The following is a 57671-nucleotide window of genomic DNA, read 5'->3' on the forward strand; positions in this document are numbered from 1 at the left end:
GAAGTAAAAGGCCGGGCACGTAATCAAGTCACCTCATTCTTGGTTGATACTAATACTCCCGGTTTAGTGATACGAAAAGGACCGACCTGTGTGAGTAACTTAGGTTACGAACAATATGAAATGTTTTTTGATGACTGTCGTGTGCCTGCGGCCAAAATATTGGGTGAAGAGGGTAAAGGCTGGGATGTTGCTAGTGACTGGCTAAATGCCGGACGCGTGATGGTAGCAGCAAATTGTGTCGGACAAGCTCAACGCGCCATGGACTTATCCGTTACTTGGGCGGCTGAGCGTAAACAGTTTGGCGAAGCCATTGGTAAAAAACAAGGGGTGTCTTTCAAGCTAGCAGACATGGCAACCAATATTCGCGCGGCGGACCTTTTAACTTTATATACTGCACAGAAAATGGATCTCGATACCATGACAGATGGTGATGCGGGTATGGCGAAATTATTTGCCAGCGAAACGCTAGGCAAGGTTGCGGATGAAGCGGTACAAATTTTTGGTGGTATGGGTTTAATGGATGAATCGCCAGTAGAGCGTATATGGCGTAATGCCCGCATAGAAAGAATTTGGGAAGGTACTTCTGAGATTCAGCGCCATATTATCTCACGAGAATTGTTACGCACCGTCGAAAGTTAATTTAATCAGTGCGAAATCATCAGTGCTAATGAGTTAGCGCTGATTAAAGCTTGGCTGACTTTGACGAGTTAAATTATTTAGTCCGATTAGTATCGTTACTAACAGGCAAAACAAACTGATTTTTGGAGTAGAAAAAGATGAAAACGTCAATTACTGAAATGTTAAATATAGAGCATCCAGTTATTCAAGGTGGCATGCAGCGTGTGTCAACTGCAGAACTCGTAGCCGCTGTTGCTAATGCTGGCGCATTAGGATTTTTAAGTGCTTTAACGCAGCCTACACCGGCTTTGCTGGCAAAAGAAATTGAGCGCACTCGCTCAATGACGGACAAACCTTTTGGCGTCAATTTGACTATTTTACCAACACTGACACCGCCGCCTTACGAAGAGTATGCGCAAGTTATTATAGATGCGGGTATCAAAGTTGTTGAAACGGCAGGGCGAAGTCCAGCACCGTTTATGCCGATGTTCAATGCGGCCGGTATCAAGGTTATTCATAAATGCACCTCGATTCGTCATGCAAAAAAAGCTCAAGCAGTAGGCTGTGCAGCGGTCACCATTGATGGCTTTGAAGCCGCCGGACACCCAGGCGAAGATGATATTCCTTCGTTGATCTTAGTACCTCGAGCGGTCGATGAATTAGATATTCCGGTTATAGCCTGTGGAGGTTTTAGTGATGGTCGAGGTTTAGCAGCAGCACTAGCATTGGGCGCTGATGCCGTTAGCATGGGAACACGTTTTCTCTGTACGCAAGAAGCCCGCGTTCATCAAAACCTTAAGGATAAGCTGGTTGGTGCAACCGAACTTGATACTCAGCTAATTTTTAGAAAATTTAAAAATACCGCTCGGGTTTTTAAAAATAGCATTTCTATGGAAGTTGCCGCCATTGAAAGTCGAGAGGGGAGCGAATTTGATGATGTCGCGCCATTAGTGTCTGGACAGCGTGGCGGTGAATTACTCGAAAGTGGCGATATGGAGCATGGTATTTGGTGGGCAGGAATGTCTTCTGGCTTAGTTTATGACGTGCCGACTATCGATGAATTGGTGACTCGTATTGTTAGTGATGCTGAAAGTATTATAAAAAATCGATTAATGTCGATAGTGGGTTAAGGCAACTAACTACTGCGGTATTTCATCATTATCGCAGTATGAATACCGTTTATTAGGCATTTAGAAACGTACTGTACTGAGTCACTTGTTATAAAATAACTATCTGACACTTAGCTGCTTTTTAAGCGTATAAAGTAGAACACTTAATTAACCCAATTGGGATTATTTAGCACGGGTTAACAAAAATGAAAAAGCGAACTAATATTTTAGTTCGCTTTTTTGTTTATACAGAAATTGATACTTGTCAGTAGGCAATAGTTAACTATTTAACATTAACTGCACTTTACTAATAGCTTGATTTAATCGGCTTCACACCCATATCATCAGCGAGCTCTTTCGGCATGTAGTTTTCATCGTGTTTGGCTAATACTTCACTTGCTTCAATCATATTACCGTTCACTAAAACGCCGTTAGCGACAATACCTTGCCCTTCACGAAATAAGTCAGGCAATATGCCGTCGTAGGTTACTGTTACTGTAGGATCTGACTCTGAGAAGCTAATCGGCATTCTCATGTCTGCTAGCTTAAAGCTTACGTGTAAACTTTCACGGTCCCGGTGAACACTACCTGGCACGACTAAACCACCAATACGTAATCGTTGGCCATTAATCGCTTTAAGGCCGCTGTCTTCTTTACCTTTGTATATTTCTGAAGGCTTATAAAATAAATCTATATTTTGACTTAGTGCATATAACACTAGACCAGCCACAACACCTAAACCGATGATCAATGACGTTACTATGGTTAATCGTTTCTTACGACGGGGATTCATGATGTTACCTCTTAAATAATATGACTGATATCAGCACCAGTTTGTGCTTTTTGCAGCTCGGCCGCTTGACGTAATTTTGCTTCACGCTTTATGCGTTGGGCGATTTGTTGCTTAATTTTTTTATGGCTACTGAGGCTAGAAAAAACTAATAATGCTAAGGCTATAATACTAGCACCATAAGATAGCCAGACATAAAAGCCATAACCACCCATGTCTAAAAATGCACTGATACTATCAAACTGCATGCGCTTTCTCCTCGTTAGTTACTAATTCACGTACCCAAGGTCGCATGCTGTTACGATTTAATATTTCTGTGCGAAAACGAAGGCATATTAGTGTGGTTACTAAAAAAGCAAAGCCAATAAAGCAAACTAAAAAGGGCCAAAACATATCGGCAGTCATTGATGGCTGACCTAATTTACTTACTGTTGCACCTTGATGTAGTGTATTCCACCACTCAACGGAATACTTAATAATAGGTAAGTTAATAACACCAACTAAGGCGAGAATACCAGCGGCTTTTCCAGCTAAAGTTTTATCCTCAAAGGCATTATGTAAAGCCATAACGCCTAAGTATAAAAATAGTAATATCAGTTCAGAGGTAAGCCTAGCATCCCAAATCCACCAAGTGCCCCACATAGGTTTACCCCAGGCCGCGCCAGTAACCAGTGCGATAAAAGTAAAGGTCGCGCCGATAGGTGCCATAGCTGCCGCTGAAGCGTCTGCCAGTTTTAGTTGCCATACTAAACCGGATAATGCAGCGATGGCCATGCCTAAATAGATCCCCATCGACAACATGGCCGCAGGCACATGAATGTAGAAAATTCTAAAGGTATCACCTTGTTGGTAATCTGCTGGAGCAAATAGCAATGCCCAAGTAATACCTATGGTTAAAAAAGTAAAGGCTAAGCGTGCGCACCAAGGGAGAATTTTACCGGCAAAATGATAGCTAATCTCAGGATTTGCATAAGGGTGTAACCACTTCCACATCATATTAATTTGTACTCACTTTCAGCGCTGCGCTAACAGCAAAGGGGGCCAAGGTTAACGAGGCAAAAAATATTGCCGCGATTATAGCAAGTTGTCCGTTATAAGGTAAGTTCATTGCTGCACTGTCAATGGCACTGGTGGCAAAAATGAGCACAGGAATGTAAAGCGGCAACACGAGTAAGCTTAAAAGCACTCCGCCTTTTTTAATACCGACAGTTAAGGCGACACCTATTGCGCCTAATAAACTCAATACTGGCGTACCTAGCAATAAAGTCAGCATAAGTGCGCTGTAGCTACTTTCATGCAAATGTAGCAATACCGCTAGCAATGGTGCGATGAGTATTAACGGTAAGCCGGTCAGTAACCAGTGAGCAAAAATTTTCCCCAGTACTAAAATAAATATCGGATGAGGGCTTAATAACATTTGTTCGAGCGAACCATCAGCATGATCAGATTTAAATAATCTATCCAGTGACAGCAATGTTGATAATAATGCAGCAACCCAAATAATGCCTGGTGCGATGCGTGATAGCATAGTGCTTTCTGGGCCAACGCCCAACGGAAATAAAGTGACTACAATAATAAAGAAAAGTAATGGATTGATAATATCGTCGCGATGACGAAAAGCGATCATTAGGTCTCTTTTAACAATTAAAGCAAAGGCCGCTCGGTATGAAAGTTGTGTCATGAATAATTACCCTAATAAAACCGATAAGCTAAAGTGACTTTCTTTACTCGCTCTGCGGGTAATGAGAGATCTTGATGGGTAGTTAATATGACACAGCCGCCATTATCGGCATGTTGCATAAAGAGTCGCTCTAATTTTTCTACGCCTAATTTATCGATAGCGGTGAAGGGTTCATCCAAAATCCAAATTTTAGCTTGGCTTTGCCACAATCGCGCCAAAGCAATACGACGATGCTGTCCTGCACTTAAGTGAGAAGCGAGCGCATCCTCAAAACCTAATAAATTAACTTCTGCTAATGTCACTTCGGCTGTTTTGCGATCTAAGCCATGCAAAGTGAGGTTAAACTCAAGATTTTCTTGAGCGGTCATCTCGTCTTTAACACCGGGCAGATGCCCTAAATACAGTAAATCTTGATGAAATATTTCGCGGTATTGAGCAATGTTTTTATTTTGAAAAGAAACACAGCCGTCATAAGGCTGAGAAAGACCGGCAAGAATACGCAATAAGCTAGTTTTTCCTGCGCCATTGGGCCCTTCAATTTGTAGAATGTCGCCCGCACAGATACTTAAGTTAAGCGCTTCAAATAACACACGGTCTTCACGTATACATGTTAAGTTGTTCGCACTTAACAAGTTTTTCGTGTTCGATAGCGTAATTTTATTTTCAATGTTTAGGTTTGACAAACTTCTTCACTTAACTCGTTATTACACGAAGGTATTGGTAAAAGTCGTTATTGAGTAATAACAACGACCGAGTGTAACCTGATCGCTGCACACAAAGGGTATGATACTATATCGTTCAAAAAAGGCTAGTAACAGATATTCCGTTGTTATGAGCATTCTAAATTACCGTTAAGTGATCAATTTATGAAATAAATTCGTATGACAATATAATTGAATTAATAGCATATTATCATAGGCATGGATAATTCCTTTGCTTAGTTAATTACGATAATATGTCGTTAGAAGTAGCGCTAAAAAGGAAACTCATGAAAAATCTATTGTTGATTACTCTTATTGCTTTAACGCCATTTACTTTTAAAGCACAAGCAGGCTCAGTTATTACTGAATCTAACAATGTAGAAGCGTCGTCGCAGTGTTTAGCCTTTATGCAGCACAGTGAAAAGAAATTGCATGCAAAAGAAAAGCTAGACCTTTGTAAGTTCACAGCTGGTAAGGCAATATTAATTGTAAATACCGCTAGCCATTGCGGTTTTGCACCCCAGTTTACAGCGCTTGAAACCATACACAAAGCATATAAAGATAAAGGCTTAGTCGTTATTGGTTTTCCTTCAAATGACTTTTTCCAAGAAGAAGATAATGAAAAAGATACCGCTGACATTTGCTTTGTAAATTATGGTGTAACATTCACGATGTTATCACCGGTGCATGTATTTGGCAGTGAGGCTCATCCTATTTTTAAACAACTAGCCGATGAAACTACCGCACCAAAGTGGAATTTTTATAAATATTTGGTTAGCGCGGATGGAAAAACGGTTAAACACTTTAACAGTCGCGTAAAACCTGATTCAAAAGAATTTATCAACGCTGTTAACGAAATTTTATAGAGAACATTTATGTCAAGATATGCAGGGCAAAGTAAAGAAATTCATGATTGCACCGCGAAAACTGGTGTGCTGTTAACTAATTTAGGAACGCCCGATAGTCCTACGCCCGGTGCGCTTAGACGTTACCTGCGTGAATTTTTATCTGATCCACGTGTGGTAGAAATTCCCCGCTTGATTTGGTTAGTTATTTTACATGGCATTATCCTTAGAGTGCGGCCAAAAAAATCGGCTAAGTTATATGAAAGTATTTGGACAGAGCAGGGCTCGCCTCTATTAGTGATTAGCCAACAACAAAAAGCTAAAGTTGAAAAAGCCCTTACCGATAAGTATGGCGATAACGTCATCGTCGATGTTGCCATGCGTTATGGTAATCCTTCAATTGGCAACGCGTTAGAAAGTTTTCAAGCACAGGGCGTTAATAATATTATTGTTCTGCCTCTGTACCCGCAATATGCGGGGCCAACTACAGGTGCTACGTTTGATGCTGTGTTCAATAAAATTAAAACCTGGCGTTGGATCCCAAGTATTCATTTTCAAAGTAGTTACCATGATAAGCCGCTTTATATTAAAGCATTAGCGGCAAGTATTAATAACCATATAGCCGCTCATGGCAAACCCGATAAGTTGGTTTTTTCTTACCATGGTATGCCAAAATATTTTCTAGAGCAGGGCGATCCATATTATTGTTTTAGTCATAAAACTACGCGTTTAGTGGTTGAAGAGCTTGGTTTAAGTAAAGATGATTATGTGATGACTTTTCAGTCGCGTTTTGGCAAAGCAGAATGGCTTAAACCCTATACGGATGAAACATTAGCAAGTCTTGCTGAAGCAGGAAATAAACATGTCGCTATTATTAGCCCAGCCTTTAGCGCTGACTGTTTAGAAACTTTAGAAGAGTTAGTTCACGAAAATAAAGAAATATTTATTACTGCGGGTGGTGAACAATATCACTATATTGCCGCACTAAATGACGCAGATGCGCACATTGACGTTATGCTTGATTTAATAGAGCCACATATCACTTAATAACCTAGGTGATTTTAAGCTAGTTTATATTTTACCAAGAGCCAGAAACAAAAAAACGAAACATAAGTTTCGTTTTTTTATTTATCTTTAGTATTAACTAAAGAAAGTTTTGCACTTTAGATTAAGATGCAACTACGTTTTCAGCTTCAGGACCTTTTTGGCCTTGTTTTACGCTGAAAGTTACCGCTTGACCATCAGTCAAAGTACGGAAACCGTCACCAGAGATTGCACTAAAGTGAACAAAAACGTCAGCGCCGTTTTCTTGCTCGATGAAACCGAATCCTTTAGATTCGTTAAAAAATTTTACTTTACCAGTTACTGTATCAGACATACTAACATTTCTCGCAGATCAAAAATTAAAGTTTAGCCAAAATGGCCATATGCGGAGTAAATGCTCTCTACCTAAAAGAAGGCAAAGAAAGGTTTCCAGTAACACATATTAAAGCGTCTAGGCTGATCATAGGTCTATTGACCACAAGATCTCTCCTTATCCCGAAACGCAAAAACTCAACGCGAAGACATATTAACACAATAGAATTTAGGAATCTCTAAAAAACACTAAGATTAGCTGACTTTTTTAAAATAAAAAAAAGCCAGCTAAGATGCTGGCTTTTATGATTTATTTCGAACTAATCAGCTAAATTTCAGCTATTTGGGCTTTCTGGTCAACCATTTTAGCGATGGTAGACTCAGCTTCGGCTAACTTAGCTTTTTCTTTATTGATAACAGATTCAGGGGCTTTGCCAACAAAACTTTCGTTATTCAGCTTGCCTCGAACACGGTCTGCATCTTTTGATAACTTATCAATGGCTTTATCTAAACGCGCTAATTCAGCATCTTTATCTATTAATCCTGCCATGGGTATTAATAGTGATAAATTGCCAACAACAGCGGTTGCTGAAGCAGGGCCATTATCATCGCTGGCGAGTACAGTAATACTGTCGAGTTTAGCTAAGGCACTAATAAATTGCTCGTTTTCCGTTAAGCGACGTTGATCATCAGCGCTAACGTTTTTTAAAAGCACAGGCAACGGCTTACTAGGGGCAATATCCATTTCGCCGCGAATGTTACGAATAGCAACAATAAGTTGTTTAACCCACTCTAAATCGTCAATAGCGGTTTGGTCGCATTGGCTTTCATCAAACTGTGGGAAGCTTTGAATCATAATGCTATCGCCAGTTTTTTCAAAGTTAGTCAAAGGCACTACACGCTGCCAAATTGTTTCAGTGATAAACGGCATAATAGGGTGCATTAAACGCAATAAAGCTTCTAAAACAGTAACTAAGGTATGACGGGTTCCACGTTGTTGCGCTTCATTACCTTTAAATAGCACAGGTTTAGTGAGCTCTAAATACCAGTCACAGAATTGATTCCAGGTAAATTCGTATAAAGCCTGTGAAGCAAGATCAAAGCGATAAGAGTTAAACGCTTCATGCACTGTTTTAACTGTTTGTTGAAATTGTCCCATAATCCAGCGATCAGCTAATGAAAACGTCATTTCTCCAGCTGGTTGGTTTGATGACGTTCGACCACAGTCAAACTCTTCAGTATTCATCATGACATAACGGCTGGCATTCCATAATTTATTGGTAAAGTTACGGTAACCTTCAAGACGTTTCATATCCCAGCTAATATCACGACCGGTAGTTGCTACAGACGTTAAGGTAAAACGTAAGGCATCAGTACCATGTGCTTCAATACCGTTTGGATATTCTTTCTTGGTCAGTTTTTCAATTTTAGCGGCCAATTTAGGCTGCATCATATTACCAGTACGTTTTTCTAATAAGTCTTCAAGAGAAATACCATCAATCATATCTAATGGATCAACAACATTACCTTTTGATTTACTCATTTTATCGCCATTTTCATCGCGAATAAGGCCGGTCATGTAGACTTTTTTAAATGGTATTTGTGATTTGCCATTCTCGTCTTTGTTGAAATGCATGGTCATCATGATCATACGAGCAACCCAGAAGAAAATAATATCAAAACCGGTTACCAAAACATCAGTCGGGTGAAAAGTTTTTAAATCTTCAGTTTCTTTTGGCCACCCTAGGGTAGAGAAAGTCCATAATGCTGATGAAAACCAAGTATCAAGCACGTCATCGTCTTGTTTTAACTTCATATCATCGGCAATGGTGTTGTTAGCGCGAACTTCAGCTTCAGTTCGACCCACATAAACTTTACCATTTTCGTCATACCAAGCTGGAATTCTGTGTCCCCACCAAAGTTGACGTGAAATACACCAATCTTGAATGTTATTCATCCAAGCAAAATACATGTTTTCGTATTGCTTAGGTACAAACTCAATTTGGCCGTCTTTTACTGCATCAACTGCAGGCCCTGCTAATTTTTCAACACGTACATACCATTGGTCAGTCAATAATGGCTCGATAATTACACCAGAGCGATCGCCGTAAGGCGCGACTAAGTCATGCTCTTTTACTTCAACTAATAAACCTAATTCGTCAAACTTAGCCACGATGGCTTTTCGGGCAACAAATCGGTCCATGCCAGCAAATTCAGCCGGTAATGCGGTGTCGTAGGCATTACAGACTTCACCTTTGGTATCATAGATTTCAGCGGCGGCTAATACGGCAGCGTCTTTATCAAAAATATTGATTTGTGGTAATTGGTGACGCTTACCTACTTCATTATCGTTAAAGTCATGAGCAGGGGTGATTTTTACACAACCTGTGCCTTTTTCCATATCAGCATGATCATCACCAACAATGGGAATTAAGCGATTAACTAAAGGTAATAATACTTGCTTGCCGATTAAATCTTTATATCGAGGATCTTCAGGATTAACGGCAATACCGGTGTCACCTAACATGGTTTCAGGGCGCGTGGTTGCTACCACTAAATAATCTAGACCTTCAGCCGTTTTTGCACCATCAGCTAACGGATAACGCAAGTGCCACATGTGGCCTTTTTTATCTTTGTTTTCTACTTCTAAATCAGAAATAGCGGTATGGAATTTTGGATCCCAATTCACTAAGCGTTTACCACGGTAAATCAGGTCGTCTTCAAATAAACGAACAAAAACTTCTTGGACCGCTTCAGACATACCATCGTCCATGGTAAACCTTTCACGTGACCAATCTATCGAGTTACCTAAACGGCGCATTTGCTTACCGATTGTGCCACCCGATTCTTCTTTCCATTGCCAAATTTTATCAATGAAACCTTCACGGCCATAGTCGTGACGGGTTTTATCTTCTTCTGCGGCAATTTTACGTTCTACGACCATTTGCGTTGCGATACCAGCGTGGTCACAACCGGTTTGCCATAAGGTATTTTTACCTTGCATACGTTGGTAACGAATTAAGGTGTCCATTATGGTTTGCTGAAAAGCATGGCCCATATGCAAACTACCCGTTACGTTGGGCGGTGGAATAGCAATGCTGTAGCTGTCGCCTTCACCTGTCGGGCTAAAGTAACCTTGTTCTTCCCAGCTTTTATACAGGGATTGTTCAATGTCAGAGGGGGTAAATGTTTTTTCCATCAGAGTTTCCGTCAGAAGATTTTTAACTGGTTGTATCGATAGTTTGCGGTGCACTAGCCACTTGGTGAGCGACATTGAAACCCCATTGGCGACAAGTACGAAAACGGTTTCGAGCTTGCTCTTTTAAGGTTTCATCGGCAGGTACAAAATCTATCAGATGCGAAAATTGGTTAGCGAAGTTGGGTACTTCGCTAGTTAAATTAATTAAAACCGCACGGCGATTTTTGGGTGCTTGCCAGCTTATTTCGACAGCAGCACCTTGCTTTGGACCTTCACCAATTAAATTGTGTGGTACAAAGCTGTCGGGATCAAAAGCCCATAACATTTCGTCGATATCATGCGCGCTTTGTTGATCTTGAGTATAAATAAATACTCGCTGATTTTGTCGGTAAAAGTGAGCCGCTTGCAGACAGGCATAATGCAGGTGCAACTGTGCTTCAGTTACACCTGTGACTGTACTTTGCTCTTCTATACTGTAGAACATTGCTTGGGTTAACATGACGTTATTCCGCGTATAAATTCACTGAGAATTATTCGCCTTGCTCAGCGCCAGCGCGATTTAATAAAAACTGCGTTAACATGCTTACTGGGCGGCCTGTTGAGCCTTTGTTTTTACCGCTGCGCCATGCTGTACCAGCAATATCTAAATGCGCCCAATGATATTTCTTGGTAAAGCGAGATAAGAAACATGCGGCAGTAATTGTGCCTGCTTCTTTACCACCTAAATTGGTAAAATCAGCAAATGGACTTTCAAGTTGGTCTTGATAGTCGTCCCATAAAGGCATACGCCATGCTCTATCGCCACTTTGCTCAGAAGCATTTAATAACTCATGCGCCAGTGGATTATGAGTACTTAATAAGCCTGTTGCATGCGCGCCCAAAGCGACGACACAAGCACCAGTTAAGGTGGCAACATCAATAACAAGTTCTGGATCAAAGCGTTCAACATAGGTTAGTGCGTCACACAAAACCAAACGGCCTTCAGCATCGGTATTTAATACTTCAACAGTTTGTCCCGACATAGTGGTTAATATGTCACCAGGACGATATGCGTTGCTGCTTGGCATGTTTTCACAGCCCGCTAAAACGCCAATAACATTGATTGGCAATTGCAGTTCTGCAAGGGCATGCATAGCACCTAAAACACCGGCGGCACCACCCATGTCATATTTCATTTCATCCATGCCTGCGCCTGGTTTTAATGAAATACCACCACTGTCAAAGGTTAATCCTTTACCGACGAGTACTAGTGGTTTTGAATCATCGCCAGCACCATTATATTTAATAATGCTCATCAGTGACTCATTCACAGAACCACGGCCTACGGCTAAATATGAGCCCATGCCGAGTTCTTCCATCTCTTTTTCGCCAACAATTTGCGTAGTAACATTGTCGTAATCGGTACCCAAAATTTGCGCTTGTTCAGCTAAATAGGCAGGATTACAGATGTTTGGCGGCATGTTCGCGACGTTTTTACAGGTCGTTATACCTTCAGCAATCGCCAAAGCATGGTTAATGGCGCGTTCGCCAATCGGTAATTCACGGCGCGTTGGTACATTAAAGACAATTTTACGTAAAGGACGACGAGGCTCTTCTTTACGGGTTTTTAAACTGTTAAAACTGTAAAGGCAATCTTGTGTTGCTTCAATCGCTTGACGAACTTTCCAGTAAGTATCACGGCCTTTAACATGTAATTCAGACAAAAAGCACACGGCTTCCATTGAGCCGGTTTCATTTAAGGTGCTAATAGTTTTACTGATAATTTGGCGGTATTGGCGTTCGTCTAATTCACGTTCTTTACCACAACCGACTAGCAATACGCGTTCGCTAAGAATATTTGGCACATGATGCAACAACAACATTTGCCCTGACTTGCCTTCTAGATCGCCACGACGTAACAGGTTACTGATATAACCTTCACTAATTTCATCTAGTTGCTCAGCGATTGCCGACAAACGACGTGGTTCGAAAACACCGACGACAATACAGGCGCTACGTTGCTTTTCCGGACTGCCACTCTTTACACTGAACTCCATGATGTCTCCTAATTTGACTCAAATGCGTATATTTTATAGAAAAAATACTAATAAGCTTGCTAAAAACAGTAAATAATCGCTAAGCTTGCTTTTAATTGTATTCGGCTAAAGGCTATAATTATAGCCGGATTGCACAGCATTACCTGTTAAGCTTACAATTAACTTAATGCTAAAAATAACAAGTTTACGCAAAAAATGGCTGTATGTCAGAAAAAACTAAGTTTTTATAGGATCACTTTGTGATTATATTTCGTTATTTACTCAAAGAAGTTGCTAAAACCCAACTTGCGGTATTTCTTGTCATTATGACAATATTTATCAGCAATAAATTCGTTCGCGTACTTGATGATGCCTCGGAAGGTGGCATACCAGGTCATTTGGTGATGACATTTATTGGCCTGAAAATACCTGATCTTGCTGGCATGATTTTACCACTGAGCTTTTTTCTTGGGGTTTTATTGGCGTATGGTCGCATTTACGCTGAAAATGAAATGACGGTTTTGCATGCCTGTGGTGTAAGCGAATGGTATGTAGTGCGTGTGACCTTAATACTGGGTTTTGTTACCGCCATTATTACCGGTATATTCACGCTTTATTTGTCGCCGATGGCTGCAGAGTATGAATATCAAGTCAAAGATCAAATAGCGGCCGACTCAGGATTAAGCTCACTTATTGCCGGTCGCTTCCAAACAACGGGCAATAAAAAAGCGGTGGTCTTTATTCATGATAAAAATAGAGCTGACAATACATTTGAAAAAGTATTTGTTGCTCAATTACCTGACGAAAAAACACCAAACGCAAGTGTTATAGATTCTAGCTTAGTTTATGCCGCAACAGGACAAGTGGTTGAAGAGGAAACTGGCTTACAACGCTTGATATTGTCGGCAGGTACACGTTATCAAAATGACATAAAAAATAAAGAATTTCGCCAAGTTGCTTTTGATAAATATTATATTCAAATTCAAGATCAAAAAGTGGCGCACAAACGACGTAAACTCAGTGCTATTCCAACTTCAGAACTTTATCAAGATCAAACACCCGAAACGAGCGCCGAAAGCCAATGGCGAATCGCCTTCCCATTAGCCTGTATTATTATGACTTTGGTGGCAGTGCCGCTGAGTGTAGTTAATCCGCGCCAAGGTAAATTTGGTAAAATGTTACCGGCGCTATTACTGTTTTTAAGTTACTTCTTGTTACTGACAGCGGTTCGTTCCGGCATAGAAAAAGGCTCTGTTCCGCAATATATTGGTTTGTGGCCCGTGCACTTTGTTGTGCTGGTGTTGGGATTTAGTTTGTTGGTGAAAGGAAGAACGAGTGGCCGGAAGTTTAAAGCAAAAATAGCGATAAATAAGGGTGCTGCATAATGCGTATTCTAGATATGTACATAGGTCGCATTATTGCCTCGACGACTTTTCTCACCTTGGCAGTATTTGTCAGTTTGAGCGGTATCATTAAATTTGTTGAACAAATGAAGTCAGTCGGCAAAGGTAATTACGATTTAGCTCATGCTGCGCTTTATGTGCTTTATGCTATTCCGCAAGATGTTTCGTTATTTTTCCCCATGTCAGCGTTAATCGGCGGCCTAATTGGCATGGGTATGATGGCAAGTAGTAGCGAACTGATTGTTATGCAAGCAGCAGGACTTTCTCGCCTCGATATTATTAAATCAGTCATGAAATCAGCCTTGCTGTTGATTGTAGTCAGTATGGCCGTTGGTGAATGGCTTGCGCCTCAAGGTGAGGCTGCAGCGCGACAAGTGCGTGCTCAGGCTATATCAGGTGGTAGTTTAATTTCATCGTCGGGAGGTACTTGGGCGAAAGATGGCGATTACTTTGTTCATATTGGTGAAGTACAAGATCAAGGCTCTTTAAAAGATATTCAAATATATCGTTTTAATGAACAGCTTAAGCTATCAAGTTGGGTGTCGGCCAGCAGCGCAGTTTATCAAAAAAATGCTTGGCAACTACGCGATGTCACTGAAACGAAGATCAGTGCGACAGAAATTACTAAAGAAAGCCAAGATATCATGTCTTGGAGCTCAACGTTAACCCCTGACAAATTAGGTGTTGTAACGGTAAAACCAGAGTCATTATCACTTAGAGGCTTAAGTGATTATTTAGATTACTTAGATGCCAATAAGCAAGATAAGAGTCGATATTTGTTAGCATTTTGGCGTAAAATAGCACAACCTATTACGTTGGCTGTTATGCTTTTAGTGGCGCTATCTTTTATCTTTGGTCCATTGCGCTCAGTTTCTATGGGCGCCAGAATTATGATGGGTGTGGCAACAGGGATTTTATTCTTTATTGTTAACGAAGTGCTGGGATCGCTCAGTTTGGTTTATCAACTCCCCGCCATTTTTGGTGCGTTTATGCCTAGCATTATTTTTGTCAGTATTGCTTTGTATTTAATGAATAGACGCGCAAGTTAGCGTGATTAAACAATTTAAATAGTTAAACCCAAAGATGAATACCACGCGGTATTCATCTTTGGGTTACAGTATTAAATTAGTTAGAAGAGTTAAAGCCTGCCACGATTTGCCTCAAGGGTTAACAGCACCACCTCAGTATTCGTAAGCCTGTCTTGAAGGCTTAATTTATTTTTTCTATCAACTAATACGGTAAAATTACCCAAGCCGAATAATGTTGGCAATAAGCGTTTTAAAGCCGTAGTTTTAGAGATTAAGCTACCGTCTTGATTTTGCACTTTTAAACGCCAGGCTTTCATTCCTAATGTTTGGCCACTTTTAGACCAAAACCAGATAAAAAACATTGATACCCAGCCTAGTTTCCAAAGCTCATTTGGCCAAAGCAACCACGAAGTATTTCTGATGGTATCACTTAAGTGCTGATAGCCTTGCAAATCAAAAAGTCCAAAATGAACCATTAGTGAAATAATTAAAAATGAAGCTGCGCCTGCGGTCATATAAACAGCAACCGCGATTAAAGCGTCATAAAGCCATGAAGCCAAACGACGTCGAAAGCCAGCACGCGGAAAAGATGAACTAGAAGTTAATGACATAGCCATATCAATAGAAAAATTTGCGCTAGTTTAGCAAAAGGCATATAAAAGTATAAGTAAGAGTGTAATATTTAATTTGCAGCGATACTTAGCGTAGTTAATGAAATATTAAATTTAAGAATTTAAAGTAGGTTTTTTAATAATGACCCTTTTTGCACCACACGGCACGTTGGCAATAACAATAGAAGACAATATAATCTTGATTGATGCACAAGGACCGTGGAATATTAACTACATAGATAATTTGCATCAGCAATTACTTTTGGCTGTAACTCAGGTTGACTATAATAACTTCGGTGCTTTATTCACCCCTAAAGGTGAAGCTATTAGTGTAGAAGCGGGTGTTGAATATCACGCTGATTTTATTCGCCAAGGCAATACTAAAGCGATTGCATTAAACCTTGCTCATTGTACTACGCCATTATTAGCTGAAAGCTTATTTAGTAAAATTTATCGCTCTGCCGGAGTCAAACATGCCTTTTTTGATAATGCATTTGATGCCAGACATTGGTTGGAAAAAGAGCTAGCGGCTTCAGCTATTGTCGCATCATGAACAAATAAACAGCACTCAAGCGAGAATAGAAGAAAAACTATTGCCAACAGAGTAATTTTTCGTATAATGCCTGCCTCTTCAAGAATGTTTTATATTTTGAAGGTATAATTATTTTACATCCTAAAGTAGAAACACGATTTATTTAGTTTGCAAAGTATAGCGGCGGTAATGTGTCGTTGTTTAGTAAGATAGTTAGAAAAATAGTTTATAAAGAAATCAGTTTTTAAAGTAAAAAATGACTTCTTTGCAAATTGCAAAACGGGCGTAAAGCCTTTGCCAGCGTGATGAAATTGGTATACATGGGGGATTCAAAATCCCCTGTCGAAAGACGTGTCGGTTCGAGTCCGACCGCTGGTACCATCATTTATAAAACCCTGATTCGAAAGAGTTGGGGTTTTTTTATGTCTGAAAGATTATATTAAAATAGTTAATTCATGATCCGCTATAATACGCGTGTTTATCAAATGATATTAAAAAGGCTTTTACATGGCAGCTTCAGCGCACGCACTTCACATCTTGGTTAAGCACAAAGAAATTGCAGAAGATATTATTAAGCAGTTGGGTAAAGGAGCGAAGTTTCAAACCTTGGCTAAAAAGTATTCGACATGTCCGTCGGGTAAAAAGGGCGGCGATTTAGGTGAATTTAAACGAGGTCAAATGGTACCTCAGTTTGATAAAGTCGCCTTTAGTGGCGCTATATTAGAGCCCCACTTAGTTAAAACTAAATTTGGTTGGCATGTCATTAAAGTGCTTTATCGGACTTAATTTACAACTAGTGTTTATTTGAATACAATTTATTTTCAAAAGTCATCTGCCGCAAGGTGAGTCGGTTCGAGTTAGTCTTTCAGTGCCAATTTAGAAGCCCTGTTCTTACTCTAACGTATTTTTTTCCGACTAACTGTACATTATAATGATGAATTTCCTAGATTATTTATAGTGAAATGTAACAGCCAACTTATACCAAGTTGATTAATCAAATTGGTATTAAATAAACTTACGTGTGATTATTCACATGTCATGAAGAACATTTTATTATACTACGCATATTTTATTTAGAGACTTCTATGTTTAGAGCAATTTCAAGAGTGTTACTTATAGCGCTGATATTTGTTGCCTTTGTTGGGCAAGCAATAACCTTTAATACCTCTATGTCTTGCGAAACTTCAGTAGATTCTCTTTCTCCCAACTTCAGTGAACTTGTAAAACATTACGACTTAAGCACAATAAATACAGATAACTCAGAAGATTGTTGTGGTATTGAATGTTGTGATGTTGGTTGTACTTGTATTGCCAATGCCTGTTCATCGTTTGCATATTTTAATATTGAAATCGTTTCAACTAAAGCAACCGCTTTAAGTGAAACTTTATTTATCCAACAGTCTGAGCAACCTAAATCTATCTCCACTTTGCTTTATCGCCCTCCCATTTTTATCTCATAAGCACTTAGTACGCCCTAAATTGCGTACAACGTAAAACTTATCAAATTAATGAGCACTATTGTGTTGAATTATTACCAAGTGACACCTGAGGTAAAAATGTTTAAAAAATCGATGAAAATGGCAGTAGCAATACTGTTAATACCAGCATTTGCATACGCGAATGAAGATATACAAGATCAAAAGAATGGACATGCTCATCATGAGGAGCAAGAGCATCATGAACATAGCGATAGTAGTATTGAAAGAATTCAAGTAAGAGCTTCTCGTTTAGGTCGTATTGTCACTGAATCGGCAACACGAACCGAAATTATTAACGGCGAAGAGATACAAGAAAAAGCGCTAATGCGGCCCGGAAATATCTCTATGTTAGTGGCTGAAACGGGCGGTGTTAGAGTACAAACTACCTCGCCTGCGCTAGGCAGTGCCAACATTAGGCTGCAAGGAATGTATGGGCGCTATACACAACTCCTAAGTGATGGCTTACCTTTATACGGTGGTCAAACAGCTTCCATTGGCCTGTTGCAAATACCACCTACAGACCTAGCAAATGTAGAGATAATTAAAGGCTCTGCTTCATCTCTTTATGGTGGCTCTGCACTTGGTGGGGTAATCAATCTTATTTCTCGAACTCCCTCTGATGTTTATGAAGGAGAAGTGTTGGTCAACGTTACCTCTAAAAACGGTCAAGATATAACGTCGTACTTTGCCACTCCTTTAACTAGTGACTCAAGCGCATCAATTACGACTGGAGTTCATCGCCAAAAAGAGCAAGATTTAGATGACGATGGCTGGATCGACCTGGCGGGCTACAAAAGGGGCAGTGTACGCCCTCGTTTATATTGGCAAAACGACGATGGAGCGAATCTTTACGTTACATTGGGGGCAATGAAAGAGCAAAGGAATGGCGGCACTTTAGCTGACGCTACTGTGCCTGATGGTAATGAGTTTCCTCAAACACAGGATACTCTTCGAACCGATATTGGCTTTATTTATGACCAACCTTTAGGGGAAGTTCTGAATATAAATGTGCGTGGCTCAGCAATGAATCAAGATCACGAGCATGAATTTGGTACTGTCCTCGAGGGTGATAGCCACGAAAGTTACCTAATGGAGTCTAGCATATCAGGGTATTCTGATAAAACGGCTTGGCTAGTCGGGTTGGCACTTCAATCTGAAAAGTTCGAATCTGATACCTTTCCTGAATTTAATTATACGTATCGAGTGCCAGGGCTATTTTCGCAACTTGATTATGAAGCAAGCGATGATACCTCCATCTCTCTTAGTGCTCGTTCTGACAAGCATAGCGAATACGGTACGCAAGTAAGTCCTCGTATTTCATTGTTATATAGTCCAGAAAGCTGGTCGATTAGGGCGGCATATGGAAAAGGCTTTTTCGCGCCAAGCCCATTTATTGAAGACATTGATGAAGCCGGGTTATCTCGCCTTGAACCGTTAGAAGACCTTGATGAGGAAAGAGCATCTACAGCTTCAATAGACTTTAGTTATGTTGCGGGCAGTTTAGAAACCAGCTTGACATTATTTGCCTCAGAAATCGAAAACGTTACTGAATTAGAAGTAATAGATGGTGTTAATGAATATTCGGGCAAACAAGTTCGCATTATCAATGCCGCTGGTGAAAGCGAAATTAGCGGGGCTGAATTATTACTACGCTATCGCTGGCGAGATATTAAATTTACGGGTAGCTACTTATATACCGACGCGACTAAAGAAGGAGACTCTGGCCTTGGCCGGGCCCCCTTAACGCTAACGCCGCAACATTCTGCTGGCCTTATAGTTATGTGGGAAGAACACGGTAGTCATTTGTTAGGGTTTGAAGCTTACTATACCGGAACACAGCATCTTGATAACAACCCGTATCGTGAGCGAAGCGAGCCTTATTGGCACTTAGGTCTGTTAGGTCAAATAACGCTTGGACAAATCAGTTTATTTGTTAATGCCGAAAACTTGTTAAATGTGCGACAAACGAAGAAAGACTCTTTAGTGTTGCCTGAGCAGGCCGCTAGCGGTCGATGGACAACAAATATTTGGTCAAGAAATGATGGTTTTACCGTTAATGCTGGTTTACGTTTTCAATTCGGCGGTTAAAGCCACAATAGATTAGGATAAAAACTTATCGGTCGGGTTATAGCTTATTAAATTATTGAGCGTTAGCACAGTTACTTATAGTTATAACCCAATTCAAAAAAATGATATTTTCTGTTGATATAAAATCATTAACCTAGGGTATTCAGCCTATGAAAGTCCCAAAAAAGACAGAAATTATTACTGCCTAAATAGTTACTTTTTCCGACTATATAGCCATTAACATCAATGTTTTTTGGCTATTAACAATGATCAAAATACGATGACATATCTTTATTCTGATGGACAACTAAGCTACATATTTAGCCAGTCGTGGAGTCAGATTGGGATGACTTCAAAGTGCGCATTGTGGAAGTACCAGAGTCGTAGTTACTAAGGTCTGCTTCAAGCCTCAAAGCCGACTGTGGAGTTCAACCTTTAGATGTTAACTATGATACAAAAGTCATCGTTGATCGAATAAGAAATCAAAGTTCGCGTTATTAACATTCGAATTCACTAGCGTCGGATAAAACTCCGTTAGTATGCATATATTGAATTTTACCACCTTGTTTTAGGCTAATTTCATGAATATAGAAATAGATAATTTAGCCTATAAATCAATGTTTTGAGTTTATAGTAAGACCAACGAATGACATGTCAAACCAACTGATTACAAGTCAGTTGCTAGGTGGTTATCTGCGTTGAATATACTGGTCTGTAGTGATGTTGCTGTGTTGAAATACAATAATTAGCACCACTGAACTTTAATCAATAACACTACTGAAATACTTATTTTAACTGGTTTGTATTACTCATTTTGATGATTTACATCTTATTATTGTATGAATTTAATGATCTAATACACTTTTTCGAGTAAAACGAACATCATTTTATGTTTGCTTGAATTATGCAATTAATTTAATTGGTTGATGAGCTGTGGTGTGTCAGGTTATTTTACAGCTAAGATGTAAATATAGGATCTTTTTTTTTATAGTGTTGAAATTATTGTGTATTATTTAATTGGCGTGTTTATTGCTTTTATAAAGCAGCAATAAGTGATGACGTTTCACTTTTAGCATTTATCTTCCAAAACGGTTGGAAGGGATTATAAGGAATATCACATGAAAATTAAATTTTTAAAGGCTGCGATTGTTGGCTTAGTTTTATCTGTTAGTAGCTTTGCTCATGCTGGGTTAATCACAACAAATGGTGGTTCAGCAGTGGGTGGTTTTTCTGGTAGTGAAGTATATGGGCAAAGTTTTTTGGTCGGCATAGACAATGTACTAGATTCAGTGCAGCTGACTGGTCGTAGTACTAATGGAGTTAACCAGGGCGTAATCTATGAATTATTTAAATGGGATGGTGCTTTGAATCGAGTTGTAAATGGTTCATTATTTACCACTAGTGGCAACTTGATTGCATCGAACAGCCTATTAGACATCAATATAATGACAGGTGGTTGGGAGTTAATAACAGGTCAAAAGTATATTTTTTCTATGCGTCACGATGATGCAAATGGATCTGGAAATTGGGGATTTGGAGCTTCTGGCACAAACGATTATATTGACGGTGGATTCAATTATTCACAGATAACAAGTAACAGATATTTAAATAATAGTTGGACCGCCAATTTTGGTGGGGTTAGCAGAGATTTGCATATACAAATGAATTTCAGCGCCAGCTCAGTCCCAGAACCATCTACACTTGCTATTTTTGCATTAGGGATGATTGGCTTAGCATCACGTCGATTTAAGAAGCAATCTTAATTCTACTGATTGCCTATCAAATTAATTATCGATGATGGTATGCCTGAATAAACCCATGTAACCCAATGTTGTCGATAATCATCAAGAAGCATCTTCCAATTAGGTCGGTGTTTTTTTTGCTCATAAAGCTGCGTTATTCGACTAAGATGGATTTGTAATGCCAGCTATAAATCCTAAACTTGCCACAGAAAACCTCAAATCCCTGCTTTTTCTTATGACTGCAATGTGGCATTAGTTATCCTTAAAATATCAGTTCCCAACGACTGCAATGAGTTTAACCTGGCCCACAAATAAGCATTAAACTTTGATTAGCGTTACCCTAAAAATGAACATAGTTTAACAAAGACTAATGTTAGCGAACGGTGGTTTCGATGATTACAAAAGCCGAGGCCGAATTATTGCAACAAGTTCTGTAGAACAGTAGGTGCGAAACATGTTGCATTGGTAGGGGCTTCCCCGGCGCCAATTCAAACGGTATTGCCTAATCATGCAGCTTTTGATTTAAGTAAAGTCAACTTAATGAATTATACCAAGTTGATTAATCAAATTGGTATTAGTACTGTTTATTAAAGCATAGAGTTTGTTTTATTGATTTCAAAACCAGCGAAAAATTACGAGTATTTATTAACAGGTAAAGTGTCGGTTTGCTATATCCGCTCCACTTCAAGGTGTAGGTTTCAGCTAGTTGAGAAAAGGTTAGGTACACAGGTTAATTGTTCTAGACTGAACCTAAGTACCTACAATGCAAGTAAATAAGCGATAACTGACTTATTTTAATGGCTAAACTTCATCGGTATTTTTATAAAATACATAAGGTATATTATCTTTTTTTGCTTGATACATGGCTTTATCAGCACTTTTAATAAGCGAGGCGGTGTCTTCACCATGTTCAGGATAAAAAGCGATACCTATGCTGACACTGGTTTTTATCTTATGCCCCGCTATTAATACTGGCTTTTCGAACAAAGCACTTATTTTTTCTGCAATTCGTGCGCTGATTTCTACTGATTCGTGAGATTGTGCGTCTAGGTGTACAACAAATTCATCACCGGCAAATCTTGCCAGCATATCACTTGCACGTAATCCAGCACGAAGCGTTGTGGCAATGTGTTGCAATAGTAGGTCTCCAACATCGTGACCTAAGGTGTCATTTACTTGTTTAAAACCGTTTACATCCATAAACATTATCGTTTCGGTACGCTGCCAACGAGCCGCTCGAATTAACCAGGGCCTTAGATAGTTATTAAATGCCCGCCTGTTATTTAAGCCGGTTAATTCATCTCGATTGGCCAATTGATACAAATGCCGCTCATAAGCTTTACGCTCAATGGATGACAAAATGGCTAAACCAAGGTGGCGACTGTTGTTAGTCGACTTTATTATGTACTCTTGTGCGCCGCCACGTATCGCGTCAAGCGCTGTTTTTGTGTCATCATGACCACTCAATACCACTATTGGGGAGTCTGGGCTCAGTTCTTTAATGGTTTGTAGGTTTTCTAATCCACGACCATCGCCTAAGTTTAAATCTAATAATATTACATCGTAATATGACTCTTTTAGGGCTATCAGTGCAGCGTCGATAGTATCTACACGAGTTAAGGTAAAATGCTCGGTATCAAATTCTTTAGTGCAATCACGTTTGACTTGCCTAGCGTCGCCATCGTCATCTTCAATATGAAATATTCTCAGCGTTGATTGAGTCATGTGCTACCTGCTTATTCCTAGTTAATAATTAATTTTTTTTATACTTTTTACTTAACTTTCGATAAACGCGCAAAATGAATGAGTCATATAAATCTCATACATTATCTGATGATTTTACCTGGCACAATATTGATGTAGTGCGTTTTTAAGCTTAACTATTTATTAAAATAAATGTTTATAGTTAGGCATTTTTTAGTATAAAACAGGTGCTTCATTAATGAAGTTGGTGTAATAAACGCTAAAAATTTTGCCAAGATTCATTTTATAATACGCCATGATGGTTATTTTAAATAGTTTAAAGCTAATTGTGATGTATATGCAAAACAATGTAAGCACAGGGATGTTTGAATCCTATTATTCAGGTATAGCTATCAATTAAATTTATTGACTTAAGAAAGTCCCCACCAGCGGTTTCTGTAACAATATACCTAGCCACATTAAGATTATAAGTTGCATTTTATCTCGTTCAGTTTTCGATGTTGTTAATATAAAAACAATACTCCCTTGTAGCTTGAGGCCAATGCGTAACTATTTTAAAAACTGTATACCATCGATTCTTGTCCGTCATACACACGGAATATAGGACTGGCAATTCTTGCCTTGTTAAATGCTGGAAAAATGGCTTTAGCATCACCGTCGTCATCTTCTACTATAAAGTTATTCAGGGGGGTATTTTTTAACGTCCCTCCGATTGCAGCGACCATTATAAAGTGTCTTCAATTGAGTTATTTTGCTGTTTAGGCCAAGTGAACATAAAAGTGCAGCCTTTGCCTTCTTCTGATGCTACTTCAATAGTACCGCCAAATAATTCAATATGTTTTCGTACAATGGCTAATCCCATTCCGCTACCTTCGACACGGTCACGAGGCTTAAGGGTTTGAAGCATTCTAAATATTCTTTGATGATATATTGGCGCGATGCCAGGGCCGTCATCTTTTACGGTAAACAGGTATTGGTTTTCTTGCGCTTTAACGTCAACTTCAATTACTCCGGTTTCTTTATCCCGGTGCTTTATCGCGTTACTGATTAGATTAAGTAAAATAAGCTGCAGTGGCATTTTATTCACCTTAAGTTGCAAGAAGTCTGCACTAGCATGAATGGCAAAGCCTTCCGGCATGGCGACTAATAAAGTGATATCTTTTATTAACATATCCCCAGTGAGAGTTTCTTCCTGATTTTCATCAAGTTTACGGCCAATACGTGAATACTCGAGCAGGTCTTCTAATAACCTTTCCATTCTCTGGATACGGCTTCGCAACAGTAACAAGTTTTCTCGGCTTTCTTCATCGAGACGATCGCCTAAGTCTTCTTCGAGCCAGTGGGAAATGTTTTCGATAACCCGCAATGGTGCTTTTAAATCGTGGGAGGCAACATAGGCGAATTCATCTAGTTCACTATTACTTTTTTCCAGCGCTTTAATTAAACGTTCACGCTCAAAAGTTGCTGCTTTGTTATCGGTGATATCACGTTCAATAGCGGCAAAGTGGCTGGTGTTTCCATGCTGATCCTTCACCGGAACTATATTGATATCGATCCAATATTCGCTGCCATCTTTTGCGTAATTAATTAATTCGGTGGAAAATGGCTGATTATTTTTTAAGGCCTTTTTCAGTGCTGCTAATTGCACTTTATCGGTTTTCTCGCCTTGCAATAACCGAGGCGTTTGTCCTATTAATTCTTCTGGCGTATAACCTAATACGTTTTGTGAAGCGGTGTTAGCAAATATGATAATAGGGTTATCAGGATCAGCTTCGGTGATTACCACGACGTCTGTTAAATTTTCAATGGTTAATTTTAACAGCCTTAACTGCAATTCAGTTTCTTTTCGAACCGTAATATCGCTTAAACTGCCTGCCATACGAACGGGGTTATCGTTCTCATCTAACAAGGCTTGTCCTTTGGATTGAAACCAACGCCACTGACCCGAGCTTGTTTTCAGACGAAATTCTACATCATAAGGGGTGTTGTTTTTAATGTGTGCGTCTAGCGCTGCGAGTGTTCTATCTTTGTCTTCTTCATGTATATGTTCAATCCATTCGTCAAAATGATTACGCATTTTCTCCGATTCTAAACCTAGCAGTTCTTTCACTCGCTCAGAAAAAACCATAGTATTGCTAGAAACGTCCCAATCCCACATACCGTCACCGGCGCCGCGCCAACCTAAAGTTAACGCTTCTTCACTTTTACGTAATTTTTCTTGGGTGATTTTTTGTAGATACACCACAACTGACAAAACCCAAACGGCAACGATGGCAAGCATGCGATTTATAATTACATATTGGTTGTCGACATCTATCTCTGGCGAAGCTAAGTAACCGAAAATAATAAGTACTGTCGCGAGCCCTGCTAAAACAAATGTTATTTCTTTACGGTAAAATAATAGACCGAACAAAACTAATGGTACATAAGCGACACCCACGGCAATGTTTGGTGGGTGAAACATATCAATAAGTAAAACGATAAAACATAAGAGGGCTGGAACACAAAGAGGTACTAATGCTATTACTCTAGTTCTGTGGCGCCAAATAGCCATTAAGAAACCAAAGCCCAAAACTATAAAGCCACTTGCGGTATGCAGTGCCATGCGTCTGTGCGTTTCCCAAACATAGCTACTTTCTTTGCCAATAATATATCCGGAGAGGGTAATTGCTGATAAAGCTAATATAAACAGACCAAGTATTTCAATTAACGCGTGTTTTTTTTGATTTTTATTCGGAGCAGAAAATAGTAATATTATGCTGCCGGTAAAAATAAAACAAAGCGCGGTATTTATTGCCATACGGCCAGGATATGAGGGGTTTACTGTAATATAAGCGTCCATGAACAGTTGATCTATTGCTAGATTAATCAAAAAAACATACTGCAACAGTGTGAGAAATCCAATTAAAGTAACTAATATTCCACAGGCTAAACTTAGGCGCTTTAAACATTTTATTATGGCGAATAGACCAATCCCGCTCAATAAAAAACCCAGAGCGGTGTTAAATTGCATAGGTGAAAACTGTGGCAGAACCTGAATTAAACCGCTGTTACTAATGTACCAACCTGTTAAAACGATTGCGCCTAATACAAAAGTATAAATGGCTGCAATAATCATAGCGGGCTTATTGATAGATAACTCTGACATTATGATGCACCTACGTTGATTCGCTATAAATCATAGAGGCTTTAACAATGAAAATACACCACTAAAACATCTTAAACGTGAAACAACAAAGTAGATTTTGACAAATATAGCAATTAAATAACAAAGGGTTAGTTTTTGGTAAGTAACATTAACCAGATGTTAAGTTTGTTTAAGGGTAAGTGTCAGCTAAGTTTAAAAATAAAAAACACGTGTAGAGTTAAGTCTCTTGATAACGAATAAATTAGAGATAAACTAAAATTTCATCATATCTTCAACATATTCTACAGTGAGTCATCAACAGTGAGTCATCAACAGTGAATTAATCATAATCCTGGGTCCACTCTGTTAGTCGCATGTGTTGATATTAAGTTGTTTTGTATGAAAAATATACTATGATTTATAGTGCTGAGTTGATGACTAGGGGTCCTTGGTTTTTCAAAAGCAAATAAAAGTCAGCAAAGGCAATCAAAGTAAACATGAGTAGCTCAAAGCGAATAATCAGCCCAGTTTTTACACCGTTTTACTCAATAGCATAGCGCATTAGATACCTATGCCACACAAGTTGGGTGAGTAGCGAGAATTAACAATAATCATCATGAATATTTACGAAAGGTGTTATTAAAACTAACAAGTTAAAAAGTACAAACGGCTTTAGGTTTTTGAGGTTAGCGCATAAACATCAGTAACTAAATTAAGGAATTTACTATGTTTCCAGAATATATTGTGCTTCATACTGCTGCCTTCACTGGGAGAGATTGTGATCGAGATATGATTGACCAGTGGCATAAAGCTCGGAACTGGTCAGGCATAGGATATCACTTTGTCATTTTAAATGATAAACACAGCCAAAAAGCCGATGGCAGTATTGAAAATGGTAGACCAACTAACAAAGCAGGCGCTCATGCTTTAGGTCTAAATAGTCGTTCTTTAGGTATTTGCTGTATTGGTCATGGCGATAAGTTTGACTTTACACCCGCGCAGTATGAAAGTTTATTTAGCTTAATACGACGACTGATGACTGAATTTTCGATACCAGCGGATAAAGTGATTGGCCATCGAGAATTGAATGACCTAGTTAAACAAAATATTATATCTTCTCGATATCGCACCAGTAAATCTTGTCCAGGCGATAAAATAGAGATGAATTATATTCGCGAACAATTGGCCCATATTACAGCTAGCCCTGAACATGAAACCCTTGCAGTCTCTGCTGAGTCACGATTAGCAATGACCAATGCGATTGCTGTTTTACAACAGCACCGAGCACAATTTCCAAATGCCCAAGATGAACTGGATGAATTTATTCACCATCCTGAAATTATCTCAATGACCAGATAATTTAATACTAATAACCGTTTAACATAGTCGTGCTTGCATAGTTTTAGTTGCAGTTACAGGCTGTTGAGCTTCAGTTATTGCCGTAACTACCGCTACCGCACTTACTCCTGTATTCCATACCTTGTCTAGTCGTTGTTGGTTGATTCCACCAATAGCTACTACAGGGGTAGTATCGGCTAGTGCTAATATCTGGGTTAAGTTTTCTAGACCTTGGATTTGTCCGGTCATGTTTTTGGTTTTTGTTGGGAAAATCGCGCCAACAGCAAGGTAAGAAGGTTGCAGTTGTTTTGCTAATAAAAACTCGTAACAACCATGAGTACTGATGCCCAAACGTAAACCCGCTTTAGCAATAGCATTTAAATCAGCGCCATTAAGATCTTCTTGACCGATGTGAACACCGTATGCACCGTATTTAATAGCCAGTTGCCAATGATCATTAATAAATAACCGACAATTATAATCACGGGCCATTGCTACGGCTTGTTCTATCATTGGCTCTACTTCTATAATATTGTTACCTTTAATACGCAGCTGAATAATATTTAAGTTCAGCGGTAATAAAAGCGCCAACCACGCTAATGAGTCTATTACTGGGTAGAGACCGAGCTTTTCTCCCTCAGATAAATCAAGGGGTTCGAAGCATTTTGTTGACTGAAGCTTTTGATTGAGTGGGTTGATAATTATTGGAAAGTTATTTGGTTTTGATGGCCAAAAACCTTGCTCAAATGCGCCGTAATAACGGTTACGATCAACCTCATTTTTATCATCACGCATATCATCTGATATATCGTTTTTCACTTCAGTCGCTAATAATAACCCTTGGTTAATAAACGCTTTAGTTAGCGTGAAAGCATCACGTAATAAATAATTATGAGCTAAAAAGCTGGCTAATGCACTGGCAAAACTGCAACCGCTGCCATGGCTATAACTTGTGTTTATTTTCGGCGACTGCAAGGTGAATAACTGGCTTGAAGTAGGGCTTAAGCTTTGTAAACATACATCAGTACAATGTGTATTGTTATCGTTAGGTTTTTCAGTGGCATTATGTCCGCCTTTTATAATTACAGCTTTACAGCCTAATCGGAGGATTTTTTCTGCCATGAACCTTGTGTCATTTACTGAACTGGTAGTCGTTAAAGTGCATAACTGCTTAGCTTCAATAAAGTTGGGTGTTATAACATCTACCAATGGCATTAATGGTGCAAGTACGGAATTAGGTAACGATGACAAGCAACCACCAACACTTGCTCGGCCAACCGGATCATAAACCACAAGTAAGTTAGGTAATTGGGACTTAATTTCCGATAGCATGTCTATCAGCCAGTTGATCTGCTCACGATTAGCTATTAGGCCTATTTTGATTACTGCTGGCGGCTTGTCGAAACGTAATGCCTGTACCTGCAGGGCTAATATCTCCACCTGTGTTGGATTAACCGCAATAAGCTCTGATGAGTTTTGTACGGTATTAGCGGTAATTAAATGGCATACCTCTACATTGAGGTTATGGCCAGTTTTAATATCGGCAGCAATACCAGCACCACCTGAACAATCTGCGCCCGAAATGGTCCAAATTATTGGTTTTTTTTGCAATTTATTGCCCAGTAATGCAGTTTCAATTCTCATTAGCTATGTTCCGGTTGATGCCAAAAAGGCGTATCTAGTGTAGGCGTGCTGGGGTGAGCGGTCTGGCGTTCAGGCATAGTGCCTGCGATATAAGCGGACTCTCCCGCCGAAACTGCGGTGGCGAAAGCTTTTGCCATCAGAGCCGGATTATCGGCCAGGGCAATAGCACTATTAAGTAATACGCCATCAAAGCCCATTTCCATGGCAATACAGGCATCAGAAGGTTTACCAATACCAGCATCGAGTATTAGCGTTGCTTCAGGTAATCGTTGGCGAATACTGGCTAAATTATAGGGATTCATTAAGCCTTTACCGGTGCCAATGGGTGATGCCCAAGGCATGATAACTTGACAGCCTAAGGCATATAACCGCTGGCAAATCACTAAGTCGTCTGTGCAATATGGTAATACCTTAAAGCCATCAGCAAGCAGTTGTTCTGTAGCGTTCAGTAATTCTATAGGATCAGGTTGTAGATTATAATCATCGCCAATAACTTCAAGCTTTATCCAGTCTGTTTGAAATAATTCCCGGCTCATTTTAGCTAAGGTAATGGCTTCTTTAGCGCTTTTACAGCCGGCCGTGTTAGGTAGGAGAAAACCATGGTTTTTTTCAACAGTTTCTTGGATGTAACGCCATATTTTCTCACCTGACTGTGCCAAGGGGTTTTGACGCTTTAGCGATAAAGTCACCACTTGTGAGCCACTGGCTAAAATGGCTTGCCGCATGACCTCCGGTGAAGGATAAAGTGCAGAGCCAATTAATAATCGATTATTTAGTGTTTGACCATAAATATTTAGCGACATAGGTTAACCTCCTACAATTGGGAAAAGCACATCAATACTATCGTTCTCGCTAACAGCGGTATTTTGGTAGTCTTCTCGGCCAATAAAGTCACCGTTGAGCGCCAAAGCAAAGCTTTGTTGTTGCTGATTTATCGGTAATGCTTTTGCTAAAACTATATCCAGACACCTCAGCTCTGACGTGTCTGGGAGTTCAAAGGCTTCGCCATTAATATATATTTTCATTTATTATCTCCTTTCTGGCCTATTTTATGACCTATATGGTAATTTCAATTTTATGCCTTGTTTTTAATAAGCCAAATTTGACATAGGGTGACTTACTGGCAGCCAATGTGCATATTGATAGTTATCAAAAGATTTTTTTTGTTCGAGCATTATGTTGTCGACATGCTCTAACACTTGGGCAAGCACAACCGGGGCAATTAAGAAGCCATGGCGGTATAAACCATTAACTTGAATTAAGGCATTATGTGAAATGATTTTTGGTTGATTATCACTAAATGCCGGACGAAGTTGGCTGATATGCTGGCGGATATTAGCTTCAGCAAAACCCGGGTGAACGCTATAAGCAGCACTGAGTAACTCCATGGCTGAACGCACGGTCATCGGGGCAGTATCGTCACTTTCAATTTCTGTTGCTCCGACCACAAAATGGCCTTTTCCTTTTGGCGCGATATAAATTTGATAGCGTGGATGCATAAGTCTAATCGGTCGTGAAATATTCACTTCAGTGGTAAATAGTTGAAATATTTCGCCACGAACGGCACGTAAATCGTTCAGTTGAACGCTTTGTTTACTGTTTGTGTTTGGCGATTTTTTTGCACCAACTCCCCGACAGTCAATGGTAAGGTCAAACGGCTGGCATTGGCTACTTTTACGCTTGTTACAAGTTTGAAAGCGAATATTACAGCCGGTACTAAAACTGTCTGACTCTATGGCAATAACTTCAGATTCGCTGTGCCATTTAACACCTTCATCCACTAACTGTTGATGTAAAGCGAGTAGTAACTTTCGATTACCAATTTGCCCCTCTTCGGGCAAGTATAACGCTTGCGAAAACTTACGAGCTAGCTCTGGCTCAAGTGCTGATAGTTCTTGTCGATTAAGCTGTTGTTGTGTATGGCTTGGGTAATTATTCGCTAAAAATCGTGTTAATCTGTGATAGTCAGCGACATCTTGTTCATGGCTAACCACTATCGAGCCTGATTGTTGAAAGAAGTTATAGCCAGAAAGCGTGCTAAGTAATTTTGGCCATAAAGTTAAGCCAGCAAAGCCCATTGCAACAATGTTGGCTGGGCAGTGCATAGCTTCCCCAAGCGGTGTTAATAAACCCGCGGCAGCATAAGCCGCACTTTTTTGGCCACTTTTCTGGTCTTTATCGAATAGCGTTACCTGGTAGCCTTGTCGATTTAACGACAAAGCTACCAAACGGCCCATTAGGCCGGCGCCAATAATAGCGATGGTTGGCATAAAGGTTAATTGCTTAACGATTTTTCAACAGGGTGATAAAGCTCGCTGCCGCTGGCTTTAAACTCGGCAGACTTCTCTGCCATTCCTTGTACTGAAATACTGATGGTTTCATCCAATAGTTTGATTTCAATGTGCTGTTCGTTGTTGGCCGCAGTGTCTAAGCCAGCAGCATAATCTCGAACTTCTTGTGAAATTTTCATCGAACAAAATTTAGGACCACACATAGAGCAAAAATGCGCGACTTTGCCAGATTCTTGCGGCAATGTTTCATCGTGATATGCACGTGCTTTTTCAGGATCTAAGCCTATATTGAATTGATCGTACCAACGAAACTCAAAACGGGCTTTTGACATGGCATTATCACGGATCTGTGCGCCCGGATGACCTTTGGCTAAATCACCGGCATGAGCCGCGATTTTATAAGTCATTAAGCCTTCTTTAACATCTTCTTTGTTAGGTAAGCCTAAGTGTTCTTTTGGGGTAACGTAACAAAGCATAGCGCAACCATACCAACCAATATTAGCGGCACCAATACCTGAAGTAATGTGATCATAACCTGGCGCAATATCTGTGGTCAGTGGTCCTAAGGTATAAAAAGGGGCTTCGCCACAATGCTTAAGTTGTTCAGTCATATTTTTTTCAATCATATGCAATGGCACGTGACCTGGACCTTCGATGATGGTTTGAACGTCATGTTTCCAGGCTATTTTTGTTAGCTCACCCAAAGTACGTAATTCTGAAAATTGTGCTTCATCATTGGCATCGGCAATTGAACCGGGACGTAAACCATCGCCTAGCGAAAATGAAACATCGTAGGCTTTTAAAATTTCACAAATATCTTCAAAATGGGTGTAAAGAAAGTTTTCTTTGTGGTGTGCTAAGCACCATTTAGCCATGATTGAGCCACCGCGAGAAACAATGCCGGTTACGCGTTTAGCGGTCATTGGGACATAACGCAGCAATACCCCTGCATGAATAGTAAAGTAGTCAACACCTTGCTCTGCTTGTTCAATTAAGGTATCTCGAAATATTTCCCATGTAAGGTCTTCAGCAATACCGTTTACTTTTTCTAAAGCTTGATAAATAGGTACGGTGCCAATGGGAACCGGGGAGTTACGAATAATCCACTCGCGGGTTTCGTGGATGTAACGACCGGTAGAAAGATCCATTACCGTATCTGCCCCCCATTTAGTTGACCAAACTAACTTTTCTACTTCTTCTTCAATGGAAGAAGTTACTGCTGAGTTACCAATATTGGCGTTTACTTTGATTAAAAAATTTCTGCCGATGATCATCGGTTCAACTTCAGGGTGGTTAATATTGACCGGGATAATAGCGCGGCCTCTAGCAACTTCATCGCGAACAAACTCAGGCGTAATTTTTTCTGGAATGCTGGCTCCAAATGATTGACCTTGATGTTGTTGTAGCAATATCTCGTCTTTAACTTCTTGGCGTTTCATATTCTCACGTATGGCAATATATTCCATTTCAGGCGTAATAATGCCTTGGCGTGCGTAATGCATTTGCGTAACATTTTTACCTTTTTTAGCTTTACGCACTTTTGGTAAATGTTCAAAACGAATATGATCAAGACCTTCATCGGCTAAACGCTGTTGACTGTAGGTCGAGGTAATTCCTGGTAAAAATACAACATCGTTACGTGATTCAATCCAGCTATCACGTAGGCGAGGAATACCTTTATGAACGTCAATATTGACGGCATCATCGGTATAAAATCCTGAGGTATCGTAAACACATAATGGCTGGTTTTTCTCATAGCTAGGGTTGTCTTTGTTGCCATTAATCAAAGTATCAGACAACGTTATTTCACGCATACCAACACGGATATCGTGAATTTCACCCGCAACGTAAACTTTTTTAGAATTTGGAAAAGATTGATCAGCAACGTTTTTTAAAAATTGTGTTGCTTGGTTTCGACGCTCGCGTCTTGAAATTGAACTCATGTTCTCTCACCTGTTTTTATTAAATAAAAGTTAGGCGGAGCTTTATGGGGGTAGTAACGAGGAGTAGCTTTTGAAACAAAATTTAACTTTATATTCAAAGCTACTACTTGTTCCCTTCGCAGATGTTAATCTAATCAGGTTCTACGGATCCCGCTTTCGCGATCTCAGCCCTTTGGCACTCCGACAAGTCAATGCGTTTAAGTTTTTTAGTGTGCTTAAACGTGGCTAGATTCTAGCTTTAATTTTCGATGGTAATCAACCAGTATTTTATTTATATTTTTAGTTGTTGTTAATTAAGGTTTTTTAATCATTCATGATTGTGAAAGATTTGGTGTAACAATGAAGGTTAGTATCTGAAGTAGGAGCTTTTTCATTCTTTAAATTTATAGTTTTCACTCGTACTTTGCTATCTCTCAAAAGTATTTTATCTTGAATATGTGTAATTTCGGACATCTTTTCATGTGAAATATCATGGGATGTTTGTTTCTGTTTACACTTAAGTTATTAAATAACCAAAGCTTGGAGAATGATGAATTTTACCGATTAATTGTTAATAATATTGTAAATTAACCGGTAAATTGACGTAATATAGTCAAACTGAACAATGTACATCATATGGAATTAATTTATGGCCGAATCTAGCACCGCAAGTACCACAGAACAAGTAATAAAAACCTTAGATCCTGCAAGTTTGCTTAAAAATGAAATCGACCAAGTCGGCCGTATTTACAATATTATTGTAGAATTTTTCACTAATTATAGTTTTCAACTCGTTGGCGCGTTAATCATTCTCATTATTGGTTTCATTTTTGCGGGTAAAATTGCCAAGATAGTTCTACGTTTATGTGAGCGTCATAAGCTTGATGTTACCCTAAGTCGTTTTTTGGCTAATGCCAGTAAAATGTTAATTGTCGTGATGATCGCGATTATCGCTTTAGGCAAATTAGGTATTAGTGTTACACCTTTTATTGCTGCCATTGGTGCGATTTCATTAGGTGCCGGTTTAGCATTACAAGGACTCTTATCTAACTATGCTGCCGGTTTTAATATTATCATTATTCGACCTTTCGTCGTAGGCGATACCATTACCGTACAAGGCGTTACGGGCCTGGTTAAAGAAGTATTATTGGCATACACAATTTTAACTGATGAAGACCACGTTGAAATTACCATTCCTAATAAACATATCGTTGGTGAAGTGCTACACAACTCCAAGCATGATTCGCTATTAGAGTTAAGTGTCGGCATTGATTATAGCGAAAATCCGTTAGAGGTAGTGGCAATGCTTGAAGATGTCATTGGTAAGTTGGATATTGTCAGCGTAGCCCGTAGCCCGTTGATTGGCATCGATGCTTTTGCTGATAGTGCTATCAATATCGGCATACGTTTGTGGACGCCAACAGAAAATTTATATAGCGCTAAATACAAAGCTTATAAAGAGATTTATCTCGCGTTAGATAAAGCCAATATTAAAATTCCGTTCCCACAACGTGATATACACCTTATTAAAGATCTGGTGTAATTTTTATGCTGTTTGATATCGCTTAACGATGGCGTTAAATAAAGCCAGACTAGATCGGTTTTTGGCGCAATATTGTCAAATCAGTCGTAAAAATGTGCGACTGATTTTGGCGCAAAATAGAGTGTTTATCGATGGCATTGTCGCACATAATATTGATGAAGTTATTGATACCTTTAGCCTTATAACGCTAGATGGCAAAGTGATCCAAGAAAACTCGGCCTATTATATTATGCTGAATAAACCAACGGGTGTAGTCAGCGCAACGTCCGATACAAAGCACAAAACAGTGATAGATTTACTTGATTACCCATTTAAACATGAGCTGCATATTGTGGGACGTCTTGACCTTAATACCTCAGGGTTAGTACTATTAACTAATGATAGTCGTTGGTCAGAGCGTTTAACTTTACCAGATAAAAAAGTTGCTAAACGTTATAAAGTGACTTTGCAAAATCCACTGAACGAAGAATATATAGCAGCTTTTGCTAAGGGGATGTATTTCGCGTTTGAGGACCTCACCACTAAACCAGCAAAACTAACCATACTTTCCGATTATCAGGCCAAAGTTGAACTTATTGAAGGACGTTACCACCAAATTAAGCGCATGTTTGGTAGGTTTCGTAATCCGGTGAAAGCTTTGCACCGATGCTCAATCGGTAATTTGCAACTCGATAGTCGATTGGACGAAGGTCAAAGTAGAAAGTTAACGCAGGCTGAAATTAATAATATTGATCAATAGCATGCTATTTAATGAATAAATCTTAACAAAAAACAAAAAAATAAGGAATGAAATGACTAAGTATATATTTATAATCATAGTGTTAGGCTTGATTGTGAGCTTTTTCGTGCGGAATAATACCAACCGTGAAGCCGCGAAAGTGAACACATTGCAAGCAGAGCAGTTTTTACAAAATAATAAACAAGTTGATGGTGTGATTGAAACCGCTTCTGGTTTGCAGTATCAAGTACTAACCGAAGGTCAGGGGGCAGTACATCCAACGGCTAGCGCAAAAGTAAAAGTGCATTATCACGGCACTTTGCTTGATGGCACAGTTTTCGACAGTTCGGTTGAAAGAAACGAACCGATTAGTTTTGGTTTAAATCAGGTGATAAAAGGCTGGACAGAAGGCTTGCAACTTATGGTGGTGGGTGAAAAAACGCGCTTATTTATACCCGCAAAGCTTGGTTATGGAAATAGTACAACAGGTAAAATACCTGCTGGTGCATTGTTAATATTTGATGTTGAATTACTTGCTATTCATTAGGTCACTGAGAACAGTCGATTATTATTTCAATTGATATATGGCCAAAAAAGCATTTTAAGACAGCGTTCAACACAGTGATAAGGACTTGGCTATTCTGCTTATTTAGTCATTTATTAGCGAGTGATTTTACAGCATAAATACCGACCTACAACGACCCATGATAGCGCTTTATTTACGCTTTTTTCACTGGTTTGTAGGTCTTTTTAATCAACGCCTATTTAGTTATCTTAGCCGTTTCCTGTGCTGATTTTTAGTGGATTATTTACTCTTCTCTGAACGCCTCAGCCGTCAAGTGGTGACGGTTGAGTAACTTGTAAAATTCAGTACGATTTCTTTGCGCTATTTTTGCTGCTTGTGAGACGTTCCCTGCGGTTATTTTTAGTAACTTGGCGAGATAATCACGTTCAAACTTATCTCTGGCTTGCACAAATGACGGTAAAATAGTGGTTTTATCACGTAATGCATTTTTTACCAACATTTCACTAATTAATGGTTCAGTAGATAAAGCAACGGTTTGTTCAACAACATTTTGCAGCTGTCTGATATTGCCTGGCCAAGCCGCACTGATCAAAATTTCCATAGCCTCTTGCGAAAAACCGGAAATATTAATGTGGGATTGCTCTGTTGATTTGCTTAAAAAATACTGCGCAAGTAATGGGATATCTTCTCTGCGTTCAGACAATGGTGGTAATTCTAATTCAACAACATTAAGCCGATAATATAAATCTTCACGAAAAGTTTTATCTAATATGGCTTGTTGTAAGTTTTTATGTGTTGCAGAAATGAGCCTAACATCGACTTTTATTGATTGTGTACTACCAACGGGACGGACTTCTCGTTCTTGCAATGTACGTAGAAGTTTTACCTGAAAGCTCATTGGCATATCACCAATTTCATCCAAAAATAATGTCCCCCCATCCGTTGCTTGGAATAAGCCGATATGATTCTTCTCAGCACCTGTAAAAGCGCCTTTGGTGTGACCAAATAACTCAGACTCTAATAATTGTTCAGGAATGGCTGCACAATTGATCGCGGTAAATGTTTGTTTGTGGCGGGGGCTTGCAAGATGAATAGCTTTTGCTAATAGCTCTTTGCCTGTACCACTTTGGCTTTGGATAAGTATACTGAAGTCGCTTTTTGCCACTTGTTTACTTTGTTGCAAAAGCGACTCCATTACAGTGCTACGACTAATGATTTTATTTCGCCATTGATTATCAGCTTGACTATGGTTTAACTCCGCGGGCTGCAGTCGAATAGCCTGTTGAACGATTTCTAGCAACTCTTTACTTTCAAATGGCTTAGTTAGAAAACTAAAAACTCCTTGTTTAGTGGCATTAATCGCATCGGGAATAGTGCCATGGGCGGTCATAATTATCACGGGTATATGAGGGTGTTTAGCTCTTATTTGTTCAAATAATGCCATACCGTCCATGCCTTCCATTTTTAGATCGCTAATCACCAATTGGGGATGAAAGCTTTCTAGTCGGCCTAAGGCAGTTTTGGCATTTTTTGCTGACTCAATTTGATAGCCTGCTGCCGATAAGCGAATACCGAGTAATCGTAATAAGCTAGGATCGTCATCAACGATTAGAATTTTACTGTCTGTTTCTACGGCAGCCGGATTAAGATTGTTCATGCGTAATTCTCGATACTTTTCTATGGCTAAAATATATGGCTTAAATTAACTAACTTCATGGTGTTTTCGCTTCGATTTACGACTATTGATCACGTTTATCAATAGCTTGTTCAATACTTTTAAGTTGTTTGATCGTTTGTTCTAATAATTTAACTTGTTCGATTAATTGTTGTTGCTGCTGCTTTGCAATGTGTTGCTGCTGTTTTGCACTCTCTTGCTGATCATTCCGTTGCTCTTCTTGTAGGGCGAGTAATCGATTTCTCATCAGTAAACGCTGATTTAATTGATCGCGCAATAAGGAAAAAAAAGCTTCTTCATTTGGAGTGATATCAGAAAATGCGGAGTTGTTATCTTCACTATTTAAATCATTTAACAAAGCCTTAGCCTGGAAGCTATTATATATAGGGGACTTAGGTAGACTATAAAGTAGTAGTAATTTAATTTTCGCGTCATAGTCAACTCCCGTATTTGAATTCGTTTGTCCCTCAGCATTTACTTGCTGCTTACTCACTTCCTCTGTCAGTTGTTTTTCGTTAAACCCCTGTAATGCAAGGTAATATTCGCCATAACTTGTGCCGGCTTTATCGTGCTTTGTAGTGAGTTCACAACCAGATGACAGTAATAAAACCATAAAGATTAGAATATTCTTAATTGAAAGCGGCTGTAAGTTAGCCATTAGACTTGTTCCTCTTGGTGAAAAGCACGTGGCAAGGTGATTTGTATTTTAGTGCCTTGTTGAGCGTGTTCATTCAAAATTTCAATGTTGCCATTGAGGCGCAGTAAGAGCTCTTTTACAATTGTAAGGCCTAAACCACTGCCTTTGATCAAACTTTGTTCAGGTGGCGGGCCTTGATAAAAGGCATCAAATATTTTTTCTTGATTTGCCTGATCAATCCCTATGCCTTGATCACTAATAAACAGTTGTAGATTTTCGCCTACAAGTATCGAGGATATATCGATAATGCCCTCATCGGGTGAGTACTTTATTGCATTAGATAATATATTATCGATAATAACCGCGACTTGTTTACGGTTACTAAAAAGTGAAATATCGCTTAAATCATTATTAAAATGAATTTTCTTTCGTTTGATGTCTAATTTTCTATCTGCTATTACTTGATATACCACGTCATTAATTTGCATAGACTCTGAATCTTGCAAGCTTGTTGAGTCTAGTACAATATTAAAGTCGAGTAAGTCTTCAATATGTTTTTGTAAGCGAAAGACACTGTCTTTAATAATGTGAGAAATTTCTTGTTGTTCGGCATTTAGCACACCAACACTATTATCGTACAACAGTTCTGTACCTTCTCTAATTGCCGCTAGCGGTGTTTTTAATTCATGTGATATATGGCGAATAAAGCTAGATTTTTGTAGTTCTAATGCTTGCAAACGCGTACGCATATTTTCTAATGCAAGTGCTATTTCTTGAATTTCTGGAGATCCTGTAACTTTAATTTCATGATCAAAATGCCCTTGCTGAAGACGTAAAATACTTTTCGTCAATATTTTTAGCGGACTAATGATTAAGAAAATGAATAAAGCAGCGATGAGTACGCTGACAGGAATAATAATTAAGCTTTGTATCATTATGTCGCGAACGGCCTGTGCTGCCTGCTCAATTTTAGTTATATTCAAGGTATTCAGTTCATTACTACGCTGTGATATTTGTTCATAAATCGTGCTTAAAGCATTGAACTTAACTTGTATCGGCTTGATGATTGTTCTGTCTGTTGGTGTTTTTAGTTCAGCTTCTGGCATGGTGGTTTCAATTAGAACCGTGATGGTTTTGGCGTATTCAGTTACCAGGTGTTGTAATTTTAGGTCTTGGCTTGCAGCAATTAATTGTCGGGATAAGTTTAGTATTTGGCGACTTTGCTCATTATAACTTGCTGCTAAAGCCGGATCCCGAAGGACTAAGTATTGTGCAGCACTGCGTTCCATTTTAATTTGATTGCTTTTAAGTAATTGTTGATAATCTAATACTTTCGCAATATCAGTAATAGCATCGGTACTTTTTTTAGCAAGCGTATTGACTTGCGAGGCACCGAAAACTAAAGCAATAACCAGTGGCAAAGCGACTAAGCCAAAGCCTAATAAAGTTAATGACTTGATTGATAAACTTGTCACCAGCAAGCTTTTATTCTCTGCTTTATTGGCTAATGTTATTAAATTACTCACAATGCTCGCTATAGCCTTTCTCTTGATAAATAACATTGTAGTGTTAGCTAAAAATGCAAAAAAAACAATAGTGTCTCAAAATGGAGACAAAAACATTAAACTAATTATTTTATTTAAGTTGTTGTTTTTTATTGTTATATCTTGCTGTTTGCTTTGTTGTTTTGATTCTATAAATTATTAGTCAGACAAGTTGTTGCTATTTGGTGACACTCAGTTAATACCACTTTAATTTTAATCCTTAAAAATCAAACGATTACGTTTTGGCATGAAGTGTGCATTAAACTCTTGGTAAGTGGCAGTACCTATGATCAGAATATTCATGGGTGTGCTACTAATTAATCAAAAGGATTCAGGTATGAATAATATTAGCTTAAAAAAATTGTCTATTACTGTTGTTTTAGCCTCATTGGCATCAAACCTTGTTTTTGCTCACAATGATGCTAACAAAATAGACCCTAACGCGGTTGTGCCTACATCATCTTTTTCTCAATTAGTCATAGATTATGACACCGACCAAAGTAATACCCTCAGCGCTGCCGAATTAACTGAAAATGACAAACTAACAGAAGCTTTTGACCAGATCGATATTAATAGCGATAAAGAAATTAATGAAGAAGAATTTAACCAATATATAGCAAGTATCAAGAAATCTTTGCTATAGTTTGTTTTCTGTGAGTTAACAGCTCATTTTTTAAACTGCCTGTGTTTATTCCCAACCATGCAGTTTACTTTTTACTAATGATTAAGGCCCCCTATATGAAAGATCAGTCACCTCAAGATAGTTTGTCTCGTTATGTTCAAATCGATAAGTGGATTTTTGAAGTCAAATCAGTACGCGCAATACGTGTAGATGATTTTGGTAAACCCTACTCTGCTGTTGCTAACCTAGCCGTAAGCGGTAACAGTGTTTATATCGATGGTTTACTTACTAGGGAAGATGATGACTTTACACGTGAAGATTACCAAACATTTATAAAAGTGAGTCAACAACTCGGACTAGATACCATTAACTTTGACCGTTTTAAGCAAAAACAAAGAGTGTCGAATATTATTAAGGTTCAGCCATTACATAGCCATAAACCTGAGTTAAAGTTAGTTAAAGTTTAGTTTTAGTGAAAATAAAAATCATATTAAGCTTTAGAATGGTACTTTAACTTATTTGAAAGGGCTGTCAAATGAACTCGGTTAAAGTCAACAATGGCGACATTATACCTTCTAAAATTATTTGTGTCGGACGCAATTATGCCGCACATATCAGCGAACTAGGGAATGAAGTTCCTGATAATATGGTGTTATTTATTAAACCCAATGCGGCTATCTCAGAACAGCTACAGTCTTACCATCAAGAAACCTTGCATTATGAAGCAGAGCTTTGTTTTTTGTATCAACAAGGTCATTTTTGTGCCGTTGCTATAGGTCTAGATTTAACCAAAAGAGCATTGCAGACGCAACTTAAAGCCAAAGGCTTACCTTGGGAACGTGCTAAAGCGTTCACAGGCTCTGCACTTTTTAGTGATTTTGTTAATTTAGACACTATTGATGAGCATCTTAAGTTAGAGCTTTTTATTAATGGGGAATGTCGTCAAACAGGTTCGATAGCGATGATGTTGTATTCACCGCAAGCAGTATTAGATGAAATTCGTTCTTTTATCAATTTAGAAGACGGTGATATCGTCATGACAGGCACGCCTGCTGGTGTTGGCGAGATTATCGCCGGTGATATTTTTGAAGGGCGAGTATTACATCGAAATACAGTCTTAGTAGAAAAGAAATGGCATGCTCTTTAGTTGTTATTAGAAGATAAAACCTTACTTAATGCTTGTAAAACTATGCGATAATTTAAGCAAATTCAGCACTTATAATTACCCCTATGAAACGTATCATCCTCTACACAATGAGTAATTGTCCACATTGCCAGACGGCAAAAAGCTACCTCGAAGATAAAAATATTCCTTTTCGTTTATGTAATGTCAAAACACCCGCAGGGCAAAAAGAGTTTTCTAAGTTAAACCTACGTGGTGTACCAGTATTGAAAGTGGGTGATCAAGTACTTAAAGGCTTTAATGTGAAAAGCTTCAATCAACTGTATCAAAACAGTTGATGCCACTTATACTCATTGGGTTAAGTCATTAATTAATGCGAAGTGAGGATCAATATTCGAGAGTACAAGTTTTTTGTTCTAGACTGAATATAAGACTTACACCGACGCAAAAGATTACGAATAAATTGGAATAATGCTCTTAAATGGAAGTAATACCATTAATCAACTTGGTATAAGGCAGGAGCTATTACCTTGATGGCTAAGAGTGCTCTTGAAGGCATATAAGTATTGGATCTTCACTTTACAATGTCGATGATTTATGTCATTTACTATTATAGCTCTGATGAATTTAATTTATGAATTATCTATCCTATCAAGGGTTTATAATATTATAGTGTGTTGAATACCTTGTTGCTGTATGATTTTCAATCGTTTATTTACTGTTTTTGTGTTAGTTTAAGATAAAGGCCAAATAGGTACTTACTCGGATATTCTATGAAGAAAGCTTTGCAAGTTTATTGTGCAACTTTAATCATACTATTGTTTAGTTTTCCTTTAGCTGCAGTAGAGGATGAGCGTGTTAACTTTATTGATATGGAACATGAGATATATCGAGCGCCTTGGCAGTCTTATCAAAAACTCATCGCCTTACAATCTGCTGCCCAATCATATGATGAATTAACTTATCTTTGGTGGTCGTTACGTAAAGCTCAAGCAGAAAATCTCATTTACTTTTATGATGATTTTAATCGTACAGTTAAACAAGCTAATACCTTCGTAACCGATAAAACGCCTTTAGCTATTCAAGCGCATTTAAGTCTATTTCAAGGACTGATTTATAGGAGACAGGGTAATTATAGTTTGTCTCAATCTGAACTTGCCAAAGGGTTACTGCAGGCAAAAGAAGCCAAATTAAGTAGCTTATATATATTCACAAAACAAGAGCTTGCTTATACAAAAACCCTTACTGAGATATTTGACGCCTCGCTAGAAGATATTCAAGAAGCTTACGTTGAAGCTTTTGCCTTAAAAGATCAGTTTTTACTTGCCTCAATAAATGAAACCTATGGTGCAATTTATGGTTACTTAAGTGAGTACAAAAAATCAATTGAGTATTATCAGAGAGCATTTGAAGCCTATCAAAACTTAAAATATCCTGCTCATATAGCAGAAGCTATTTATGGCTTGGCATCTACGTATAGATACTGGAAAAAATATGATTTAGCCATTGAGTACTTCGAAAAATATCAGCAACAAATTGATTATACACCTAACTCAAACATTAGCTTTTTTGCTGCCTACGGTATTGGTATGACGTTAGCTGAAAAAGGTGATTGTATTGATGCTATTGCTATTATCGATAAAGCCTTGGCAATAAAAGGTGTTATTGATTACAACGCTGAACTATATAAACGCAAAGCGAGTTGCTTAATTGACCTCGACAGACTTGAAGAAGCTGAAGATGCGCTTTTCAAATCGGCGAGTATTTTCGCCAACATACCTGAGTTAATTGGAACTAGCTGGCAGCTTGAAGTGATAAAAATATCAAGTGAATTAGCTTATGCGCGTGGTCAATATAACATTGGCTTCGGCATGCTTCAGCAATATTACGAAGAATATACAGCGTTACTGTTAAAAAACTCATCTGAAAGGTTGCTAAAAGTAAGGGCAGGTTTGGAGAGCGAGCGCCAGAGAATCGAGCAAAATTTGGCCGAGAAGCGTTCACAAGTTGAAATGCTAGAACAGGAGAGTCGTCAAAACAGCAGTGTATTACAGTTTTATTTCAATATTTTTATTATCTGCGTAATACTGATTGTATTGGTTGTGATTGCGCTACAGTACCGAACAAATAAAAAAATGCATTTATTATCAATAAAAGACTCTTTATCGGGGTTATTTAATCGTCGATACATTTTTGATTATCTACATACAGCTGTTTTAGGTAGCACTCCTGAAAAGATGAAATTGTCGGTTATTTTAATCAATATTGATGACTTTAAAAAAATAAATGATAATTACGGTCACCCCATAGGTGATGAAGTTATCAAAAATATTGCGGAAGTAGGACGAGATGTTTTTCGCCAAGACGATATATTCGGACGCATTGGAGGTGAAGAGTTTTTGTGTATATTACCTAGAACAAATATTATTGAAGCAACAAAAATTGCGCAACGATTCTTAGCTAAAATTAACCTATCAAAAATGGTTAAAGGCCGCCAAGATACGGTAACTGTGAGTATTGGTATTGCAGCACTTTCCGAGCAGTGCCAAGATGTAAATCAATTATATATCAACGCTGATCAAGCACTTTATCAAGCAAAACACTTAGGTAAAAATCAAGTGAATGTTTTTTAATCCGAAACCATCATTATTACGTATAACTAGTAATTAATAATTTAAATCCAGTACAAATTGTTTGTAAATTGGCTATAAGGTTAATTATTGTTCAAGGTTAAAGGTAATATCAAAGTTCAAGCATTTGTCCATTATGAATAGTTTAAATAGGCTCTCAGAAGCCATAATTTTTAGTTTGCAGGATTATATTAATAAACGTGGGTTTCGTGCATTAATACACTTTGAACTAGAAGGGTGTTATCAAAAACCTATTGGTAAGAAAATAGATTATAAGCAAGTGAATACACAATTATTAGCGCTGGGAATTGACGGCGAGTTGGTTGCTGAATATTGGAGTAACCAGTGGGAGTATGTTTCAATTTTTAATGGCCAAAGTCCATTAAAAGAAGCGCAAAACTTGCATCGTGCTATTTATTTACTGCCAAAACTTTTTGCTGAACAAGGGGTGACAAAAACCCTGATAAAGCCTGTGGTTTGGGCTGGTGATTATGGCAAGTTAGCTGCTGGCTGCGAAAATATTTTTAGTGGCGAACATCGTGCTGTGCACATACCGAACGCGGTACAAATTAATGTTAGTGTACAGGATTTAATCGGCAATAATTTACTTGTTTCGAGTAGTTTTGCTGAATGTTTGCAGCAGAATTTTTTACGCACAAGTTTAGCTTGCTGCTTAATTTATTTACCCGAAGAAGAAGCTTTTGAGCGTTTAGCGTTAAAGTCGAAATATGGCTTAGCAGAAGAGTTGTGTTCGCCAGTAGATATTTCCGGCGGTCATCAAGGCAGTATTGCGTTATATCGAGATATTGGTAAACACAATCAAAAAATGGGTGTTGAACCATTAATATATGATGATAAAAATAATGTCATTATCAGCGAAAATAATTGGCATAAAACAAGCCGTATTGAGCATAGGTTAGGTGCGTCAAGCGAGCATTATAACCCTTATTTGAACGTGATTTTCGCCTTGTTGAACGTGATTGACGCTATTGATGATGGAGAGCATAACGAACACGTGAAGAGCGAAGAGTATGGGCAATTACCCAGCTCGTTACATGACCAACAGCATAATGCAGGTGCGATTACATTATTTGCCAATAATGACTGGTTCAGCCGAAGTATTGATAAAGCGCTCAGTGCGACAAACGATCAAAGCGAAAATAATACTCAGACAAGCACTGGGCAATTATTAAAAGATAATTATTTAAAACAATTTCAACGGCCAGGTATTATATTTTAAAGCTTTAGCTTTTACTTACTTCGCCAAACTATAATAATATTTAGTGAATAACGCATGATAAATCAATTAAATACGCCAACACTTGATGGCAATTCGACAGCAGAAAAGCGAGAAGAGTTAACCGCGTACTTTAAAAATACTTGGTCGACCTATGAGTCATTGTTCTCTCTTATTAATAATGACGACGCTTACTTTTTAAGACCAGAGTCGCTAAGGCATCCGTTGGTTTTTTATTTTGGTCATACTGCGACTTTCTATGTCAATAAATTGATGCTAGGAAAATACATCAATCAACGCATTAACAGCCGATTAGAGGCTATTTGTGCCGTTGGTGTGGATGAAATGAGTTGGGATGACCTCAATAGTGAGCATTATGACTGGCCAAGCGTTGATGAAGTTAGATCTTATCGTGAACAAGTATATAACCTAGTATTAAATTTGATTGGCACCATGGAGTTGAGTTTGCCTATCAAGCAAGACTCGCTAGCGTGGATCATTTTGATGGGCTGTGAGCACGAGCGCATTCACCTTGAGACATCATCGGTTATTATGCGTATGTTGCCATTAAAATGGCTAACAAATACTGAACAATGGCAGCCTTGCTTACATTCATCGGCGGCACCAGAAAACGAATTAATTCAGGTTAAGTCTCAAACCTTATCATTGGGCAAAAAAGCACAAGACAATACTTTTGGTTGGGACAATGAATATGGACACCAATCGGTAGATGTTGACGACTTTAGTGCGGCTAAATTTTTAGTCTCTAACCATGAGTACATGGGTTTTGTTGAGGCGGGCGGTTATCAGTCAAAGCAGTTTTGGTGCCAAGAAGGCCTTGCATGGTTGGAGTTTACTCAAGCTAAAATGCCAAGGTTTTGGTCTTGTCGTGCTGGCCAATATTATCAGCGCAATTTAACAAGCGAAATGCCATTGCCATTAGACTGGCCAGTAGAAGTTAATTGTTTAGAAGCGCAAGCGTTCTGCCAGTGGCGACAAGAAAGCACGACAGGTTTTACGCGTTTGCCCACTGAAGCACAATGGTATTGTCTTAGAGAGCATGTTGCTGGTGATCAACACCAGTGGCAAGAGGTGCCAGGTAATATTAATTTAGCCTACTATGCCTCTTCGTGCCCAGTTAACCAGCACCAAAATGGCGATTTCTTCGACGTTATTGGTAATACTTGGCAGTGGACTGAGTCAGCAATTGATGGTTTCGCTGGTTTTAATGTTCACCCATTATACGATGACTTTTCGACACCAACTTTTGACGGTAAACATAATCTAATCAAAGGTGGATCTTGGATCTCTACAGGTAATGAAACTTTAGCCTCTTCGCGTTATGCCTTTCGCCGACATTTTTATCAACATGCAGGTTTTCGTTATGTCGTGAGTAAACTACCCAATAATTCACCAGTAATGGTTAATAAATATGAAACAAGTAAAGACATTTGTCAGCAACTTGAGTGCTATTTTGGCGCGAATACCTTGGGGTACCAAAATTACGGCCAGCAAATAGCACAACAAGTGGCAAGTGTAATAGCGGCTGAAAATGGCACCACAGAGCGTTTACTTAACTTAGGTTGTAGCGTTGGACGCGTAGCATTTGAACTTAGCCAGCATTTTCAACATATAGATGCTGTAGATTTCTCAGCGCGCACTATTCAATATGGCGTGCAATTGCAAACTGGGGCAAGTGTTCGTTATACCAACACTATTGAAGGCGATATTTGTCAATATAATGAAATAACTTTGGCTGACAAGGTTAATAAGGTAAATGCTAAGCGGATATTATTTAGTCAAGCTGATGGCTGTAATCTTAAAGATAATTTTGATCACTATGACGTTATTTTGATTCAGCATGCTTTGGAACAAAGCTATGATCCTAGGCGCTTATTGGCTAATGCCGTTAGTCGGCTGAACCCGTCAGGCATACTGATCATTCTTTCTGATTACAACTATAAGTTGCAGACAACAGAAAAATCTAAATGGCTCAGTGGTATGAAAGTTAATGGCGAAAATTTATCAGGTATTGATGGGTTGACCCACCAGCTTAATGCTGACTTTGAAGCGGTTTCGATAAAGGAGTTAACGCGAGTTGTTACCGATTCAGCGCGTAATTTTAATTTATCTCACTGTCAGCTCAGTGTTTGGCGAGCTAAATAAGTTGACTACCTATATGCGCATCAACATGATCATTGACTTAATAATGGAGATCTAGTCGATGCCTACTTACATATTGCCCAAGCACATTGCTTTTAGTCAGAGCCTAGCAAGCTATATTAACTACAATTTAAGTGATTCGACTGCACAAGCTTTGACGCTTGAACAATTATGTCGGCTAAGTACTGATAGTTTTGATCCTGATACTGATACTGATACTGCTCGAATTGCTGGCATTAGTAGCACACTTTTGCAGTATTCGCCGGTGCAAGGCGATGTGTTTTTACGGCAAGAAATAGTTAACTTTCATCAAAATTTAAACTGCCATAGCCGAATAATCGATGCTGCAAGCGCCGTAACATTTTGCGGTGCACAGGAAGCACTTTCGGCCATTTATCATTCTGTGTTAAGTGCTGGCGACGAAATTATTATCCTAACACCAAGTTATCCTTCTTTGGTGAACATGGCAGAGTCGATAGGGGTTACTGTTAGAGAAATCGCGCTTTGTGCTGAAAATAACTGGCAAGTTAACATTGAAGACTTTAATCAACTCGTGAATGAGAAAACCCGGCTTATTGTGCTTAATTCTCCGCATAACCCAACCGGCAGTACTATTGATACCAATCTCGCCAATCAAATATTGCAATTGGCACAGCAATATCATTGTTATTTGTTAAGTGACGATGTTTCGCAAGCAAGCAATTACCACAGTTTAGCTTTAGCGCATCGTTATTTAGATTACCCAAAAAGTATTGTGGTTGGTGTTATGTCTAAAAGCTTAGGCTTAGCGGGAGTTCGTATTGGTTGGGCTATTACGACTAATAATACTTTACGGCATAGTCTCATTGCTATTAAAGCGGTTAATTCTATTTGCTGCTCTAAAATAGATGAAAAATTAGCATGTTTGGCATTAAAAAGTAGTAAAGAAATTTTAGCTCTCAACAATCAAATTATTCTCGACAATATTGCGCTTTTCTCGGCACTTATTGCCAGACATCCAGAAAAATTAAGTTGGCAAGCACCTCAGGCTGGGATCCTTGCGCTAGTAGAGGTTAAAAATATTACCTCAATAACTTCTTGGTCACAAAAACTTGCCAAGCAAAGTGGAATTTTAGCGTTGCCAAGTGAGTTGTTCGGGCTTAAGGGGAATTACTTTCGTTTAGGGTTAGGCCAAAGGAGTTTTGCTAAAACATTGGAAGTATTTGAACGTTTCTTACTAGAAAACTAATCTGAGTTTAATTCTTGTTATCTGTTAATATTTAGAATTCATATTTACTCTATATCATATCTATATAAAGTAAATAAGTTGCATTTTATCCCGAACTTTAACCTGTATAATTTCGTCATAAATACCAGTTTACGCTAGGTTTTGTTGATATTAACTTACCGATACAAGTAAACAGTTAGGTTAATTTTTACCGTACTTATGCCATTATAGTACGTAGAAAAAGATCATAAAAAAATGACAAACAGCGGCTAAAAACACAAAGAAATGCCAAATTGCATGGCTGTACTTTTTATTTTTTCTGACATAAAAAATAGTACCCAAACCATATATAATTCCACCCAAGGCGAGTAAAAACATACCTTCAGGCGCCAGTTTATCGTTTAATTTATGTATAAATGTTAGCGAGATTAAGCCTAGACCTAAATAAGTTGAGAGTGATAATTTTTTATATTTATTACCAAACTTAACCTTAAAAGCGATACCTAAAATAGCTAAGCCCCATATAATGGCTAATATAGGAGGGCCTATGTCATCAGCTAATGTCACTAGCATTAGCGGGGTATATGTTCCGGCAATCAATAGATAAATAGCACAATGGTCGAGTAACTTGAAGATGCTTTTGGCCCTTTCATGCAATAACGCATGATAAAGCGTAGAAGCGCTAAATAGCAAAACTAAGCTAGCGCCATAAATGCTAAAACTGACCACCTTAACTACGTCAAGTTGTATCCAGGCTAAAGTCACTAATAATGTTAAGCCAGCGACGCTAAGTAATGCTGCTAGCCCATGACTCACTGCATTGATGATTTCTTCCGCTACGCCGTATTCTTGAGTTTGCACGTTATATATTCCTATTTCAGTGTACACCTGTACGCCGAGTATAATAGCAAACCATAGCTTTGAATACTAGTGGTCTGACCTTTGTGGTGTTTTCGATGTAAAAGTGGATAGCAATGATATTATCGATGAGAAATAAAGGCTGATAAAATCTGACTTATATTATTGAATTATTGAATGTATAAAAGCAGATAGTCACAATATAACGCGCGCTTAGCACAAGGGGGTACGGAGAACTGTAGAGTTTAGTTTTATTTTTTAGAATGACCTGAAATTTGAGTTTTTATGTTTAAACTCAATAGATTAAATGTTAGTTTTACGAACAATCAGCGATAAAATTGCGCTTAAATAAACGAGCGATATATAAGCGCAAATAAGAGCTACAATGCTAGATCGATAACCATTTCACGCAACTCATCTTTTGAAATCGAGTTGTCATGATTTTTATCAAAGCGATTGAATATGGTTTCACACATACGAATGCCTTTATCTTGCAATAAGCAGTCAATCAATTCGACAAATTCACTTCTATTGATGACCCCATCCTTGTCTTCATCAAACACTTCAAATAGTTCATCTACCCACTGATTTAATTCCATCAGTCATCCTCTTATTTGGCGGTTAATTCCTATAATAGACTTTATCGTTATTTTAGGAATATGTGAATGATTAATTCCGTTATTTCGTGTTATTGCATGTTTTAGAGCTATTAGCTTATTTTTATAGTGTGAAGAGGTTTAGGGATATCTACTTTATAGGTGTAAAAGGGATGATAAGGAGATAAATGGATAGTTTAACTATCAAATATACTGTGGATACTTAACGCTAGAATTTTTTAGTCTTATTTTACTAATGACGACAGAGTACTTTATAAACTACTTAGCGTATCTTTTTGTCTGTATTAGCTGATTTTAGCCAGTAGAGTATATTGAAATAAATATATTTTAAAAAAGTGTAATAAAGTCGACAAAGATAAGACTAAGCAATCAATATTTTAAAAGGAAGATAAAATGACAATAAATTGGAATAATTTATTTAAAGCGAACGTACTCATTTGGCTTGTAGGACTTAGTAACATGAGTTTGGCTGAAAATATCTCAGACCAGCAATTGAAGTTAGAAAGCTGCCATGTAAAGGGCATAAGACAACAAGTACAATGCGGCACCTTAGTGACTCCTGAGAATTATGAAAAACCCGATGGTACTCAAATAGAGATAAATTTTGTTGTTTTACCCGCGATAGATAACAGTAAAGAAAAACTGCCGTTAATGTTCTTAGCCGGAGGGCCTGGTCAGGCAGCGACTGAACTTGCGAGTCATATTTACCGTGGCTTTAATGAAATTAGAAAAACCCGCGATTTGATCCTTATCGATCAACGTGGCACCGGTAAATCTCATGCTTTGCAATGTGAAGATTCTTTGGAAGTTGATCCCTACACTAGTCTACCAGAAGACTTTTCAATGGCTGATATTGAGCAATGTATAGCCCAACTTACAGGTGACTTGAGTCAATATAACTCAGAAAATTCAATTCGAGACTTTGACGCGGTTCGATCAGAGCTAGGTCATCAACAGGTCCATATTTATGGCGGTTCTTATGGTACCCGTGCGGGTTTAGTTTATATGCGTATGTTTCCAGCATCGTTAAAGAGTGTGGTACTCGACAGTGTTGGCCCAATTGAAGTGCCTATTGGCTTATTTGGTAAAAGTGCAGAGCAGTCTTTTATCAAGCTCATCGAAAACTGCCAGAATGAGACAAGTTGTGCTGCACAGTATCCTGAATTGGCAAAAGAGTTTACTGCCATTACTGATAAATTATTACAAGCACCTGTCACAGTAGAAATTGCTCACCCAAGATTAGGGACCAATACTGCATTTACTATCAGTAATGATAAGTTTATTTCTGCTATCCAGATGCAACTGTATTCAATGGAAACTCGAAGTTTAGTGCCATTGTTAATCCATCAAGCGTATTTAGGCAACTATAAACCATTGGCTGGTCTTATCGCGCAGGGCGAAGGTGGTATGGGCATATATATAGGTTTGCATTTTAATATTGTTTGTAATGAAGACTATCCAAAAATATCTGCCGATATGAAAGTTGATGACGCTGATAACAGTTTCGCTAAAGGTATGAGTTTAGTGATGGTTGGCAAAGTCTGTTCTGCATGGCCTCGTTATCAACCGAGTAAGGAATTTTATCAAACAGTAACCGCTGAAATTCCAACCCTTATTATGTCGGGTGAATTAGATCCTGTAACGCCAGCAAGTAATGGCGAAAAATCCCATGTGAATTTACCTAATAGTCATCACATTATTTCTAAAAATAACGCGCACATAGTGGCTTCTACAGCTTGTGGTATCAAAATTGTTAATGAATTTCTAGAAAAGCAAGCACCAAAGGAACTTGATGAGTCATGTTTAGAAGAGATTCCTGACGAATCATTTATGGTGGGTTTAAATGGTGGTGTAGTACCCGAAGTATCGCCGAGCCCAATGCCAACCGAAGCAAAGGAATAAATCATGATTGAAGTTAATAATTTACATAAAAGTTTTGTGAGTAAGAAAAATACCGTTAAAGCTTTAGATGGCCTATCTTTTACTGCCAAAGATGGTGAAATTACTGGCATATTAGGCCCAAATGGCGCGGGTAAAACTACTTGTTTACGAACGCTTTATGGTTTACTTCGTGCTGATGAAGGCTACGCGACTATTGATGGCATTAAAGTAACCGAAGAGCCGATAAAAGCGAGGAAACTTTTAGGTATATTTCCCGATAAATTTGGTTTATATGAGCGTTTAACCGCTTATGAACAAATTGACTATTTTGCTAGTATTCATGGCATGAAAGGAGCCAATAAGCATGCTGCCATTGAGCAAATACTATCTGATTTAGAAATGACAGAATTAGCTCACCGAAAAACCGTGGGCTTTTCTCAGGGTCAACGCATGAAAGTTACTTTAGCTCAGGCTTTAGTACATCAACCGAAAAACTTTGTACTTGATGAGCCAACCCGTGGCTTAGACGTGATGAGTACAAGGATATTGCGTAACCATTTAGCTAAATTCAAAGAAAAGGGTCACTGTATTTTATTTTCTTCCCATGTAATGCAAGAGGTTGCTGCACTGTGTGACCGAGTGATTATTGTTTCAAATGGAAAGCTAGCAGCTCAAGGTACACCGCAAGAGTTATGTGATTTAGCGGGAGAAAAATTACTAGAAGAAGCTTTCGTGAAACTCATTGGCTCAGATGAAGGAGTAGCCGCATGATGCAATTGAAAGCCTTGATGGTGAAAGAATTTAAAGAAGCTTTTCGTGACAGACGCGCATTAATGGTGGCGATGAGCATGGCATTATTGATGCCAGTTATGATCATGGTGATGTTAAAAGTGGCAATTAAAGAAGCCGTAGATAACCCTGCTGTTTATGTGAAATATAGCGGTGAGCAACATGCACCAAAACTCATCAAAGCACTAAAAGATGAGAACATTTTATCTTTTTCTGACGTGCCTGAAGATGAAGAACGTAACTGGAATGAACGTAATATTGAATTGAGTATTCCTGATACCTTCATTGAAGATATGGCTGCTGGTAAACCCATTGAATTAACCTTACGCGCAGATTACAACGAGAAGTCGTTATCATCGCCTATTCGGCGCATTAAAGATGTTGTCAGCGAGCACTCACTAATTATAGGGTACAAGCGTTTATTAGTGCGCGGCATTGATACGAAATTATTGCAACCCATAAAATTACTTGAGCAAGATACCTCACTGCCCAGTAGTAATGCGGTGATGATTTCACTAATTTTAGGTGTTTATTTAATGATGGCGGCTTTTATGTCAGGTTTACCGGTTGCAATAGACTCAAGTGCCGGTGAAAGAGAGCGCAATGTATTGGAAATGTTATTGTGCCAGCCTGTTAGTACCTTAAAAATAGTGCTAGCTAAGTTGAGTTGCGCCAGTTCAATTTCCATTATCTCCATTATTTTAATGTTAGTACTTACCTCTGTTGCGATGAACTTTGTTGACCTCACAAAAATAGGGGCAAGCTTTAGTATTGATGCCAGTACCTTTATCATTTTGTTGTTGTTATTGGTGCCTATTTGCTTTCTGGCAGCTTCACTACAATTATTATTTGCTTTTCAGGCCAAGAGTTTCAAAGAGGCGCAATCAACGGTGACTATGTTAATCATGGCACCTAGCTTTATACCATTTGCGTTAATGATGATGGATGATAAACCTGCTTGGGTTGAATGGATGCCGATTTCTGGTCAGTCATTGTTAATGGAAGACGTTTTTAAAGGCTTACCTGTAGATTGGAGTGCCTTATTATTTACCAGTGTTGCTACTATCGCGTTAACTGTGGGGTTGGTGTTAATCTTGGCTAAGCGTTTAACCTCTGAAAAAGTAGTTATGTCGCTAAGTTAGTAACGCGTAGTTAATATTGTATAAAATGAATAACCCAGTAGAATTAGTCCTTCAAAAACAAGACTGTTTTCAAACGGCTAAACATAAACTGGGTTATTCATTGAGCAATCAAGAAGTATTTATTAATTGGATTTCTGAACATGAGAAACTCCTGCGTCATATCATTAATGGCTTTGAGGCTGTTCCTGCAATTCAAGAAGAGCTTTTTCAAGAAATAGCCTTAAACATATGGCGAGCTTTACCCAGCTTTCGCTCTGACTCAGCCGTAAAAACTTTTATTGCTCGAATTGCCCATAATGTTTTAGCAACGCATGTGGCTAAAGCGGTTAAAACGGTAAAAACCGAGCAAGCTTTTCAGCCGGTAGATAGCATTCAATCGAGTAATGAACACGCGGTGCTTGATACATCGATTTGCCCGCAACTCACACCTTATCAGTCACTAGATCAAAACCAAAGACAACAATGCCTTGCCCAAGCCATTCGTCAGTTAAAGCTTGAACAACAACAAGTCATTACCTTGGCACTTGAGGGGATGAGTTATCAAGATATTGCTGACGTGTTAGCGATATCTATTAACTTAGTTGGCGTGAGACTACAAAGAGCAAAGGGAAAAGTGATGCAATTGTTGGAGGCAGTATGAGCGAAGAAAACGATAAAATTAAAATGCCGACCGAAAGTGAGCAACGCATAAGTAAAGATGTTTCTACAGAGGCATTAGTCGCTCAAAGTGACAAGCAAAGTGCTGATGCGTCTGAATTACAGGATGATACTTGGGCAGAACTCATTCAAGATTGGCAAACACAACCGACAGTAAAAACAGATGTGCTAGCTTTGGTAAAGCGAACACGGCGCAGAACTATTGGTGCAAAATTTTGTTTCGCACTAAATATTGTGGCAACCATCGCTTTATTTATTGCCTTTATATACGGTATTTATAATGGCGAATGGGGGAAGCCTCTTAATATATATCTTGGGCTCGGTAGCTTACTGTCATTAATTTTCGTGTATTTTGAAACTAAAGTCCGTGTCGCAACATGGTCACAGCTTTGCGACAGTCCTGAAAAAGCCATAGATAATGCGATAGCGAGTAGTAAATCATCAATGCAATACATGTGGATTACAAAAATTTCATTTTTACCTTTTTTACCGCTGATTAATTGGTTTGTGTATACCTCAAGCCAAACAAATAACAAAGGAGTTTTACCGGCATATTTAATGGCTAATGGCTTTATGGTTATTGTATATATCGTCGTTGACTACCTACATAGGCAACGTAAACAAGAATATCAACAGCTCTTAAAAGTTAAATTACTATAAAATACAGCTTTATTTATTTCAATGGAATTATATGCGGATATTTGGTTGCTGCTCTGTATTAAATTTGTTGTTTTTGCGGTTTTAAGTCGGTATATTAGTTTGGATTATTTGTTGAAGTGAGTGTTAAAAGTTTTTATCACTCACTTCAAAGTATATTTGATTGCAAAATGAACTAACAGAACACGGTTTTTGCGTGTACAAATACTTCAAGTTCAGGCAGAATATGCCGCAATTAATTTTGAACTAACGCCACCCCCAGTATTGCTTATAGCAGACTATTTGAGGATAAAACATGTTTACACGTGATATGAATATTGCAGATTTTGATCCAGAACTTTATCAAGCAATGAGCAATGAAGTTGTTCGCCAAGAAGAGCATATTGAACTCATCGCTTCGGAAAACTACTGTAGTCCACGTGTACTCGAAGCCCAAGGTTCACAGCTGACTAATAAATATGCCGAAGGTTATCCTGGTAAGCGTTATTACGGTGGTTGTGAGTATGTTGATATCGCTGAACAGTTAGCGATTGATCGCGCAAAAGAATTATTTGGCGCTACTTATGCCAACGTACAACCACATGCAGGCTCACAAGCAAACTCAGCTGTTTTTCAAGCCTTAGTTACTCCTGGCGGGAAAGTGTTAGGTATGAGCTTAGCGCACGGTGGTCACTTAACTCATGGCTCACATGTTAACTTTTCAGGTAAGTCATACGAAGCAATTCAATACGGTTTACACCCTGAAACTGGCGATATTGATTACGTTGAATTAGAGCGTTTAGCCATAGAGCATAAACCAGAGATGATCATTGGTGGTTTCTCAGCGTTTTCTGGTGTTGTTGACTGGGCGCGTATGCGTAAAATTGCCGACAAAGTTGAGGCGTATTTCTTCGTCGATATGGCGCATGTTGCCGGCTTAGTTGCAGCAGGTTTATATCCTAACCCAGTGCCACACGCGCATGTTGTTACGACGACGACACATAAAACATTAGCCGGCCCACGTGGTGGCTTAATCGTTTCTGCTTGTGATGATGAAGCAATTTATAAAAAATTGAACAGCGCTGTATTCCCTGGTGGTCAAGGTGGACCATTAATGCACATTATTGCTGCGAAAGCCGTGGCATTTAAAGAAGCATTAACACCAGAATTTAAAGTTTATCAGCAAAACGTATTAGATAATGCCAAAGCTATGGTTGCAGTATTACAAGAGCGTGGCTACAAAGTTGTTTCTAACAGCACTGAAAACCATTTATTACTCCTTGATCTTATTGATAAAGATATTACTGGTAAAGATGCAGATGCCGCGTTAGGTCGTGCTCATATCACAGTGAATAAAAACTCTGTGCCAAATGACCCACGTTCACCATTTGTAACTTCTGGCCTACGTTTAGGTACTCCAGCAATTACTCGTCGTGGTTTTGGTGTTGAAGAAACAAAAATAATCACTGGTTGGATTTGTGATATTTTGGATGATATTGAAAACGAAGATGTTATCGCTAAAGTCCGTGCTGGTGTTAGTGAACTTTGTGCTCGCTTCCCTGTTTACCAGTCATAAGCTTTAGTAATCAAAAAATCTTGTTATTACTTTATTAAACGTCAAGTAATAACCTAAAATGGCCACCTTTGTGGCCATTTTTTTTAGCTGATTTTTATTTGGTAAGATATTTCGCTAAATGAACTTTTTTCAATTAAAATATCGTGATTAAATTGTTCATGACTCATTAACTTCGGAACTCATCAATGTATTGTCCCTTTTGTTCAGCCAACGATACTAAAGTTATCGACTCTCGTTTAGTGTCAGATGGTCATCAAGTGCGTCGTCGTCGTGAATGCTTAGCATGTCATGAAAGATATACCACTTTTGAAAGTGCCGAATTAGTAATGCCACGCATTATTAAGCGAGATGGCTCCCGCGAACCTTTTAATGAAGATAAAATGCGTAATGGCTTATTGCGCGCATTAGAAAAAAGACCCGTGAGTACAGAAGAGATGGAGTTGTCGATCAATAAACTTAAATCACAACTGCGGGCAACTGGCGAGCGCGAAGTGTCGAGTGAAATGCTTGGTACTATTATCATGGAGCAACTCAAGAGTTTAGACAAAGTAGCTTATATTCGCTTTGCTTCTGTGTATCGTTCATTTGAAGACATTAAAGAATTTGGTGAAGAAATCGCACGTTTAGGCGATGATGAATCATAAACGTATTACTTAATCTAGAGTGGCTTAATGAGCAATTTTTCGTTA

General features: G+C 38.7%; 54 protein-coding genes, 1 tRNA gene and 1 riboswitch (2 of these 56 running past the window's edge). Of the genes, 32 read left to right on the forward strand and 23 right to left on the reverse strand.

What is annotated here, in order from left to right; genetic code table 11:
- Positions 1 to 639: the 3' portion of an acyl-CoA dehydrogenase family protein gene (locus B5D82_RS00685; protein WP_081148412.1), read on the forward strand. The gene continues 522 nt to the left of window position 1, outside the view; the window shows 639 of its 1161 coding nt (coding positions 523-1161); the start codon falls outside the window, past its left edge; it ends in the stop codon at positions 637 to 639.
- Between the two features lie 137 nt (positions 640 to 776).
- Positions 777 to 1748: an NAD(P)H-dependent flavin oxidoreductase gene (locus B5D82_RS00690; RefSeq protein ID WP_081148414.1), complete on the forward strand. Its 972-nt coding sequence runs from the start codon at positions 777 to 779 to the stop codon at positions 1746 to 1748.
- A gap of 286 nt (positions 1749 to 2034) precedes the next feature.
- Here the strand turns inward: B5D82_RS00690 and ccmE are convergent, their stop codons facing one another.
- Genes ccmE through ccmA form a run of 5 tightly spaced genes read right to left on the reverse strand, consistent with a single transcriptional unit; the run spans position 2035 to position 4854 of the window.
- A complete protein-coding gene (gene ccmE, locus B5D82_RS00695; RefSeq protein WP_081148415.1) occupies positions 2035 to 2520 on the reverse strand; it encodes a cytochrome c maturation protein CcmE in 486 nt (161 codons plus the stop codon).
- An 11-nt stretch (positions 2521 to 2531) separates the two neighbouring features.
- On the reverse strand, positions 2532 to 2765 hold the full coding sequence (gene ccmD / locus B5D82_RS00700) for a heme exporter protein CcmD (protein ID WP_081148417.1): 234 nt from the start codon (positions 2763 to 2765) through the stop codon (positions 2532 to 2534).
- The gene (locus tag B5D82_RS00705) at positions 2755 to 3510 is read right to left on the reverse strand and encodes a heme ABC transporter permease (RefSeq protein ID WP_081154218.1); all 756 of its coding nucleotides are present in this window, start codon (positions 3508 to 3510) and stop codon (positions 2755 to 2757) included. The genes ccmD and B5D82_RS00705 overlap by 11 nt, the downstream gene beginning before the upstream one ends.
- A 4-nt stretch (positions 3511 to 3514) precedes the next feature.
- Complete coding sequence (gene ccmB, locus B5D82_RS00710; RefSeq protein WP_081148418.1) at positions 3515 to 4198, reverse strand: heme exporter protein CcmB; 684 nt, start codon at positions 4196 to 4198, stop codon at positions 3515 to 3517.
- 11 nt (positions 4199 to 4209) lie between these two features.
- A complete protein-coding gene (gene ccmA, locus B5D82_RS00715) occupies positions 4210 to 4854 on the reverse strand; it encodes a cytochrome c biogenesis heme-transporting ATPase CcmA (protein ID WP_081154219.1) in 645 nt (214 codons plus the stop codon).
- A 332-nt stretch (positions 4855 to 5186) separates the two neighbouring features.
- Here ccmA and B5D82_RS00720 point away from each other — a divergent pair, with 332 nt between their 5' ends.
- Both B5D82_RS00720 and hemH read left to right on the forward strand, forming a co-directional pair.
- Complete coding sequence (locus B5D82_RS00720; RefSeq protein ID WP_081148420.1) at positions 5187 to 5765, forward strand: glutathione peroxidase; 579 nt, start codon at positions 5187 to 5189, stop codon at positions 5763 to 5765.
- 9 nt (positions 5766 to 5774) lie between these two features.
- Positions 5775 to 6791 (forward strand): ferrochelatase, encoded by a 1017-nt coding sequence (gene hemH / locus B5D82_RS00725; protein ID WP_081148421.1) that lies wholly within the window; start codon positions 5775 to 5777, stop codon positions 6789 to 6791.
- Between the two features lie 121 nt (positions 6792 to 6912).
- Here the strand turns inward: hemH and B5D82_RS00730 are convergent, their stop codons facing one another.
- From B5D82_RS00730 to pepA, 4 genes are all read right to left on the reverse strand, one after another.
- Positions 6913 to 7122, reverse strand: a complete 210-nt coding sequence (locus B5D82_RS00730) for a cold-shock protein (protein ID WP_077286195.1) — start codon at positions 7120 to 7122, stop codon at positions 6913 to 6915.
- Positions 7123 to 7428: 306 nt separating this feature from the next.
- Positions 7429 to 10299, reverse strand: a complete 2871-nt coding sequence (locus tag B5D82_RS00735) for a valine--tRNA ligase (protein ID WP_081148423.1) — start codon at positions 10297 to 10299, stop codon at positions 7429 to 7431.
- Positions 10300 to 10321: 22 nt separating this feature from the next.
- Positions 10322 to 10798, reverse strand: a complete 477-nt coding sequence (locus B5D82_RS00740; protein ID WP_081148424.1) for a DNA polymerase III subunit chi — start codon at positions 10796 to 10798, stop codon at positions 10322 to 10324.
- Between the two features lie 31 nt (positions 10799 to 10829).
- On the reverse strand, positions 10830 to 12335 hold the full coding sequence (gene pepA, locus B5D82_RS00745; protein ID WP_081148425.1) for a leucyl aminopeptidase: 1506 nt from the start codon (positions 12333 to 12335) through the stop codon (positions 10830 to 10832).
- Positions 12336 to 12574: 239 nt separating this feature from the next.
- Between pepA and lptF the strand changes: the two genes are divergently transcribed.
- Together lptF and lptG are read left to right on the forward strand one after the other, a co-directional pair.
- Positions 12575 to 13699, forward strand: a complete 1125-nt coding sequence (gene lptF, locus B5D82_RS00750) for an LPS export ABC transporter permease LptF (RefSeq protein WP_081148427.1) — start codon at positions 12575 to 12577, stop codon at positions 13697 to 13699.
- Complete coding sequence (gene lptG, locus B5D82_RS00755; protein ID WP_081148429.1) at positions 13696 to 14766, forward strand: LPS export ABC transporter permease LptG; 1071 nt, start codon at positions 13696 to 13698, stop codon at positions 14764 to 14766. The genes lptF and lptG overlap by 4 nt, the downstream gene beginning before the upstream one ends.
- An 89-nt stretch (positions 14767 to 14855) precedes the next feature.
- Here lptG and B5D82_RS00760 read toward each other — a convergent pair whose 3' ends face one another.
- A complete protein-coding gene (locus B5D82_RS00760) occupies positions 14856 to 15356 on the reverse strand; it encodes an RDD family protein (RefSeq protein ID WP_081154221.1) in 501 nt (166 codons plus the stop codon).
- A gap of 142 nt (positions 15357 to 15498) precedes the next feature.
- Between B5D82_RS00760 and B5D82_RS00765 the strand changes: the two genes are divergently transcribed.
- From B5D82_RS00765 to B5D82_RS20095, 6 genes are all read left to right on the forward strand, one after another.
- On the forward strand, positions 15499 to 15909 hold the full coding sequence (locus B5D82_RS00765) for a hypothetical protein (RefSeq protein ID WP_081148431.1): 411 nt from the start codon (positions 15499 to 15501) through the stop codon (positions 15907 to 15909).
- 275 nt (positions 15910 to 16184) lie between these two features.
- Positions 16185 to 16269: transfer RNA gene (locus B5D82_RS00770), tRNA-Leu, on the forward strand.
- A 126-nt stretch (positions 16270 to 16395) separates the two neighbouring features.
- On the forward strand, positions 16396 to 16674 hold the full coding sequence (ppiC, locus tag B5D82_RS00775) for a peptidylprolyl isomerase PpiC (protein WP_081148434.1): 279 nt from the start codon (positions 16396 to 16398) through the stop codon (positions 16672 to 16674).
- A gap of 299 nt (positions 16675 to 16973) precedes the next feature.
- Positions 16974 to 17348 (forward strand): hypothetical protein, encoded by a 375-nt coding sequence (locus tag B5D82_RS00780; protein ID WP_081148436.1) that lies wholly within the window; start codon positions 16974 to 16976, stop codon positions 17346 to 17348.
- Between the two features lie 96 nt (positions 17349 to 17444).
- Positions 17445 to 19454 carry a TonB-dependent receptor plug domain-containing protein gene (locus B5D82_RS00785; protein ID WP_081148438.1) on the forward strand — a complete coding sequence of 670 codons (2010 nt, stop codon included), beginning with the start codon at positions 17445 to 17447 and terminating at the stop codon, positions 19452 to 19454.
- A 1097-nt stretch (positions 19455 to 20551) separates the two neighbouring features.
- The gene (locus tag B5D82_RS20095; protein ID WP_081148439.1) at positions 20552 to 21196 is read left to right on the forward strand and encodes a PEP-CTERM sorting domain-containing protein; all 645 of its coding nucleotides are present in this window, start codon (positions 20552 to 20554) and stop codon (positions 21194 to 21196) included.
- 780 nt (positions 21197 to 21976) lie between these two features.
- On the opposite strand, the gene B5D82_RS00795 is transcribed toward B5D82_RS20095, so the two are convergent.
- The 3 genes from B5D82_RS00795 to B5D82_RS00800 all read right to left on the reverse strand — a co-directional run bounded on the left by B5D82_RS00795 (position 21977) and on the right by B5D82_RS00800 (position 26027).
- Positions 21977 to 22900 carry a GGDEF domain-containing response regulator gene (locus B5D82_RS00795; RefSeq protein WP_081148441.1) on the reverse strand — a complete coding sequence of 308 codons (924 nt, stop codon included), beginning with the start codon at positions 22898 to 22900 and terminating at the stop codon, positions 21977 to 21979.
- 533 nt (positions 22901 to 23433) lie between these two features.
- Positions 23434 to 23604 carry a response regulator gene (locus tag B5D82_RS20030; protein WP_216629006.1) on the reverse strand — a complete coding sequence of 57 codons (171 nt, stop codon included), beginning with the start codon at positions 23602 to 23604 and terminating at the stop codon, positions 23434 to 23436.
- Entirely contained in the window at positions 23604 to 26027 is a 2424-nt protein-coding gene (locus B5D82_RS00800; RefSeq protein WP_081148443.1) for a sensor histidine kinase, read from the reverse strand. The genes B5D82_RS20030 and B5D82_RS00800 overlap by 1 nt, the downstream gene beginning before the upstream one ends.
- 705 nt (positions 26028 to 26732) lie before the next feature.
- Between B5D82_RS00800 and B5D82_RS00805 the strand changes: the two genes are divergently transcribed.
- Positions 26733 to 27365 (forward strand): N-acetylmuramoyl-L-alanine amidase, encoded by a 633-nt coding sequence (locus B5D82_RS00805; protein WP_081148445.1) that lies wholly within the window; start codon positions 26733 to 26735, stop codon positions 27363 to 27365.
- 18 nt (positions 27366 to 27383) lie between these two features.
- Here B5D82_RS00805 and thiE read toward each other — a convergent pair whose 3' ends face one another.
- The 5 genes from thiE to thiC all read right to left on the reverse strand — a co-directional run bounded on the left by thiE (position 27384) and on the right by thiC (position 33222).
- Entirely contained in the window at positions 27384 to 28988 is a 1605-nt protein-coding gene (gene thiE / locus B5D82_RS00810; RefSeq protein ID WP_081148447.1) for a thiamine phosphate synthase, read from the reverse strand.
- On the reverse strand, positions 28988 to 29791 hold the full coding sequence (locus tag B5D82_RS00815) for a thiazole synthase (RefSeq protein WP_081148449.1): 804 nt from the start codon (positions 29789 to 29791) through the stop codon (positions 28988 to 28990). The genes thiE and B5D82_RS00815 overlap by 1 nt, the downstream gene beginning before the upstream one ends.
- A gap of 3 nt (positions 29792 to 29794) precedes the next feature.
- Positions 29795 to 30013, reverse strand: a complete 219-nt coding sequence (gene thiS / locus B5D82_RS00820; protein WP_081148451.1) for a sulfur carrier protein ThiS — start codon at positions 30011 to 30013, stop codon at positions 29795 to 29797.
- A gap of 63 nt (positions 30014 to 30076) precedes the next feature.
- A complete protein-coding gene (locus tag B5D82_RS00825; RefSeq protein WP_081148453.1) occupies positions 30077 to 31258 on the reverse strand; it encodes an FAD-dependent oxidoreductase in 1182 nt (393 codons plus the stop codon).
- A gap of 5 nt (positions 31259 to 31263) precedes the next feature.
- Positions 31264 to 33222: a phosphomethylpyrimidine synthase ThiC gene (gene thiC / locus B5D82_RS00830; protein ID WP_081148455.1), complete on the reverse strand. Its 1959-nt coding sequence runs from the start codon at positions 33220 to 33222 to the stop codon at positions 31264 to 31266.
- 94 nt (positions 33223 to 33316) lie between these two features.
- A riboswitch (TPP riboswitch) is annotated at positions 33317 to 33415 on the reverse strand.
- 435 nt (positions 33416 to 33850) lie between these two features.
- On the opposite strand from thiC, the gene B5D82_RS00835 reads away from it, so the two are divergent.
- The 3 genes from B5D82_RS00835 to bamJ are packed head-to-tail and all read left to right on the forward strand — an operon-like array spanning position 33851 to position 36009.
- Positions 33851 to 34744, forward strand: coding sequence for a mechanosensitive ion channel family protein (locus B5D82_RS00835; protein WP_081148457.1), 894 nt, complete (start codon positions 33851 to 33853; stop codon positions 34742 to 34744).
- A 28-nt stretch (positions 34745 to 34772) separates the two neighbouring features.
- Positions 34773 to 35483: a pseudouridine synthase gene (locus B5D82_RS00840; RefSeq protein ID WP_081148459.1), complete on the forward strand. Its 711-nt coding sequence runs from the start codon at positions 34773 to 34775 to the stop codon at positions 35481 to 35483.
- A gap of 52 nt (positions 35484 to 35535) precedes the next feature.
- On the forward strand, positions 35536 to 36009 hold the full coding sequence (gene bamJ / locus B5D82_RS00845) for a BamJ family beta-barrel-assembly machinery protein (protein WP_081148460.1): 474 nt from the start codon (positions 35536 to 35538) through the stop codon (positions 36007 to 36009).
- A gap of 262 nt (positions 36010 to 36271) precedes the next feature.
- Here the strand turns inward: bamJ and B5D82_RS00850 are convergent, their stop codons facing one another.
- The 3 genes from B5D82_RS00850 to B5D82_RS00860 all read right to left on the reverse strand — a co-directional run bounded on the left by B5D82_RS00850 (position 36272) and on the right by B5D82_RS00860 (position 39826).
- Positions 36272 to 37645, reverse strand: coding sequence for a sigma 54-interacting transcriptional regulator (locus B5D82_RS00850; protein WP_081148462.1), 1374 nt, complete (start codon positions 37643 to 37645; stop codon positions 36272 to 36274).
- A gap of 82 nt (positions 37646 to 37727) precedes the next feature.
- On the reverse strand, positions 37728 to 38321 hold the full coding sequence (locus tag B5D82_RS00855; RefSeq protein WP_081148464.1) for a hypothetical protein: 594 nt from the start codon (positions 38319 to 38321) through the stop codon (positions 37728 to 37730).
- Positions 38321 to 39826, reverse strand: coding sequence for a HAMP domain-containing sensor histidine kinase (locus tag B5D82_RS00860; protein WP_245807533.1), 1506 nt, complete (start codon positions 39824 to 39826; stop codon positions 38321 to 38323). Before B5D82_RS00860 ends, B5D82_RS00855 begins: the two co-directional genes overlap by 1 nt.
- Before the next feature lie 355 nt (positions 39827 to 40181).
- On the opposite strand from B5D82_RS00860, the gene B5D82_RS00865 reads away from it, so the two are divergent.
- The 8 genes from B5D82_RS00865 (at position 40182) to B5D82_RS00900 (ending at position 48847) form a co-directional block, all read left to right on the forward strand.
- Positions 40182 to 40487 (forward strand): EF-hand domain-containing protein, encoded by a 306-nt coding sequence (locus tag B5D82_RS00865; protein WP_157673819.1) that lies wholly within the window; start codon positions 40182 to 40184, stop codon positions 40485 to 40487.
- 95 nt (positions 40488 to 40582) lie between these two features.
- Complete coding sequence (locus tag B5D82_RS00870) at positions 40583 to 40933, forward strand: hypothetical protein (protein ID WP_081148469.1); 351 nt, start codon at positions 40583 to 40585, stop codon at positions 40931 to 40933.
- 68 nt (positions 40934 to 41001) lie between these two features.
- The gene (locus tag B5D82_RS00875; RefSeq protein WP_081148470.1) at positions 41002 to 41613 is read left to right on the forward strand and encodes a fumarylacetoacetate hydrolase family protein; all 612 of its coding nucleotides are present in this window, start codon (positions 41002 to 41004) and stop codon (positions 41611 to 41613) included.
- 83 nt (positions 41614 to 41696) lie between these two features.
- The gene (locus B5D82_RS00880; RefSeq protein ID WP_081148472.1) at positions 41697 to 41927 is read left to right on the forward strand and encodes a glutaredoxin family protein; all 231 of its coding nucleotides are present in this window, start codon (positions 41697 to 41699) and stop codon (positions 41925 to 41927) included.
- A gap of 435 nt (positions 41928 to 42362) precedes the next feature.
- A complete protein-coding gene (locus tag B5D82_RS00885) occupies positions 42363 to 44222 on the forward strand; it encodes a tetratricopeptide repeat-containing diguanylate cyclase (RefSeq protein ID WP_081148474.1) in 1860 nt (619 codons plus the stop codon).
- Between the two features lie 133 nt (positions 44223 to 44355).
- Complete coding sequence (locus tag B5D82_RS00890) at positions 44356 to 45459, forward strand: hypothetical protein (RefSeq protein ID WP_081148475.1); 1104 nt, start codon at positions 44356 to 44358, stop codon at positions 45457 to 45459.
- 54 nt (positions 45460 to 45513) lie between these two features.
- Positions 45514 to 47622 (forward strand): 5-histidylcysteine sulfoxide synthase, encoded by a 2109-nt coding sequence (ovoA, locus tag B5D82_RS00895; protein ID WP_081148477.1) that lies wholly within the window; start codon positions 45514 to 45516, stop codon positions 47620 to 47622.
- A 58-nt stretch (positions 47623 to 47680) separates the two neighbouring features.
- Positions 47681 to 48847, forward strand: a complete 1167-nt coding sequence (locus tag B5D82_RS00900) for an aminotransferase class I/II-fold pyridoxal phosphate-dependent enzyme (RefSeq protein WP_081148479.1) — start codon at positions 47681 to 47683, stop codon at positions 48845 to 48847.
- 204 nt (positions 48848 to 49051) lie between these two features.
- On the opposite strand, the gene trhA is transcribed toward B5D82_RS00900, so the two are convergent.
- Both trhA and B5D82_RS00910 read right to left on the reverse strand, forming a co-directional pair.
- Positions 49052 to 49687 (reverse strand): PAQR family membrane homeostasis protein TrhA, encoded by a 636-nt coding sequence (gene trhA / locus B5D82_RS00905; RefSeq protein WP_245807534.1) that lies wholly within the window; start codon positions 49685 to 49687, stop codon positions 49052 to 49054.
- A gap of 377 nt (positions 49688 to 50064) precedes the next feature.
- The gene (locus tag B5D82_RS00910; RefSeq protein ID WP_077286225.1) at positions 50065 to 50283 is read right to left on the reverse strand and encodes an EF-hand domain-containing protein; all 219 of its coding nucleotides are present in this window, start codon (positions 50281 to 50283) and stop codon (positions 50065 to 50067) included.
- A 411-nt stretch (positions 50284 to 50694) separates the two neighbouring features.
- Here B5D82_RS00910 and B5D82_RS00915 point away from each other — a divergent pair, with 411 nt between their 5' ends.
- The 8 genes from B5D82_RS00915 to ribD all read left to right on the forward strand — a co-directional run.
- Complete coding sequence (locus B5D82_RS00915; protein ID WP_081148480.1) at positions 50695 to 52203, forward strand: alpha/beta fold hydrolase; 1509 nt, start codon at positions 50695 to 50697, stop codon at positions 52201 to 52203.
- 3 nt (positions 52204 to 52206) lie between these two features.
- Positions 52207 to 52953 (forward strand): ABC transporter ATP-binding protein, encoded by a 747-nt coding sequence (locus B5D82_RS00920; protein WP_081148482.1) that lies wholly within the window; start codon positions 52207 to 52209, stop codon positions 52951 to 52953.
- A complete protein-coding gene (locus tag B5D82_RS00925; protein WP_081148484.1) occupies positions 52950 to 54113 on the forward strand; it encodes an ABC transporter permease in 1164 nt (387 codons plus the stop codon). The genes B5D82_RS00920 and B5D82_RS00925 overlap by 4 nt, the downstream gene beginning before the upstream one ends.
- A 25-nt stretch (positions 54114 to 54138) precedes the next feature.
- A complete protein-coding gene (locus B5D82_RS00930; protein ID WP_081148485.1) occupies positions 54139 to 54753 on the forward strand; it encodes an RNA polymerase sigma factor in 615 nt (204 codons plus the stop codon).
- Positions 54750 to 55430: a hypothetical protein gene (locus B5D82_RS00935; RefSeq protein WP_081148487.1), complete on the forward strand. Its 681-nt coding sequence runs from the start codon at positions 54750 to 54752 to the stop codon at positions 55428 to 55430. Before B5D82_RS00930 ends, B5D82_RS00935 begins: the two co-directional genes overlap by 4 nt.
- A 292-nt stretch (positions 55431 to 55722) precedes the next feature.
- Positions 55723 to 56982 carry a serine hydroxymethyltransferase gene (gene glyA / locus B5D82_RS00940; RefSeq protein ID WP_081148489.1) on the forward strand — a complete coding sequence of 420 codons (1260 nt, stop codon included), beginning with the start codon at positions 55723 to 55725 and terminating at the stop codon, positions 56980 to 56982.
- Positions 56983 to 57167: 185 nt separating this feature from the next.
- Positions 57168 to 57626, forward strand: a complete 459-nt coding sequence (nrdR, locus tag B5D82_RS00945; protein ID WP_081148490.1) for a transcriptional regulator NrdR — start codon at positions 57168 to 57170, stop codon at positions 57624 to 57626.
- Positions 57627 to 57653: 27 nt separating this feature from the next.
- Positions 57654 to 57671 carry the start of a bifunctional diaminohydroxyphosphoribosylaminopyrimidine deaminase/5-amino-6-(5-phosphoribosylamino)uracil reductase RibD gene (gene ribD / locus B5D82_RS00950; protein ID WP_216629008.1) on the forward strand. It continues 1110 nt past the right edge of the window, so only the first 18 of its 1128 coding nucleotides appear in the window; the start codon lies at positions 57654 to 57656; the stop codon falls past the right edge of the window.

This window comes from Cognaticolwellia beringensis (genome assembly GCF_002076895.1).
Taxonomy (GTDB): domain Bacteria; phylum Pseudomonadota; class Gammaproteobacteria; order Enterobacterales; family Alteromonadaceae; genus Cognaticolwellia; species Cognaticolwellia beringensis.

What these genes read in the sequence shown, in the direction of transcription:
- B5D82_RS00735 (WP_081148423.1), bottom strand. Translation starts at nt 10,299, where the DNA reads ATGGAAAAAACATTTACCCCCTCTGACATTGAACAATCCCTGTATAAA.
- thiC (WP_081148455.1), bottom strand. Translation starts at nt 33,222, where the DNA reads ATGAGTTCAATTTCAAGACGCGAGCGTCGAAACCAAGCAACACAATTT.
- B5D82_RS00730 (WP_077286195.1), bottom strand. Translation starts at nt 7,122, where the DNA reads ATGTCTGATACAGTAACTGGTAAAGTAAAATTTTTTAACGAATCTAAA.
- B5D82_RS00825 (WP_081148453.1), bottom strand. Translation starts at nt 31,258, where the DNA reads ATGCCAACCATCGCTATTATTGGCGCCGGCCTAATGGGCCGTTTGGTA.
- B5D82_RS00900 (WP_081148479.1), top strand. Translation starts at nt 47,681, where the DNA reads ATGCCTACTTACATATTGCCCAAGCACATTGCTTTTAGTCAGAGCCTA.
- B5D82_RS00865 (WP_157673819.1), top strand. Translation starts at nt 40,182, where the DNA reads ATGAATAATATTAGCTTAAAAAAATTGTCTATTACTGTTGTTTTAGCC.
- B5D82_RS00780 (WP_081148436.1), top strand. Translation starts at nt 16,974, where the DNA reads ATGTTTAGAGCAATTTCAAGAGTGTTACTTATAGCGCTGATATTTGTT.
- B5D82_RS00855 (WP_081148464.1), bottom strand. Translation starts at nt 38,321, where the DNA reads ATGGCTAACTTACAGCCGCTTTCAATTAAGAATATTCTAATCTTTATG.
- B5D82_RS00915 (WP_081148480.1), top strand. Translation starts at nt 50,695, where the DNA reads ATGACAATAAATTGGAATAATTTATTTAAAGCGAACGTACTCATTTGG.
- B5D82_RS00885 (WP_081148474.1), top strand. Translation starts at nt 42,363, where the DNA reads ATGAAGAAAGCTTTGCAAGTTTATTGTGCAACTTTAATCATACTATTG.
- B5D82_RS00925 (WP_081148484.1), top strand. Translation starts at nt 52,950, where the DNA reads ATGATGCAATTGAAAGCCTTGATGGTGAAAGAATTTAAAGAAGCTTTT.
- hemH (WP_081148421.1), top strand. Translation starts at nt 5,775, where the DNA reads ATGTCAAGATATGCAGGGCAAAGTAAAGAAATTCATGATTGCACCGCG.
- B5D82_RS00740 (WP_081148424.1), bottom strand. Translation starts at nt 10,798, where the DNA reads ATGTTAACCCAAGCAATGTTCTACAGTATAGAAGAGCAAAGTACAGTC.
- B5D82_RS00840 (WP_081148459.1), top strand. Translation starts at nt 34,773, where the DNA reads ATGGCGTTAAATAAAGCCAGACTAGATCGGTTTTTGGCGCAATATTGT.
- B5D82_RS00920 (WP_081148482.1), top strand. Translation starts at nt 52,207, where the DNA reads ATGATTGAAGTTAATAATTTACATAAAAGTTTTGTGAGTAAGAAAAAT.
- B5D82_RS00795 (WP_081148441.1), bottom strand. Translation starts at nt 22,900, where the DNA reads ATGACTCAATCAACGCTGAGAATATTTCATATTGAAGATGACGATGGC.
- B5D82_RS20095 (WP_081148439.1), top strand. Translation starts at nt 20,552, where the DNA reads ATGAAAATTAAATTTTTAAAGGCTGCGATTGTTGGCTTAGTTTTATCT.
- ovoA (WP_081148477.1), top strand. Translation starts at nt 45,514, where the DNA reads ATGATAAATCAATTAAATACGCCAACACTTGATGGCAATTCGACAGCA.
- B5D82_RS00850 (WP_081148462.1), bottom strand. Translation starts at nt 37,645, where the DNA reads ATGAACAATCTTAATCCGGCTGCCGTAGAAACAGACAGTAAAATTCTA.
- thiS (WP_081148451.1), bottom strand. Translation starts at nt 30,013, where the DNA reads ATGAAAATATATATTAATGGCGAAGCCTTTGAACTCCCAGACACGTCA.
- B5D82_RS00875 (WP_081148470.1), top strand. Translation starts at nt 41,002, where the DNA reads ATGAACTCGGTTAAAGTCAACAATGGCGACATTATACCTTCTAAAATT.
- glyA (WP_081148489.1), top strand. Translation starts at nt 55,723, where the DNA reads ATGTTTACACGTGATATGAATATTGCAGATTTTGATCCAGAACTTTAT.
- ccmE (WP_081148415.1), bottom strand. Translation starts at nt 2,520, where the DNA reads ATGAATCCCCGTCGTAAGAAACGATTAACCATAGTAACGTCATTGATC.
- B5D82_RS00690 (WP_081148414.1), top strand. Translation starts at nt 777, where the DNA reads ATGAAAACGTCAATTACTGAAATGTTAAATATAGAGCATCCAGTTATT.
- ccmD (WP_081148417.1), bottom strand. Translation starts at nt 2,765, where the DNA reads ATGCAGTTTGATAGTATCAGTGCATTTTTAGACATGGGTGGTTATGGC.
- B5D82_RS20030 (WP_216629006.1), bottom strand. Translation starts at nt 23,604, where the DNA reads ATGGTCGCTGCAATCGGAGGGACGTTAAAAAATACCCCCCTGAATAAC.
- B5D82_RS00785 (WP_081148438.1), top strand. Translation starts at nt 17,445, where the DNA reads ATGTTTAAAAAATCGATGAAAATGGCAGTAGCAATACTGTTAATACCA.
- B5D82_RS00870 (WP_081148469.1), top strand. Translation starts at nt 40,583, where the DNA reads ATGAAAGATCAGTCACCTCAAGATAGTTTGTCTCGTTATGTTCAAATC.
- B5D82_RS00800 (WP_081148443.1), bottom strand. Translation starts at nt 26,027, where the DNA reads ATGTCAGAGTTATCTATCAATAAGCCCGCTATGATTATTGCAGCCATT.
- B5D82_RS00815 (WP_081148449.1), bottom strand. Translation starts at nt 29,791, where the DNA reads ATGTCGCTAAATATTTATGGTCAAACACTAAATAATCGATTATTAATT.
- B5D82_RS00765 (WP_081148431.1), top strand. Translation starts at nt 15,499, where the DNA reads ATGACCCTTTTTGCACCACACGGCACGTTGGCAATAACAATAGAAGAC.
- ppiC (WP_081148434.1), top strand. Translation starts at nt 16,396, where the DNA reads ATGGCAGCTTCAGCGCACGCACTTCACATCTTGGTTAAGCACAAAGAA.
- nrdR (WP_081148490.1), top strand. Translation starts at nt 57,168, where the DNA reads ATGTATTGTCCCTTTTGTTCAGCCAACGATACTAAAGTTATCGACTCT.
- ccmB (WP_081148418.1), bottom strand. Translation starts at nt 4,198, where the DNA reads ATGACACAACTTTCATACCGAGCGGCCTTTGCTTTAATTGTTAAAAGA.
- B5D82_RS00910 (WP_077286225.1), bottom strand. Translation starts at nt 50,283, where the DNA reads ATGGAATTAAATCAGTGGGTAGATGAACTATTTGAAGTGTTTGATGAA.
- B5D82_RS00720 (WP_081148420.1), top strand. Translation starts at nt 5,187, where the DNA reads ATGAAAAATCTATTGTTGATTACTCTTATTGCTTTAACGCCATTTACT.
- B5D82_RS00880 (WP_081148472.1), top strand. Translation starts at nt 41,697, where the DNA reads ATGAAACGTATCATCCTCTACACAATGAGTAATTGTCCACATTGCCAG.
- B5D82_RS00835 (WP_081148457.1), top strand. Translation starts at nt 33,851, where the DNA reads ATGGCCGAATCTAGCACCGCAAGTACCACAGAACAAGTAATAAAAACC.
- bamJ (WP_081148460.1), top strand. Translation starts at nt 35,536, where the DNA reads ATGACTAAGTATATATTTATAATCATAGTGTTAGGCTTGATTGTGAGC.
- B5D82_RS00935 (WP_081148487.1), top strand. Translation starts at nt 54,750, where the DNA reads ATGAGCGAAGAAAACGATAAAATTAAAATGCCGACCGAAAGTGAGCAA.
- B5D82_RS00930 (WP_081148485.1), top strand. Translation starts at nt 54,139, where the DNA reads ATGAATAACCCAGTAGAATTAGTCCTTCAAAAACAAGACTGTTTTCAA.
- thiE (WP_081148447.1), bottom strand. Translation starts at nt 28,988, where the DNA reads ATGAGAATTGAAACTGCATTACTGGGCAATAAATTGCAAAAAAAACCA.
- B5D82_RS00890 (WP_081148475.1), top strand. Translation starts at nt 44,356, where the DNA reads ATGAATAGTTTAAATAGGCTCTCAGAAGCCATAATTTTTAGTTTGCAG.
- B5D82_RS00705 (WP_081154218.1), bottom strand. Translation starts at nt 3,510, where the DNA reads ATGTGGAAGTGGTTACACCCTTATGCAAATCCTGAGATTAGCTATCAT.
- B5D82_RS00805 (WP_081148445.1), top strand. Translation starts at nt 26,733, where the DNA reads ATGTTTCCAGAATATATTGTGCTTCATACTGCTGCCTTCACTGGGAGA.
- B5D82_RS00760 (WP_081154221.1), bottom strand. Translation starts at nt 15,356, where the DNA reads ATGTCATTAACTTCTAGTTCATCTTTTCCGCGTGCTGGCTTTCGACGT.
- pepA (WP_081148425.1), bottom strand. Translation starts at nt 12,335, where the DNA reads ATGGAGTTCAGTGTAAAGAGTGGCAGTCCGGAAAAGCAACGTAGCGCC.